Source organism: Kitasatospora sp. NPDC024654 (assembly GCF_055559155.1).
Genome location: NZ_JBVHLF010000019.1, coordinates 51,393 through 100,295 on the forward strand (window position 1 = coordinate 51,393; position 48,903 = coordinate 100,295).

The window sequence follows — 48,903 nt, forward strand, 5'->3', positions numbered from 1 at the left end:
CACCCCCCCCCCCCCCCCCCCCCCCCACCCCCCCCCCCACCCCCCCCTCCCCCCCCCCCCCCCCCCCCCCCCCCCCCCCCCCCCCCCCCCCCCCCGCGCTCCGCGCGACCGCGGGCGGGCCGGCGGACACGCGAAACGGCAGTGCCACGGGCGGGGAGTCCCGTGGCACTGCCGTGATCGGTGCCCGCCGAAGCGGGTCGGCCGGGCTCAGCCCAGGTCGTCGCGCGAGATCAGCCGGTGCCGCACCAGCCAGCCGGCCTCACCGAGGACCAGCTCGTCCTCGCACAGAGTGCTCGCCTTGATGACGGCCTGGCCACCCCGCGGGGTCTCGATGACCAGCGCGTAGCAGCGGGCGTGGACGGTGTCCGCGGAGTGCCGGTCCACCGCAACCATGCCCATCCAGTGCCGGCGCTGGATGCCGCGGGCGTCGTAGTCGCGCACCACCTGGCCCGCCACCGCGGCGATGTCGTCGCGGCCCGTGGTGGGCTCGGGCTTGGCGTTCGCGGCGAAGACGCCGTCCACGGTGAAGGTCTCGGCCCACTCCGCCACCCGGCCGGAGTCGAGCAGCTGCATCTGCTGCGCGTAGAACTGCTGCACCTGGAAGTAGAGCTCGGCGGAGCCGGTGGCCGACGCCTGCTCCGTCACCGTCGCGGTCATGGTGGTTCCTTCTGTCTGCGGGTCTGCGGTCGTCCTCGAGCCTGCGTGCCGGGCCTCGCGCGCGGCTGGACGCCGGACGGAGCCGGTGCTGTCCAGTGCTGCTCGATCCCGTCGCGAGGACGCCCAGGCAGGTTGGCCCGGCAACGACAGTCGAGAAGGAGTGCACAAGATGGCTCACGAGCAGCAGCGGGTCGCCCTGATCACCGGTGCCACCAGCGGAATCGGCCTGGAGGCGGCGCGGGCGCTGGCCGAGGCCGGGCTGGCGGTGTTCATCTGCGCGCGAGGCGCCGAGTCCGTCGAGGCGACGGTCGAGGAGCTGCGCGCGGAGGGCCACCGGGCGGCCGGCACCCCGGCCGACGTCCGCGACCCCGAGTCGGTCAAGGCCCTGGTGGCGGCCGCCGTCGAGACCTACGGCCGGATCGACGTGCTGGTCAACAACGCGGGCCGCAGCGGCGGCGGGGTGACCGCCGAGATCACCGACGAGCTCTGGTACGACGTGATCAACACCAACCTCAACAGCGTCTTCCTGGTGACTCGCGAGTTCCTCACCCAGGGCGGCGCGCGGGAGCGCGGCTGGGGCCGGGTCGTCAACGTGGCCTCCACGGCCGGCAAGCAGGGCGTGGTCCTCGGCGCCCCGTACTCGGCCTCCAAGCACGGCGTGGTCGGCTTCACCAAGGCGCTCGGCAACGAGCTGGCCCCGACCGGCATCACCGTCAACGCGGTCTGCCCCGGCTACGTCGAGACGCCGATGGCGCAGCGCGTCCGGCAGGGCTACGCGGCGGCGTACCAGGCCACCGAGGCGGAGATCCTGGCGAAGTTCCAGTCCAAGATCCCGCTCGGCCGCTATTCCACCCCCCAGGAGGTGGCCGGCCTGATCGGCTACCTGGCCTCCGACACCGCGGCCTCCATCACCTCGCAGGCGCTCAACGTCTGCGGTGGCCTCGGCAACTTCTGATCCCGCCCACTCAACTACTCATCCGATCAAGGAAGGTGGAGTCACCGACCATGGCTGTACCGGTTCAGCAGCTGACCAAGCACGAGACCACCCACTCGGTCGAGGTGGCGGCGGACGCGGCGAGGGTGTACGGCATCATCGCGGACGCCCGGACCTGGCCGTTGCGCTTCAAGCCGAACGTCCACGTCGAGCACCTGGAGGAGGACGCGGACCTGGAACGGATCAGGATCTGGGCCACCGCCAACGGCGAGGTCAAGTCCTGGACCTCGGTGCGCACCCTGGACCCGCAGGCGCTGCGCGTCACCTTCCGCCAGGACGTGTCGACGCACCCGGTCGCCGCGATGGGCGGCACGTGGACCGTCATCCCGATCGCCGCCGACCGCAGCCGGCTCGTCCTCACCCACGACTTCGCCGCCGTGGACGACGACCCGGCCCACCTGGCGTGGATCCAGCAGGCCCTGGACCGCAACAGCGCCCAGGAGCTGGACGGCATCCGGCAGATCGCCGAGCTGGGCGACCGGATCTCCGAGTTGGAGTTCTCCTTCACGGACACCGTGCACGTCGAGGGGGACGGCGCCGACGTCTTCGACTTCCTCAACCGGGCCGACCTGTGGCCGGAGCGGCTGCCGCACGTCGCCGCCCTCGACCTCGTCGAGGAGGCGCCGGGCGTGCAGGTGATGCGGATGGACACCAGCACCAAGGACGGCTCCGTGCACACCACCGAGTCGATCCGGGTCTGCTTCGCGCCCGACCGGATCGTCTACAAGCAGACCACCGTCCCCGCGCTGATGACCGCCCACACCGGCGCCTGGACCATCGTGCCGTCGGGCACCGGGGTCGACGTCAGCTCGCGGCACGACGTCACCCTGCGCACCGACACCATCGAGGGTGTGCTCGGGGCGGGCAACACGGTCGCGGACGCCCGTGCCTACGTGCACCGCGCGCTGAGCACCAACAGCACCGCCACCATGAACCTCGCCCGGCAGTACGCGGAGGCACGCCGTGGCTGAGAACGCCCCGGCCGCCCCGCTCGCTCCCCCGCCGGTGGCCGCCCCCACCGTCGAGGGGCTGCTCGGCGCGGCGGCCCGGCGCGCCGGCGAGCGGACGGCCGTCGTCGCGGAGGGCCGCACGGTGAGCTTCGCGGCGCTGGATCGCCAGGTCTCCGCGGTGGCGGCGGCGTTGCGCGAGCTGCTCCCCGAGCCGGGCGGCACGGTCGCCGTGGGCTCGGTGCTACACCCGGACTTCGCCGTCGCCTACTACGCGGCGATGCGCGCCGGGCAGGTCGCGGCGGTGGTCAACCCGCTGCTGCGCGAGGAGGGCCTGCTGCACGTGCTCTCGGTCAGCAAGGCCCGTGTGGCGTTCGTCGACGCCGCGCTGCACGGCCGGCTCGCCCCTCTGCTCGACCGGCTCCCCGAGCTGCGCCACGTCGTCCTGATCGGCGACGCGGTGGCACCCGGCGCGCCGGCTCCGACCATCGAGGCGCTGGCCGCGCCCCGCCCCGGCGGTCCGGCGCCGCGGCCCTCCGACGCCGACCCGGAGGACGTGGCCTGCCTACAGTTCACCAGTGGCACCACCGGCCTGCCCAAGGCGGTCCGGCTCACCCACCGCAACCTGACGGTGAACGCCGCCCAGATCGCCGAGGCCCACCGGCTGGACGGCGACTCCGTCACCCTCAACCACCTGCCGACCTACCACCCGATGCACCTGAACTCGGCGGTCCACGCCGCCGCCACCCAGGTGCTCCTCCCCGGCCCCGACCCGGCCGAGGCGCTGGCGGCCGCCAACCGCTACGGCGCCACGCACTACTACAGCCTCCCGGTCCGGCTCGCCCGGCTCGCCGTGGACCCCGCCCTGGAGAGCTTCACGCTCCGCACCGTCACCCGGATCGCCTCCGGCGGCTCGGCACTGCCGGTGCCCGCGGCGGCCCGGCTCACCGAACGGTTCGGTGTCCCGGTCTTCCAGGGGTACGGGCTGGCCGAGACCTCGCCGCTGACCCACAGCGACGACCCCGACCAGCCGGTGCACGGCTCGGTGGGCCGCCCGGTGGCGGGCACCGAGTGCCGGGTCGTGGACATCGAGCGACGCACCCCGCTCGTCGCGGGCGAGACCGGCGAGGTCCAGGTGCGCGGCCCGCAGGTGATGGCGGGTTACCTGGACGGCACCGGGCTGGACGCCGACGGCTGGTTCTCCACCGGGGACGCCGGCCGGATCGACGCCGAGGGGCGGCTGTTCCTGGTGGACCGCCTCAAGGACGTCTTCAAGTGCGACAACTTCCTGGTCGCCCCCTCCGAGGTGGAGCGGGCCCTGCTGGCGCACCCCGCGGTCCGCGAGGCGGTCGTGGTCGACCTGCCGGACCCGTTCAGTTCCTCGGTGGCCGGCGCGCTGCTGGTGCTCCGGGGCGACCTGCGCCCCGAGGACGTGCTGGCCGAGGTCAACCCCACGCTCCCCTACTACCAGCGGGTGCGGCACGCCGTCGCGGTGGAGTCCGTGCCGCGCAACGGCAACGGCAAGATCCAGCGCCGGGTGCTGCGCGACGAACTGGCCGAGCGGGTCGGCCTCGTTCCGGCCTGATCCCGCGTCAGCACCTCCGGGCCCGCCGGTCCCCGGCGCCCCGCAGCAGTCATCCGGCTTCACATCCCAGTCATCATGAAGAGGCGGTAACCATGCCCGAGTTCACCGTGGTGAACACCTTCACCCTGAAGAACCCCGCGCAGGCGGAGCAGTTCGAGCAGCACTTCCTCGGCCACGTCGCGTGGATGCGCTCCCGCGACGGCTTCCGCGCCCACCAGGCGGTGCGCCGGCACGAGAACAGCGACGGCTACGTCAACCTCGGTTGGTGGGCCACGCCCGAGGACTTCCAGCAGGTGCTGGCCAGCGAGACCTTCCAGGCGCATGCCGAGGAGTTCCACCAGATCGTGGACGTCGAGGCCGACCCGTCGCTCGCCGTGCTGCGCGTCGACGGCCACGCCGAAGCGCCGCTGCTGACCGTCTCCTTCATCGACGCGATCGGCGAGGCGGACGGGTTCGAGGCCGCCTACCGCGCGTTCGCCGAGGCCGCCGCGGAGCTCGACGGGTTCGGCTGGCTGGACCTGGCCCGCTCGCTGGTCCGCCCCGGCCACTACACGGCCGCCGCCGCCTGGGCCGACGCGACGGCGCTCGACGCGGCCCAGGCGCTCCCCCAGTACGCGGCGCTCTCCGCGCTCGCCGACGTCCGCACGGTCACCGGCTCGGCGGTCGCCGGGACCCGTGCTCCCGAGGCGGCCCGGGTCTGAGCCGCGCGAACCGAAGGAGGACGCGCCGATGCGTACGCTGACCGACGTCGCCCAGGACACCGCGGCGACCGCAGCACAGGAAGTGCACACAGACATCTGCGTCGTCGGGGGCGGCCCCGCCGGCCTGGTGCTGGCGCTGCTGCTGCTCAAGTCCGGGGCCCGGGTGGCGGTGGTGGAGCGGTCCCGGGCGCACCGGCGCGAGTTCCGCGGGGAGATCCTGCAGCCGGGCGCGATGCGGCTGCTGGACGAGCTGGGCGTGCTGGCCGGGGCGCGGGCCCGTGGCTGCCACGAACACTCCCGGTTCCGCCTGGTCGAGCAGGACAGAGTGCTGCTCGACATCGACTACCGCGCGCTGCCCGCCCCCTACGACCATCTGCTGAGCATCCCGCAGGCCCATGTGCTGGACGAACTCCTGTCGCGCTGCGAGGAGTTCGATGGCTTCCAGTATCTGGACGGGCGGCGGGCGAGCACGCTGCTCAGCTCTCCCGACGGCCGGATCACCGGCGTCACCGCCGACGGCCCTTCGGGCGGCTGCCAGGTGCGGGCGCACTGCGTGGTGGCCGCCGACGGGCGGTTCTCCAAGCTGCGGCGGTTGGCCGGTATCGAGGCGGGGCGCGACGACGTCTTCGACCTCGACGTGCTGTGGTTCAAGCTGTCGGTGCCCGAGCCCCGGCCGGACGGGCCCGCCCCGGCGCGGGACGTCCGGGTGTTCCGGTCCGGCGGCAGCCCGGTCCTGGTGTACGAGTCCTGGCCGGACAAGGTGCAGATCGGCTGGACGCTGCCGCACAAGGGCTACCAGGCGGTCGCCGAGCGGGGACTGGACCACGTCAGGGAGGAACTGGCCCGCGCGGTGCCGCCGTACGCGGACCTGATCCGGCAGCAGATCACCTCGTTCAAGGACCTCAGCCTGCTCGACGTGTTCTCCGGCCGGGCCGAGCGCTGGGCCGTGGACGGTCTGGTGTGCATCGGTGACGCGGCCCACACCCACAGCCCGATCGGCGCGCAGGGCATCAACCTGGCGATCCAGGACGCCGTGCTGCTGCACCCGTTGCTGGTCGACTCGCTCAACAAGGGGGACGCCAGCGCCGGGTTCCTGTCGGCGTTCGAGCGGGACCGGGCCGCGGACATCGCCGGGGTGGCCCGGATGCAACTGCTCCAGAGCAGGGCGATGTTGGGCCGCGGTGTGGTCGCGACCCGGGTGCGCCCCCTGCTCGCCGCGCTGCTCAGGCACACTCCGGCGTACGGCAGGATCCTGCGCCGGATCGCCTACGGCAATCCGGCGATCCGGATCGCCGCCGAGCTGTTCACCGGCTGAGCGAACTCCCCCACGGCCGAGGGCCGGGCCTCCCGATGACGGGAAGCCCGGTCCTCGGCCGTCGTGCCGTGAAGGGCGGTCAGACCAGCGCCGCCAGGTCCTCGGCGACCCGGGCCGGGGAGGGCATCCGCTCAAGGGAGCGGGCCAGGACGCGGGCCCGCCGCCGGTAGGCCGGGTCGTCCAGCAGCTCCGTCAGGGCCGCGGCCAGCCGCCCGGGGTTGTCCTGTCCGGCCAGGTCGGCGATGGTGAGACCGGCGCCGGCGGCGGCCAGCTGGTCGCCGTGCGGGAACTGGTCCATGATCTGCGGCAGGACCAGCTGCGGCAGCCCGGCGGCGACCGCCGTCATCATGGTCCCGGCCCCGCCGTGGTGGATCACCGCGTCGCAGCCGCCCAGCAGCGGGTGGAGCGGCACCGGGTCGATCAGCCGGACGTTGTCGGGGAGTCGGCCCAGCTCGGCACGGAACCGCCGCGGCACCGTCGCCAGTGCCTCGACGTCCCGCAGCCCGGCGAAGGCGAGCAGGATGGTGCGCAGCAGCGGCACCCCGCCCAGATCGAGCGTGCTGGTTCCCAGCGACACCACCACCCGGCGGCCGGCCGGCTTCTCCCGGTGCAGCCAACCGGGCAACTCCCCGGGGCCGTTGTAGGGGACGAACCGGATCGGCCGGCCGGGTTCGTTGCCGGGCAGCCGCAGTTCCTCGGGGGTGGCGTCCAACAGCAGCGTCGGGTCGGGCAGGCCGGGCAGACCGAGCCGTTCGCAGGTGGACCGCAGGGTGGTCCGGGCCGCGCCACGGGCGCCCGTCGAGATCGGGTCCACGCCCCAGCGGTGGTGCACCACGGGCACGCCGAGCACACCGCCGACCACCAGCGAGCTGTACTCCAACATGTCGGCCAGGATCAGGTCGGGCCGGTAGTACCGGGCGAAGTCCAGGTGCTCCGGCAGCAGGTACTTGGCGTGCATCATCCAGACCCGGGCGCCACCGGCGAGGCCCTCGGGCCCCGGCCGGTCGCGTACCTCCCGAAGCCGCTTGCCCTCCGGCAGGCCGCCCCGCAGCAGGTCGTCCACGTGGTACGGGTCGCCGATGCCGACCGTGTGCAGGCCGGCCGAGAGCGCGGCGCCGACCACGTCGGGCTGGACGGCGGCCACCACGTCGTGACCGGCCGCGCGCAACGCCCAGGCCAGCGGGACCAGCGGCGCGAAATGGGTGGGCACCGGGGTGTTGAGCATGAGGACGCGCATGGTTCTCCCCTTGCGTGAGGACGCCCCGCCCCCAGCGGGGACGGGGCGTCGAGGTGACTGACTGTTGACTGGCGACGATGGAGCGTCAGACCGCTGACAGGGCCTCGGCCGGAGCGCTCCGCTCGTCCTGGGCCGACTCCTCGCGGACCGGCTCCGCAGAGGAAGGCTCCGCAGAGGAAGGCTCCTCCACCAGTGGCTCGGACTCCGCGGTCGGCTGCGGCTCGGCGGCCACCTCCGCCTCCGGCTCCAACCGCACGTCCGGCAGCGCGAGAGCGAGCAGCAGCCCGACGAGCATGATCCCGGCCGCCACCAGGAACGTGGTCGCGGTGGCCGAGGCATAGGCCCGGGCGCCCGTGGCGTGGTCGGCGGCGGCCAGCCCACCGGGCAGCAGCGCGTGCAACCGGTCGGCCAGCACCTCGCCCAGCACGGCGGCGCCGAACCCACTGCCGAGCATCATGAAGAAGCGGGCCCCCGAGGTGACCACGCCGAGCCGCTCCGGCTCGGCCGCGGCCTGCACGGTCTGCAGCGTGACCTGGACCACTCCCCCGAGCCCGAAGCCCAGCGGCACCAGCAGCAGGCTCACCTGCCACCAGGTGGTGTGCGGGTTGATCAGGCCCAGCAGCGCCAGCGCCAGCGCCGCGACCGCGGTGTTGAGGACCAGCACCGGCCTGAACCGCTCGAACCGGCCGATGAGCCTGCCGGAGGCGAACATCACCATCACCACGCCGAGCGCCATCGGCAACAGCCGCACGCTGGCGCCCAGAACGCTGACCCCCCGGGCGATCTGCAGATAGGTGACCACGTACACCGGCGCCGCCAACACCGTGAAGCCACCGATGAACTGCAGCGGCGCGGCGATCCGGAACACCGGGTCGCGGAAGAGCGACATCGGCAGCAGCGGTTCGGCGACCCGCGACTCCCACCAGCCGAAGAGCGCGAGCACCAGCACCGCACCGCCCGCCAGGGAGAGGATCACCGGCGAGCCCCAGGCGTAGCTGGTGCCGGCCCAGCGGGCGATCAGCAGCAGCGCCGACGCACCGACGGTGACCAGCACCGCGCCGAACACGTCGACCCGGTGGTCGCTGCGGCGCGCGGGCAGGCGCAGGCCGAACACGGTGCCCGCGATGGCCAGCAGGCCCAGCGGCAGGTTGATGTAGAAGATCCAGCGCCAGGACAGGTGCTCGCACAGGAAGCCGCCGACCAGCGGGCCGACAACGATCCCCAGCGCGACCAGGCCGCCGCCGAGCCCCGCGCCACCGGTCCGCTGCCGGGCCGGGATCAGGGTGGCGATGATGATCAGGGTGATACTCATGATGCCGCCACCGCCCAGACCCTGGAGCGCGCGGAAGGCGATCAGCTGGCTCATGGACTGCGCCAGCCCGCACAGCACGCTGCCCGCCAGGAAGACGGCCAGCGCACCCAGGTAGACCCGCTTGGGGCCGAACACGTCGCAGAGCCGGCCGTACAGCGGCTGGCAGGCCGTGGCGCCCAGCACGTACGCGGTGATCAGCCAGGGCAGCCGGCTCAGCCCGTGCGCCGGGTCGAGGGTCCTGGTGATCTGCCAGGCGGCACTGCTGACGATGTTCTCGTCCAGGAAGGAGAGCAGCATGGCAGCGAGCGCGCCCATCACGAAGAGGCGCACCTGCCTGCCGTTCATCCCCGCGTCCGGTGGGGCCGCGGCGGGCGCCGCGGCTTGCGTACTGCCTTGGGTCATGCTGGTTCCTCCGTTGGGTTGCGATGCGTCATGCGGTGCGTCAAGAGGGGGTGCCGGGGGTCAGCGCGCGTGGTCCACCAACCGCTCCAGCTGGCCGACGACGTCGGCCGGCGCCGGCATCGCGGCCATGACGTCCGCGAGTCCGGCGGCGTTGGCGCGCAGCTCGGGCTCCGCCAGCAGTCGCTCGAGGGCGGATCGCAGCCGGGCCGGGTCGTCCTGTGCGGCGGCGGAGTCGAGGGTGATCCCGGCGCCCGCGGTGGCCAGCGCGTCACCGGTCGCGAACTGCTCCTGGAGCTGGGGAAGCACCAGCTGCGGCAGGCCGAGGCCGGTCGCCGCCAGAGTGGCGCCGTTGCCGCCGCAGTGGACCACGGCGGCGCAGGCCGCCAGCAGCTCCGGCGGCGGCGCCGGGTCGACGAACCGGACACCGGCCGGGGGCTCGCCGAGCTCGGCCCGGTACCCGGCGGGCACCGCGACCACCGCGCGGGCCGCGGGCAGCTGGCCGAGGGCGGACAGCAGCAGCCGCAGCAGCGGGAGCGCTCGCAGGGCCAGCGCCCGGGCGCCGAACACCACCGCCACCGGCCGGTCGGCGTCGCCGGCCGGCCGGGTTGGGCCGGTACCGGGGGGAAGGTGGCGAATCGGCCGGCCCGGCGCGGCGCTGCTGTGCTGCAGCTGGGTCGGGCAGGGGTCGAGCACCAGGTCCGGCGTGGGCAGCCGCTCCAGATCCAGTCGGCGGGCGAGGCCGTTCAGGAAGAACGCGGCCGGTCCGCGCAGTCCGGCCGACAACGGGTCGACCCCCGCGCGGTGATGGACCACGGGGACGCCCAGCGCGCCGGCCACCAACAGTGAGGCGTACTCCAACTGGTCCGCCACCACCAGGTCGGGCCGCCACTCGCGGGCCAGCTCCAGGTAGCGGGGCGTCAGATAGCGGGCATGGCCGGCCAGACCCTTGACCCCGGCCGCCAGTCCCGCCGCGGAGGGGCGCCCGTGCACCTGGATCGGCCGCCACCCCGGCGGCAGGTCGGCCAGCACGACGTCCTCGGCGTGGTACCAGCCGCCGACGCTGACGGCTTCGAGCCCCGCGGCGTGGGCGACGTGCTGGACGTCGGGCTGCCCCGCCACCAGGACCTCATGGCCGGCGTCCCGCAGTGCCGAGGCCAGTGGCACCATCGGGGCCAGCTGCCCGGGCAGCGGGCTGGTCGTCATCAGTACGCGCATCCGCGCTCCTCACGGCTCGTCCTCGGTCACTCGGTCCGTCTCACCACCGAGCGTGGCGGTCCGCCATGGGGCGGGCCTCGCGAACGACTTGAGCCGGCGGCCCCGCGGCGGCGACGCGGGGCGGACGGAGCGGTTCGGCCGGAACGACGGAGGCGGGCCCACCCACCGGGGGACCCGCCTCTCCGTCCGCCGGGCCACCGGGAGGGCGGCCGGGCGGGTCACTTCTTCTTCTTGCCGATGGTCTTGCTGTACACGGTGGCGATCACCCAGATGGCGGCGACGGCGATGATGATGTGGACGACGGGGTTGTTCATCGGTTCTCTCCTGACCGCGGCACTCTCGTGCCGCCGCTGGTGTTCAGACGGCCGGTCGGCCGGCCGTGGCTGGGGTGGTGTGCTGTCCGAGGACCCGCCACAGCGCGGCGGGGGTGGCGAAGGTCTCGCCGTTGAGGGCTGATTCCGGCAGCTCGACCCCGTACTCCGCCTCGAGCGACACCAGCAGCTCGATGGTGGCGAGGGAGTCGAGGCCCGCCTTCTTCAGGTCGAGGTCGGGGGTGAGCGGGGTGGTGCGGGCGGCCTTCGGCAGCACTGCGGTGAGCAGGTTCGCGAAACGATCATCCCACTGGTCCGCCATGAGGGGAGCCTCCTTCGTCAGTTCGGCCGGCGGTCGGTCCGACTCGTCCGGTTTCCATCGGTCTGGCTGTCCGTCAGTCCGGCTGGCCGGCCGCGCGGCGGCGCAGCAGCTGTCGGTCGGTCTTGCCGTTCGGGGTGAGCGGAAGCGCGGTCAGCACCTGGCAGTCGGCTGGGACCTTCGCCTCCTCCAGCCGGTCGGCGAGCTGCCCGATCACCTCGTCCGGGGCCAGCTCGGTGACCGCGAAGACGGTCAGGTCCACACCGTCGCCCGGCGGGATCACGGCGGCCGCGTACACCCCGGGGACGTCCAGGGCGGCCTGCTCGATCTCCAGGACGCTCATCCGGGTACCGCGGCGCTTGAAGAGGTCGTCACGCCGGCCCTGGAAGTAGAGGTGCCCGTCGGCGTCCAGCTGGCCGTAGTCGCCGGTGTGCAGGGTGACCCGTCCGGTCACCGGGTCCGTCCGGAACCGCTGGGCGGTGATCTCCGGGGCCCGCCAGTACCCGGCCATCACGTGCGGGCCGCGCACCGCGATCTCGCCGATCTCACCGGCGGGCAGCGGCCTGCCGTCCTCGTCCAGGATCAGCACCTCGGTGCCGGCCAGCGCGGGCCCCACCGAACCGGGCTTGGCGAGGTCACCGTCCGGTTCCAGCACGGTGATCCGCTTGCACTCGGTGGTGCCGAACATCGGGGCGACCTGGGCCTGCGGGAAGGTGCGGCGCAGCGCGGTGATGACGGGCGCGGTCAGCGCGGCGCCGGTGTTGGTGAACAGGCGCACCGGCGGGGGCGTGCGCTTGTCCCGGCCGGCCAGGCGCAGCAGCATCTCGGCGAGCGAGGGCACCACCGGCACCACGGTCACCCGCTGCTCGTGCAGGGTGCCGAGCAGTCGCAGATGGTGGTCGGGCTCGGTCAGCACCACCTGGGCGCCGGCCAGGACCGACAGGAAGACCTGGTAGAGCCCGTAGTCGAAGGAGAGCGGGATGGCCACCAGCACCACGTCCTCGGGACGGTAGCGCAGCACGGCGGCGATGGCGCGGGTGGCGAAGAGGACCGGGGCGTGCGGGCTGACCACGGCCTTGGGGGCCGAAGTGCTGCCCGAGGTGTAGATCAGCAGTCCGAGGTCGTCGGGCGAGAGCTCGGCGTCCGGTGCGCTCTCGGGTGCCGCGGCCAGCAGTTCCACCTGCCGCCAGGCGTCGGCCAGTTCCCACACCGGACGGTCCGTGAGCTCGGCCAGCAGGCCGGCGTCCTCGCCCTGGGCGATCACCAGCGCCGGGTCGCTGTCGGCGGTCACCGAGGAGAGGTGGAAGCGCTTCATCGCCGGATTGACGGGCACGCAGACCGCGCCGTGGCGCAGCGTGCCGAAGAGGATCGCGACGAACTCGCGGGTGTTGCCGAGCCGGACCAGCACCCGGTCGCCGCGAGCCACCCCCTGGGCCGCCAGCCAGCTGGCGAACGCCCGTGCCCGGCTGTCGAGTTCGGCGTAGCTCCAGACGCCCGACCGGTCCCGGACCGCAGGCGCGTCGGGGCGGGCGGCGACCGCTGCCGCCAGCAGGCCGGGGACGGTGTCCGCGGCGGTCGGCGGCTGCGCGGGGGTGCGGGTCTCGACCGCGGTCACCATTGCGGAACCTCCTCGATCTCCAGGACGGCGACGGTGCAGGTGTAGCCCGCTCCGCCGCCGAAGAGCATGACCTTGTCGCCGGGCGTGACGGCCCGGTTCTCCACCAGGTGGGCCAGGCCCGCGGCCCAGTCCCCGCCGCCGACGTGGCCGGTGGTGCGGCCGTAGTCCCAGGTGGTCTGCTCCTCGGTGACGCCGAGCAGATGGTGCACCTGGTGCTCGCCCTTGCGGCGGCCGGTCGCCGGGGTGACGACCTTGGCCAGGTCCTCGGTGGCCAGCCCCGCGTCCGCGAGGGCCTCCTTCTTGGCCCGCATCATGGTGCGGGCGATCCGCATGGTGATCTCGTCCTCGTCGCCGGCGCTGAGGTACTCGTGCGAGCGTCGCGTCAGGTCGATCGGCTCGATCGCGGCGGGCGAGGCCGCCAGCAGCGGCTGGTCGCCGCGGGCCAGGCCCTCCAGGGAGTTGTCGGCGGCGGTCGCGGTGGACAGCAGCCGGGCGAAGCCGCCCTGCCGGGAGACCACCACGGCGGTTCCGCCGTCCCCGTAGGCGCTCATGTCGTGCAGGTTCCAGCGGTTGACGGCGGGTTCGCTCCACCGGTCGCCGGTGGTCAGCATCACCGCGCTGCCGCCGCGCAGCCCGGACGCCAGGTGCGCGGCGGCCAGTTCGATGCCGCTGACGCCGATGTTGCAGCGCTGCTGCACGTCGAGGGCGGGTACGTGGCGGCCGACGGTGCGCTGCGCGACGTAGGACGCGGTGGGCCAGATGTCCAGGCCCTGGAACCACAGGCTGCCGTGGATCAGCAGGCTGAACTCCGCGGGTGCCACACCTGAGCGCTTGAGCGCGCTCTCCGCGGCGAACACGGCCATGTCGGGCGGGGCGACGCCGTCCGCCCGCAGCACCGACTCGTAGCCGAAGGTCTCGTACCGCTCTCTGGTGTACCGTCCGTCCCGCACCGCCTGCGCCGCGGAGACCGGCTCCGGCAGCCAGGTGCCCACCGCGGCGACATGGATGTCGTCCCAGCGCATGACTCTCCTCCCGTAGGACCGGCACCGATCGTCGCCAGCCGCGGTGGAGCAGAACTGGAGCGCCGCTACACCGGGGCCGGCCGGGATCCGCGCCCCGCACGACCCTCGTTCCAGCGGCTGTCGAGGCCGCCGGGCCACGGTGGGCGCACCACTGACGACGCGACCCCGCCGAGACGCTGCTCCGACGGGCTCAGGAGGCGGCCAATGCATGCGACCCACCGGCAGGACGGCGGAACCGGGCTCGAGTTCGGGGTGTTCTTCTTCGCCGCGCTCGGCGACCGGGTGCGCGAGACCTACGGGCTGATGCTGGACTGCGCGCGGCGTGCCGACGCGCTCGGCCTCGGCTTCGTCTCCACCCCCGAGCGGCACTTCCACCGCTTCGGCGGCGCCTTCCCCAACCCCGCGGTCTCCTCCGCGGCGATCGCCGCGGTCACCGAGCGGATCCAGATACGGGCCGGCAGCGTGGTCACCCCGCTGCACCCGACCGCCCGCGTGGTCGAGGACTTCGCGATGGTCGACGGGCTGTCCGGTGGCCGGACCGCGATCTCGGTCGGCTCCGGCTGGAACGTCAACGACTTCGTGCTCGCCCCCGGCCAGTACGAGGGACGGCGCGAGCGGATGACCGCCGACGTGACGGCGATCCGCGAGGCCTGGCGCACCGGCACCTGGACCGGGCCCGACCCGCTGGGCAAGGAGGTGACCCTGGAGGTCTTCCCGCGGCCGGTGCAGCGGGAGCTGGAGATCTGGGTGACCGCCTCGCGCAGTGCGGAGACCTTCCGCGAAGCCGGCCGGCTGGGCTGCAACGTCCTCACCCACCTGGAGAACCAGGATCCCGAGTCGCTGGCCGACAAGGTCGCGCTCTACCGCGAGGCGCGGGCCGAGCACGGCTGGCAGGGCCCGGGCAAGGTCACGGTGATGATGCACACCTACCTCGCCGAGGACGCCGCGGCGGCCCGCGAGACCGGCGGTGCCTGGCTGCGCGAGTACCTGCTGACCGCCATCGACCTGGAGTCGCGCGCGGTCACCGCCGGCGGCCGGATGAGCGGCGGCAAGCAGGGCCGGTCGGTGCTCACGGCCGAGTCCGCTCAGCGCAAGCTCGCCGAGCTGGGCGTCAACCGCTACCTGGCCGGCAACTCGCTGATCGGCTCCGTGGAGGAGGCTGCCGAGGTCGCCGAGCGGGTCCGCGCGGCCGGCGCCGACGAGATCGCGTGCCTGGTGGACTTCGTCGGCGACCCCGGCCAGGTGCTGGCCTCCCTGGAACACGTCGGCGCCCTGCGGCAGCGGTTCGCGGCCGGCCCGACGGACCTGCCGCCGACCGGCGTGCCCCAGCCCGGCGCGGCCTGAGCGCGGCCCCGGACCGACCCCGACCGAAGGGCGGAAGCCATGCCCGTGATCCTGGCTGTCTCCGGCAGCCCCTCCCCCGCCTCGCTGACCCACGAGGTGCTCACCCTCGCCTGCCGGCGGCTCGCCGCGGCCGGCCACCGGGTGGACACCCTGGTGCTGCGCGACCTCCCGGCGCACGCGCTGCTGGGCGCCGACACCGGCGATCCGGCACTGCGCGACGCCCTGGCCCGGGTGGCCGACGCCGACGCCGTCGTGCTGGCCACCCCCGTCTACAAGGCCGCCTACTCCGGTCTGCTCAAGGCCTTCCTCGACGTTCTGCCGCAGTACGCGCTGGCGGGCAAGACCGTGCTGCCACTGGCCAGTGGCGGCTCGATGGCGCACGCGCTGGCCCTGGACTACGGGCTGCGCCCGGTGCTGGCCTCGATGCGCCCGGCCGCGATCACCGACGCGGTCTTCGTGCCCGGCGACTCGGTGCTGCGCGGCCCCGACGGGCGACGCGCGCCGGACCCCGTGACGCGGGCCAGGCTGGAGGAGGTGCTCGACCGCTTCGAGGACCTCCTGGCCGTACTGGCACGCCGACCGGCCGGCGCCGGCCTCGGGGCCGTGGCCTGAGCCGCCCACCACCGACCTACCGCACATCCCGTACGTCTACCGTGAGAAAGGGAGCTCCGATGAAGGCTCTGGTGCTGTCCGGCGGGACCGGAACCCGCCTGAGGCCGTTCAGTTACTCCATGCCCAAGCAGCTCATCCCGATCGCCAACAAACCGGTGCTCGAGCATGTGCTGCAGAACATCCGGGACATCGGCGTCACCGACGTCGGCATCATCGTCGGCGAGCGCGGGGCGGAGATCGCCGGCGTCCTCGGCGACGGCTCCGAACTCGGCCTGCGGATCAGCTACCTGCGCCAGGACGCGCCCCGCGGGCTGGGCCACACCGTGCAGGTCGCCCGCGACTTCCTGGGCGACGAGGACTTCGTGATGTACCTCGGCGACAACATGCTCCCCGACGGCGTCACCGAGGCCGCCGAGCGGTTCCGCCGGACGCGTCCGGCCGCCCAGGTCGTCGTCCAGCAGGTCGCCGACCCGCGGGCCTTCGGCGTGGTCGAGCTGGCCGCCGACGGACGGGTGGAGCGGCTGGTGGAGAAGCCCCAGCAACCGCGCAGCGACCTGGCGATGATCGGCGTCTACTTCTTCACCCCGGCGATCCACCTGGCCGTCGACTCCATCGAGCCCAGTGCGCGCGGCGAGCTGGAGATCACCGACGCGGTGCAGTGGCTGGTCGCCTCCGGCGCGGAGGTGCGCGCCGAGACGTACACCGGCTACTGGAAGGACACCGGCCGGGTCGAGGACGTGCTGGACTGCAACCGCGAGCTGCTCGACCAGCTGGTGCGCTCGATCGAGGGCCAGGTGGACGACGACAGCGTGCTGATCGGCCCGGTCGTCGTGGCGCCCGGGGCCCGGGTGGTGCGCTCGCACATCGAGGGCCCGGCGATCGTCGGTCCGGACAGCCTGGTCGAGGACAGCCGGATCGGCCCGCACACCTCGATCGGCCAGGACGTGGTGCTGCGCGACACCCACATCGGCTACTCGATCGCGCTTGACGGCGCCTCGGTGTCCGGAGTGCACGCCGTGCAGGGGTCCGTCATCGGCCGTTCCGCCGCCGTCAGCAGCGGCGACTCACACACCCGTACCCACCGTCTGGTCGTCGGCGACCACACCCGAATCGAGGTCGCGGCATGAGGATCCTGGTCACCGGCGGCGCCGGCTTCATCGGCTCGCACTACGTCCGCACCCTGCTGGCCGGCGGCTACGCCGGCTACGAGGACGCCCGCGTCACCGTGCTGGACAAGCTGACCTACGCGGGCAACCGCGACAACCTGCCCTCCGCCGACCCGCGGCTGGAGTTCGTCCAGGGCGACATCTGCGACGCCGCGCTGCTGGCCGAGCTGCTGCCGGGACACGACGCCGTGGTGCACTTCGCCGCCGAGTCGCACGTCGACCGGTCCGTGGAGTCCGGCGCGGAGTTCGTCCGCACCAACGTCGGGGGCACCCAGACCCTGCTGGAGGCCTGCCTGCGCGGCGGGGTCGAGCGGGTCGTGCACGTCTCCACCGACGAGGTGTACGGCTCGATCGAGCAGGGCTCCTGGACCGAGGAGTGGCCGCTGCTGCCCAACTCCCCCTACGCCGCCTCCAAGGCCGGCTCCGACCTGGTCGCCCGCGCCTACTGGCGCACCCACGGCCTGAACCTGTCGATCACCCGCTGCTCCAACAACTACGGCCCGTACCAGCACCCGGAGAAGCTGATCCCGCTCTTCGTCACCAACCTGTTGGAGGGCCTGCCGGTCCCGCTGTACGGCGAGGGGAACAACGTCCGCGAGTGGCTGCACGTGGACGACCATTGCCGGGCCATCCAGCTGGTGCTCACCGGCGGCCGGGCCGGCGAGATCTACAACGTGGGCGGCGGCAACGAGCAGACGAACCGCCAGATCACCGAGAAGGTGCTGGAGTTGTGCGGCGCCGACTGGAGCAGCGTGCGCCGGGTCGCCGACCGCAAGGGCCACGACCTGCGCTACTCGCTGGACGAGTCCAAGATCGGCACCGAGCTGGGCTACGCACCGCGGATCCCCTTCGAGCAGGGCCTGGCCGACACCGTCGCCTGGTACCGGGACAACCCGGGCTGGTGGAAGCCCCTGAAGAACCGGAAGGAGCAGGCGTGACCACGCAGCGACCCGGCGCCGGGCCCGAGGTACTGGTGGTCGGCGCCGGCCCGGTCGGTCTCACCGCCGCACACGAACTGGCCCGTCACGGCGTGCGGGTACGGCTGGTCGACGCCGCGGCCGGACCCGCCGTCACCAGCCGGGCCCTGGCCACCCACGCCCGCACCCTGGAGACCTACGACCAGATGGGCGTGCTGACCGAGCTGCTGCCCCGCGGCCGGCGCGTCGAGCACTTCACCCTGCACCAGAACGGCCGCCGCCTGGTCCGCTTCGACACCGACTACAGCCGGCTGCCCACCCGCTTCCCGTTCACCCTGATGGTCGACCAGGCCATCACCGAGGAGGTGCTGCGCGGGGCGGCGGCCCGGCAGGGCGTCGAGGTCGAGTGGGGGGTACGGCTGACCGACTTCGCGGACACCGGCAGCGGCGTGCGCGCCGAGCTCAGCCACCCCGACGGCAGCACCGAGACCGTGCACTGCGCCTGGCTGGTCGGCACCGACGGCGGGCACAGCACGGTGCGCAAGCGGCTCGGGCTGCCGCTGCTCGGCGACAGCAGCGAGACCTGGCTGATCGCGGACGCGGTGGTCGACGTCGACCTGCCCACCGACAGCATCCACTGGATGCGCACCAGGGAGGGCACCGTGATGCTGGTGCCCTTCCCCGAGACCGGCAAGTGGCGGCTGCTGGACACCCGTGACGCCAGCTACGACGGCGACGACGAGGCCGTCGCCCGGCGCTTCGCCCGCAAGATCACGGCGGGCACCGGGCGACCGGCCCGGGTCGAGCCGCCGACCTGGGTGTCGGTCTTCACCATCCAGCAGCGCATGATCCCCTCGATGCGCGAGGGCCGCTGCTTCGTGGCCGGCGACGCGGCGCACGTGCACAGCCCGGCCTCCGGGCAGGGCATGAACACCGGGGTCCAGGACGCCTACAACCTGGCCTGGAAGCTCGCCGCCGTCCTCCAGGGCCGCGCCGAGGAGGAGCTGCTGGGCTCCTACAGCACCGAGCGGGTGCCGGTCGGCGCCGGGCTGCTCGCCTCCACCAGGTTCGCCACCGTCCTGGTGCAGCTGCGCAACCGCTACGCGGCCGCCGCGCTGCGCGCGCTCTTCACCGTCGTGCGCAACGTCCGACCTCTGAAGTCGAAGATCGAGCGGAAGATCATGGGCGGGATGTCCGCGCTGGACCTGAGCTACGCGGACGGCCCGGTCACCCTGGCCGCCGCGCACCGGGACGGCGTGGTGCCGCCCGGCTCGCGTCTCTCCCGGGTGACCGCCCGGGCGGCCGAGGAGTCCCCGGGATGGCGCGCGCTGCTCGCCGAACTCCGCGAGCCCGCCTGGACCCTGCTCTCCTTCGCCGGGCCGCGTGACCATGCCGCGCTGGAGGTGCTGGACGAGCTGGCCGAGGAGTACCGGGGCACGGTCCGGGTGCGCACGGTGGTGCCGGGCGCGGGCGGCGACCCGCGGGTCCCCGGCGCACTGGCCGACCCGCAGGACCGGCTGGCCACCGACCTGGCCGCCGCGCCGGGGAGTTGGCTGCTGATCCGCCCGGACGGCTATCTGGCCGCCGGTGGCGCGAGCCTCGACACGGACTCCCCGTGGGAGGCGCTCGACCGGCTGCACGTGCGGGCCGGCGAGGACCGGGCGGCGGCCGAGGAGGTCCTCGAGGCCGTCGCGGCCCGCTGAGGCCCCGGCCCGTCTGTCCACCGCCCCCCTTGAGATCAGGACTGAGTCATGCACATCGTGGGAAACGGGTTTCTCGCCCGGAACCTCGCGCCGCTGGGCGACCGGCACCCGGACACCGTCGTCCTGGCCGCCGGAGTGTCCTGGGCCAGCGGCACCTCGGCCGCCGACTTCCAGCGCGAGTCGGACCTGCTGCGTGAGGTGTCCGCGCGCTGCGCGGCGACCGGCCGGCGCCTGCTGTTGTTCTCCACCGCCTCCTCGGGGATGTACGGACGGGTGGTGGGGCCCGCGGCAGAGGACCTGCCGGTGCGGCCCCTCACCCCGTACGGCACGCACAAGTTGGCGATGGAACGGCAGCTCGCCGCCTCGGGCGCGGACCACCTGGTGCTCCGGCTCGGTCACCTGGTCGGCCCCGGGCAGCCGGCGCACCAGCTGCTGCCGGTGCTGGCCCGCCAGGTCCGCGAGGGCCGGGTGCGGATCCACCGGGGCGCCGCCCGCGACCTGATCGCGGTCGAGGACGCGGTGGCCGTCATCGACCGACTGCTGACCCTCGGGCTGAGCGGCGAGACGGTCAACGTGGCCTCCGGCGGCTCGGTGCCGGTCGAGTCCATCGTGGACTGGCTGGAGGACGCCATGGGGGTGCGGGCCCACCGCGAGTACCAAGAGGCGGGGGACGGACACACCATCTCGATCGAGAAGCTGCTGCGGCTGGCACCCGAGGTGGCGGCCCGGGGCTTCGGCACCGATCACTACTACCGCAGGGCCCTGGCGGCCTTCCCGCTGGGTGACCCGGTGGGGGAAGATCGACTGGCTCCCGCCCCCGCTCGAGTGGCGCTCAAGTCCGGACTGGGAACCTGACCGTGCAATACCAGGCGACGTGAGACTAGGAGAACTCGACCATGAGGAAAGCCGCGACGGCCGGCACCCCCGCGCACCAGGCGCAGGAGCCGGCAGAGCAGCCCGGCTCCCCCCTCCGACCGCTGATCATCGATGTCGCCGCTCCACTGGTGCTCTACTACGTCCTGTCCTCCGGTGCGCATCTGAGCTCGGTGAACTCGCTGATCATCAGCGGTGTGGTGCCCGCGGTCCGGACCGTGTTCGCGCTGGTGCGGGAGCGCCGGGTGAACGGTCTGGCGCTGCTGATGCTGGTGGTCACCGCGGTCAGCGCGGGGATCAGCCTGATGACCGGCGACGCCAGGCTGATGCTGGCCAAGGAGTCGCTGGGCACCGGCATCGTCGGGCTCTCCCTCCTGGTGTCCGCGTTCACCTCCCAGCCGCTCATGGCGAGCGCGATGCGCCCGTTCATGACCAAGGGCGCCCCCGACAAGGAGGCCGCCTGGGAGCATCTGCGGGAAACCTCGCCGGAGTTCCGCCGCGGCATCACCAACGCGACCCTGCTGTGGGGGGCCGGACTGCTGGTTGACTCGCTGCTGCGGGTGGTCGGCGCCTACACCCTGCCGGTGAGCACGATGGTCTGGCTCTCCACCGTGATCCTGGTCGTGGCCATCGGTGTGCTGGCGATCGGCAGCGGCAAGGTCGCGGACGGGGCGGAGAAGCTGCTGGAGGCGGATGCCGCCGCCCGCCGGAACGGTGCGGCCGCCTGACGGACGGCGCGACCGGCTGACGAGCCATCGGACCAGGTGTGCGGAGAGCGCCGACGGTTCCCGCTGCGACGGCGGTGAACCGCTCGGCGCTCTTCGCGCTGCCCCATCACGGAAGGGAAACACCCACATGGCCACTGGCCGGCCGGAAGCCGAAGCGGCGGTGGTGCTCGGCAGCACCGGGTTCGCCGGGCGACACGTCTGCGCGGCCTTCGCGACGGCGGGCTTCCCGGTGGTCCGCGTCGCCCGGAGCGAACAGGGGCCGGGAGCAAGGGCGCTGGACCTCGCCGAGGCCTCCGCCGAGACCCTCGCCGGGCTGCTGAGCGACTCCGGGGCCAGCGTCGTCGCCAACGCCGCGGGCGCGGTGTGGAACGCCACCGGAGCGCGGATGGCGAGCCTCAACGCCGAGCTGCCGGCCAGACTCGCTGACGCCGTCGCGGCGTTGCCGCCCGACCGCCGCCCCCGGGTGGTCCAGCTCGGTTCGGTGTACGAGTACGGGTCGGTGCCCGACGGCACGACCGTCACCGAGGATCTGCCGACCGCCCCCACCGGCGACTACGGGCGCACCAAACTGCTCGGCACCCGGGCGCTGCTGGACGCGGCCGACCGCGGCGTGCTCACGACCGTCGTGCTCCGGGTCTCCAACATGGTCGGTCCCGGTGCACCGCCGGCCAGCCTGCCCGGCCTGGTGGTGCGACATCTCGCCGCTGCGCGAAGGGATCTGACGGTGCATCATTCCACGCCACCGCTGCGACTGACCCCACTGCTCGCCCACCGCGACTTCGTCGACGTGCGGGACGTCGCCGCGGCCGCCGTGGCCGCCGCCGTCGGCCCGCAGGTGGTGAGGCGGCGACCGGGCCGACTGTTCAACATCGGGCGGGGCGAGACGATCCCGGTGCGCCACCTGGTGCACCGCCTGGTCGAGCTCTCCGGGCTGCCGGTCGAGGTGGTCGAGGAGGGCCTGGGCGAGGCGCCGCGCGGGGACATCGGCCGGCAGCGTATCGACGTCCGGGCCGCCGCCCGCGACCTGGGCTGGCTTCCCCGCCGCCCGCTGGACGACAGCCTGCGGGATCTGCTGCGGTCGCCGGCGGCAGCCTGAACCCCCCTCTCCCCCATCGTGGTTCGAGGAGCGTTCGAGCCGGCCCGAGCAGGATCCGACGTGACGGGCGCGGGCACCGTGCCGAACCGACCACGGAGGTTAACGGAGATGAGCGATCACCGGGCGCTTGTGCTCGACCAGGTGCGCAAGTACCACCAGGAGCAGCAGGACGGCCGGCCGTTCGTGCCCGGCGTCACCGAGATCTGGCCCTCCGGCGCCGTGTTGGACGAGGAGGACCGGGTCGCGCTGGTGGAGGCCGCCCTCGATCTGCGCATCGCGGCGGGCCACAGCTCGCGCAAGTTCGAGTCGAAGTTCGCGCGGCGCCTCAAGCGACGCAAGGCGCACCTGACCAACTCGGGCTCCTCGGCCAACCTGCTCGCCCTGACCGCCCTGACCTCGCCGCACCTGGAGGAGCGCCGACTGCGCCCCGGCGACGAGGTCATCACGGTGGCCGCCGGCTTCCCCACCACCGTCAACCCGATCCTGCAGAACGGCCTGATCCCGGTCTTCGTCGACGTCGAGCTGGGCACCTACAACACCACCGCCGAGCGGGTCGCGGCGGCCATCGGCCCCAAGACCAGGGCGATCATGATCGCCCACGCGCTGGGCAACCCCTTCCCGGTCGGCGAGATCGCCCAACTCGCCGTCGAGCACGACCTGTTCCTGATCGAGGACAACTGCGACGCGGTGGGCGCGCTCTACGACGGCCAGCTCACCGGCACGTTCGGAGACCTGACCACGGTCAGCTTCTACCCGGCGCACCACCTGACGATGGGCGAGGGCGGCTGCGTGCTGACCTCCAACCTGGCGCTGGCCCGGATCGTGGAGTCGCTGCGCGACTGGGGCCGGGACTGCTGGTGCGAGCCGGGTGAGAGCAACAAGTGCCTCAAGCGCTTCTCGTACCAGATGGGCACCCTGCCGGCCGGTTACGACCACAAGTACATCTTCTCGCACGTGGGTTACAACCTGAAGGCGACCGACCTGCAGGCCGCCCTGGGGCTGACCCAGCTCGCCAAGCTCGACGAGTTCATCAGCCTGCGCAACAGCAACTGGCGACGGCTGCGCGAGGGCCTGGAGGGTGTGCCGCACCTGCTGCTGCCGGAGGCGACACCCCGCAGCGAGCCGAGCTGGTTCGGCTTCGTCATCACGGTAGATCCCCAGGCACCCTTCAGGCGCGCCGAGTTGGTGGATTTCCTGGAAGGGCGCAAGATCGGTACCCGGCGTCTGTTCGCAGGCAATCTCACCCGCCAGCCGGCCTACGTCGACCAGCCGCACCGGATCGTCGGCAGCTTGGAGAACAGCGACATCATCACGGAGCAGACCTTCTGGGTGGGGATCTACCCCGGCCTGACCGAGGAGATGATCGACTACATCGCCTCCTCCATCCGTGAGTTCGTCGCCGCCCACCGCTGACCCGCCCTCCGGGCACCCGTCAGGGCCCACATCAGAAAGGACATCCATGGATCTCGGACTGAGCGGTCGCTCCGTCCTGGTCACCGGAGCGACCGGAGGCATCGGGCAGGAGATCGCCCGCGCCTTCTCCGGCGAGGGTGCCCGGGTCGCCGCCGCCTACCACAGCGACCGGGCCGGCGCCGAGCGGCTCGCCGACGAACTGGGCGCGCGCGACGACCGCGCGTTCGCCCTGCGCTACGCCCTGGACGAGCCGGAGTCGGCGCACCAGGCGGTGGCAGCCGTCGAGGAGCGCTGGGGCGCGCTGGACGTGCTGGTGGTCAACGCGGTCCGCCGCGGCACCCGCCGCGCCCCGGGTACCCGCTTCGAGGAGGTCCCCGAGGAGGAGTGGCATCCGGTCCTGGACGGCAACCTGGCTCCCGCGGTACGCACCGTGCAGCGCGCGGTGGCCGGGATGCGGGAGCGCGGCTGGGGCCGAATCGTGCTGATCTCCTCGCACAACGCGCTCGGCGGCAACCGGGGCCAGGAGTTCTACGGGGCCGCCAAGGCCGGCCTGCACGGCCTGGCCCGCAGTCTGATGTGGGACCTGGCCGACAGCGGCGTCCTGGTCAACGTGGTGTGCCCGGGCCTGACCGCGACCGGGCAGGTGCTGTCGGCCCTGCCCGGGCCGGTGCGCGAGCGGGAGGCCACCAGCACGCCGACCGCCCGGCTGAGCAGCCCGCAGGAGGTCGCCCGCGCCGTCCTCTTCCTGGGCTCGGCGGCCAACGGAAACATCACCGGAGAGGCACTGACCGTGGCGGGTGGCCGATGAACAGCTCGATACTGAACCCCTGCACCGACACCGAACTGCCGGCCCGGTTCGCCCGCTCGGCCGCGACCACCGAGGGCGCGCTGCTCTCGCTCGCGGACTTCCCCGGCTGGCTCGCCGAGCGCGGCCGGGCCTGTGACTTCCGCGTGGAGCGGATCCCGTTCGACGAGCTGGAGGGCTGGTCCTTCGCGCCGGGCAACGGGAACCTGGTGCACCGCAGCGGGCGGTTCTTCTCCGTCGAGGGCATGCACGCCAGCTGCGACGACGGCCCGTACCGCGAGTGGTACCAGCCGATCATCAAGCAGCCCGAGGTGGGCATCCTGGGCATCCTGGTCAAGGAGTTCGACGGGGTGCTGCACTTCCTGATGCAGGCCAAGATGGAGCCCGGCAACCGCGACCTGCTCCAGCTCTCGCCGACCGTGCAGGCCACCCGCAGCAACTACAGCAAGGTCCACCAGGGAGCCGACGTCAACTACGTCGAGTACTTCCTCGAACCCGGGCGGGGCCGGGTTCTGACGGATGTGCTGCAGTCCGAGCACGGCTCCTGGTTCTTCCACAAGAGCAACCGGAACATGATCGTGGAGGCACTCGGCGAGGTCCCGCTGGCGGACGACTTCTGCTGGCTGACGCTCGGCCAGCTCGGCGCGCTGCTGCACCAGGACAACATCGTGAACATGGACTCGCGCACGGTACTGGCCACCGTGCCCACGGTCGCCGACGACGAGCGCGCCCTGCACTCCGACACCGAGCTGCTCTCCTGGTTCACCGAGCGCCGCTCCCGCCGCGACGTGCGAGCCGAGCTCGTCCCGCTCGCCGGGCTGCCCGGCTGGACCCGCACCGACACCCGCCTGACCCGCGAGGACGGCAGGTTCTTCGACGTGGTGGCGGTGAAGGTGCAGGCGGGCAGCCGGGAGGTGGCCCACTGGACCCAGCCACTGGTGGAACCGGCCGGCCACGGTGTGTGCGCGTTCCTCACCCGCGACATCGACGGCGTGCGGCACGTCCTGGTGAACGCCCGCGGCGAGGGCGGCCTGCTGGACACCGTGGAGCTCAGCCCCACCGTCCAGTGCGTCCCCGGCAACCACGAGGGACTGGCGGCCGAGGACCGGCCGCCCTTCCTCGACCAGGTGCTGCACGCCGACCCCAGCCGCGTCCGGTACCGGGCGGTCCACTCCGAGGAGGGCGGCCGCTTCCTCAACGCGGAGGCCGACTACCTGATCGTCGAGGTCACCGAGGGCGAGCCCGGCTTCGACCTGACTCCCCCGGACGGGTTCCGCTGGGCCACCCCCGGCCAGCTCACCTCGCTGGTGCGGCACGGCCACTACCTCAACGTCCAGGCCCGCACCCTGCTCGCCTGTCTCAACGCGATGGAGGGCACCCACCATGAGCACTGAATCCCCCCGTCCGGTCCGGATCGGGGTGCTCGGCTGCGCGGACATCGCCCGGCGCCGGATGCTGCCCGCCTTCGCGGCGGCCGACGGCGTCGAACTGGCCGCGATCGCCAGCCGCGACGGTGCCAGGGCGAAGGAGCTGGCGGACCGCTACGGCTGCGCGGCGGTGACCGGCTACGCCGCACTGCTGGACCGTGCCGACCTGGACGCGGTCTACGTCCCGCTGCCGATCACCCTGCACGCCGAGTGGGTCGAGGCGGCGCTGCGCGCGGGCAAGCACGTGCTGGCCGAGAAGCCGCTCACCACCGACCCGGCCACGACTCGACGGCTGCTCGAACTGGCCGCGGATCAGGGGCTGGTGCTGATGGAGAACGTGATGTTCGTCCACCACCCCCAGCACGCCGCCGTGCGCCAGTTGTTGGCCGACGGCGAGATAGGCACCCCGCGGGTGCTCAGTGCCGCCTTCGCCATCCCCGAACTGCCGCCCGGTGACATCCGGTACCGCCCGGAGCTGGGCGGCGGCGCGCTGCTGGACGTCGGCCTGTACCCGGTACGGGCGGCGCTGCACCTGCTCGGCGGCGGGCTACGGGTGGTCGGCGCCACGCTGCAGCGCGACCCGGGGCAGCAGGTGGAGACCTCCGGCGCCGCGCTGCTCCGGTCTCCCGAGGGCGTGATCGTCCACCTCACCTTCGGCATCGGGCACGCCTACCGCTCGGCATACGAGCTGTGGGGCAGCACCGGCCGCATCCGGGTGGAGCAGACCTTCACCCCGGCCGCCGACCACCACCCGGTGCTGCTGGTGGAGCACGCCGGCGCCACCGCTCCCGTGGTGCTCGAACCGCATGACCAGGTGCTCGCGACCGTGGAGGCCTTCGTCGCCGCGATCCACTCCGGCGGCACGGGCCAGGGCGGTCCCGTGGACGCCGCGGTCTGCCTGGAGCAGGCCCAACTCCTGGCCACCATCCGTGACATCGCCGTATCGTCGGATCCGGGGCAGCCCGTGACCCGGCCGGCGGCCCGGCCCTGAGAGGGGAAAGTCCTTGAGCATCGTCGACGACCGCGTGCGCGCGGCCATCGCACCTCTGCCGCCGTCGCCTCCCGCCGTGCCGCAGCGCCCCCAGCGGCCCACCGTCCCGGTCCCGCCGACCCGACCGACCCCGCCCCCGCCGCCCGACGCCCGACGGCTGGCCCGCGAACTCGCCGAACTGCGCGAGCGGGTGCGCGCGGGCGTGGACGAACGGGCCACCTCGGCCCAGCACGCCAAGGGCAAGCTCACCGCCCGGGAGCGGCTGGAGCTGCTCTTCGACCCGGGAACGTTCACCGAGTTGGAGGCACTGCGCCGGCACCGGGCGACCGGCTTCGGCCTGGAGGCGAAGAAGCCGCACACCGACGGTGTGGTGATCGGCTGGGGTGAGGTCGACGGCCGTCCCGTCTTCGCGTACGCCCATGACTTCCGGATCTTCGGCGGTGCGCTCGGCGAGGCGCACGCCCAGAAGATCCACAAGATCATGGACCTGGCGGAGTCGGCGGGAGCGCCGATCGTCGGGCTGTGCGACGGCGCCGGCGCCCGCATCCAGGAGGGCGTCACCGCGCTCGCCGGCTACGGCGGGATCTTCCAGCGCAACGTCCGCAACTCCGGGGTGATCCCGCAGATCTCGGTGATGCTCGGCCCGTGCGCGGGTGGCGCGGCCTACTCGCCGGCGCTCACCGACTTCGTCTTCATGGTGCGCGGCACCTCACAGATGTTCATCACCGGGCCCGACGTGGTGCAGGCGGTCACCGGCGAGCAGATCAGCCAGGAGGGCCTGGGCGGCGCGGACGTCCACGCCGGGACCACCGGGGTGGCCGCCTTCGCCTACGACGACGAGGAGAGCTGCCTGGCCGACGTGCGGTTCCTGCTCTCGATGCTGCCCTCCAACAACCGCGACCTACCACCCGTCATCGCCACCGACGACCCGGCCGACCGGCGCTCCGAGGCACTGCTCGACCTGGTCCCGGCCGACGGCAACCGCTCGTACGACATGCGCAAGGTGATCGAGGAGATCGTCGACCACGGCGACTTCTTCGAGGTGCACGAGCGCTGGGCGCCCAACCTGGTCTGCGCGCTGGCCCGGCTGGACGGCCAGGTGGTCGGCATCGTCGCCAACCAGCCCGCCTCGCTCGCGGGGGTGCTCGACATCCACTCGTCGGAGAAGGGCGCTCGCTTCGTTCAGATGTGCGACTCCTTCAACATCCCGCTGGTGACGCTGGTCGACGTCCCCGGCTTCCTGCCCGGCGTCGCGCAGGAGCACGGCGGGGTCATCCGGCACGGCGCCAAACTGCTGTACGCCTACTGCAACGCCACGGTCCCGCGCGTTCAGGTGATCCTGCGCAAGGCCTACGGCGGCGCGTACATCGTGATGGACTCGCGCTCGATCGGCTGCGACGTCTCGCTGGCCTGGCCGACCAACGAGATCGCCGTGATGGGCGCGGAGGGCGCCGCGAACGTGGTCTTCCGCCGGGAGATCGCCGCGTCCGACGAGCCGGAACGCACCCGAGCGGAGCGGATCGCCGAGTACCGACGGGAGTTGATGCACCCGTACTACGCGGCGGAGCGCGGCCTGGTGGACGACGTGATCGACCCCGCCGAGACCCGCGCGCGGCTGATCGGCGCGCTGGCCGTGCTGCGCGCCAAGCACGCGCCGCTGCCGAGCCGCAAGCACGGCAACCAGCCCACCTGAGCCGGACGGTACGGCCGACCACGGCCGAGAGGGAGGAAACAGCAGTGATTTCGGACATGTCCGCGGCCGGCGACGCGACGCCGGCGATCGAGATCGTCCGGGGGCGGCCGGACGAGATGGAACTGGCCGTGTTGACCGCCCTGTTGGTCGCCCAAGCCCGCGCCGGATCCGCCGCGCCCGAGCCGGCCGGCGAGGCCGTGGTACTGCGCTGGCCGGGAGCCGGGAGGGCCTACCGCCCGGCCGGCTCCTGGACCACCGCGCCGTCGCGGGACTGGCACCGGGCCGCCTGACCCCCGCACCAGCCCCGCCGACCGGTCCCGCCCCGGCCCCCTGGTCGAAACTGGCCAGGTGTCATCACATCATCCGTAGAGTCGGTGCCATGGACACCGAGGTGATCGTTGCCGGGGGCGGACCCGTCGGACTGATGCTGGCCTGCGAGCTGCGGCTGGCGGGCGTGACCGTGACCGTGCTGGAGCGGCTGCACGAACCGGATCTGACCATCAAGGCGGGCGCGATCAACGGCCCCACCATCGAGGCCTTCTACCGACGCGGCATGCTGCCCGCGCTCCGTGCCGCGCAGGAACGCACCCTGCGGCGGTTCCAGGAGTTCCAGCGGCAGTTGCCGGCCGAGCGGGCCGGCGACCTGCCGCCCAGGCCGCTCGGCCACTTCGCCGGCTTGATGCTCAGCGGGGACCTGCTGGACACCTCCGACCCGGACTTCGGCGGCCACGGGCCTATCGAGGGCATCGGCATGATCCCGCAGCAGGACATCGAGCGGATCCTCGCCGAGCGGGCCGCCAAGCTGGGAGTGGAGCTGCGCCGCGGCGTCGAGGTGACCGGCCTGGACCCCGACCCGGAGGGGGTGACGGTCCGCACCGCGGACGGCGGCTCGCTGCGGGCCTCCTGGCTGGTCGGCTGCGACGGCGGGCGCAGCACGGTCCGCAAGCAGGCCGGTTTCCCCTTCCCGGGCACCGACGCGCAGATCACCGGGCACCAGGCGCGGGTGGAGATGACCGGCGCCGAGGGGCTGCGCACCGGTTGGAACCGGACCGCCACCGGTGTCTACGCCAACGGTCCGATGCCGGGTCGCATCCTCACGGTGGAGTACGACGGCCCGCCCGCCGACCGGGACGCCCCGATCACCGCCGAGGATCTGCAGGCGAGCCTGCGCCGGGTCTCCGGGGAGCCGGTGGAGATCACCGAGGTGCACAGTGCCACCCGGTTCACCGACCACGCCCGTCAGGCGTCCACCTACCGGCTGGGCCGGGTCCTGCTGGCGGGCGACGCGGCGCACGTCCACTCGCCGTTCGGCGCGCAGGGCCTGAACCTGGGCCTCGGTGACGCGGTGAACCTGGGCTGGAAGCTCGCCGCCGTCGTGCGGGGGCGCCGCCCCGAGGAGCTGCTGGACAGCTACACCGCCGAGCGTCACCCCATCGGCGCCTGGGTCCTGGACTGGACCCGCGCCCAGATCCTGCTGATGCGCCCGGATCCGCACGCGCGGGCGCTGAGCGGCGTGATCGGCGAGCTGATGTCCAGCGTCTTCGGCACGACGTACTTCATCAAGAAGATCTCCGGGGTCTGGCAGCGCTACGACCTCCCCGGCGACCACCCGCTGATCGGTCGTAGCGCCCCCGATCTCGCCCTGGACGACGGCACCCGGCTCGCCGACCACTGCCACGACGGGCGCGCCCTGCTGCTCGACCTGCACGACGACCCGGCCCTGCGCGAGCGCGCCGCCGGCTACCGGGGCAGCCTGCGGACGCTCACCACCAGCTGCGCCGAACGGCCCGACCTGGCAGCGCTGCTGGTCCGGCCCGACGGCTGCGTCGCCTGGGCCGCGGACGCCGGCAGGAGCGAGGGGCCGGCCCGGGATGCCTTGGACGCCCTGGACACGGCCCTGTCCCAGTGGCTCGGGACACCGGAACCGAGCTAGGGCCGGTGGCCGTGACCGGCTTCGCCTGTCCCGGTACTCCGTCCCCCTCGGTGGACTCCGGCGTTCCTGAGCTCGATTCTCCTCAGGCGCCGGATCCTCCCGGTTCCCCCGACAACCTCCGGACAGTCGCGCGAGCGCGATCGACAGCCGCGCGTCAGTACCCGCCGTCCACCGGCAACTGCCATCCGCAGGCGGCCAGTTCGCGGCTCAGGGCCAGCTCCGTCGGGGTCAACGGCAGGTCGGGCCGGAGCATCTCGGGATGGCCCGGCGGCAGCCCGTCCGCCCGGGTGGGCCACGTCGGCGCGAGGCCCTCGACCGCACCCGCGCTCCCCCACGCGGACACGACCCCGAGCACCACGAACCCCTGCCACACGGGCTGCAGCGCCCGCGTGACGATAGCCAGCCATCCTCGCGCCGGACCGCCCACTCTCCCGACTCCCCGTTCTCCCGATCCACAGCCGGCCACCAGCATCGGGCCACTCGCTCGAATCCCCATGGAGCCGTACCGGCCGCACCACCGGGCCCGGCGGTGCCGGCGAAAGGGGCCTTCGACACGGGTGCACCGCACGCCGGGCAGGCGGCGACGGCGCCGAAGCCGGTCGTGCCCGGATCAGCCCACCCGAGATGGCGACGCCTGGAACACCCCGGGAGAGGACGCGCCTCCCGCGACGATCACGGTGCCATCGCCCGCGGAGCGCGAAGAGCGGGCGCCTGGTCGAGTACCGCGCCGAAGCCGTTGACCAGCGCGTTGACGGCGAAGTCGAACCGCTCGGCGTCGTCCACCCCCGCGCCGCTGCGGGCGGCCTCGGTGAGCAGTGGATAGCGGGCCGCGTCCAGCTCGGTCAGCCAGGCCGGGGAGCCGGCGGCGTCGCTCCGGGCGACCTGGGCGGATTCGGCGGCAGCGTGGCTGACGACGAAGAGCGAGAGCGTGTTGAGGGCGTGCACCGCTGCCCCCAGCGGAAACCCGGAGGACGTCAGGGCCGTCAGACCGCGTTCCACCGCGTCCAGCGTCGCCGGGGTCACCGCCGGGCGGCTCGCCGCGAAGGGGAGCACCCCCGGGTGACGCAGCAGCGCCTGGCGCAGCGAGACGGCGTACGTCCGCAGCAGTGTCCCCCAGTCGGCGCTCCCCGCAGCCGCATTCGCGTCCGCGCCCTCGCCGGGGAACGGCAGCGCCTGGGCGAAGAGCCGCTCCACCAGTCCGTCCAGCAGGGCGTCCTTGCTGGGCACGTAGTGGTAGAGCGTCATCGCCTCCACGTCCAGTTCGGCGCCCAGGCGACGCATCGTCAACGCGCCGAGCCCCTCCCGGTCCACCAGGGCCAGCGCGGCGTCCAGTACCCGCACCCGGGACAGGCCCGCCCGCTCGCCGCGCGTCCGCTTCCCCATGGTGGCTCCTCCGGCTGCTCTTGCCATTTTTACGCCGTAAGTCTAGCTTGGTGTGCGGAAGTTTTCTTACAACGTAAGTTTTGGGGGATCCGATGCTGGCACCGACAGCGAACAAGCAGGTCGTCGAGGGCTTCTTCCGGGCGATCAACGAGCGGCGACTCGGCGATCTGTCGCAGTACACGGCGCTCGACGTGATCGACCACAACAAGATCATTTTCGGCGAGGCGGACACACCCGGCGCGGCCTTCGACGGCTTCCGCCAGCAGCTCGACGCCTTCGGTGAGGGCGTGATGCGCCCCGACGCCCTGGCCGCCGAGGGCGACACCGTCGTCGCCCGACTGACCGTCACCGGCACCCACACCGGCTACCACCCCCGGATGCCCGAGCCCACCAACCGCTCCTGCGAGGTCGAGCAGATCTGGTGGTTCACCGTCATCGAGGGCAAGATCTCGGAGATCCGCGCCGTCAGCGACCGCCTCGGCATGTTCCTCCAGCTCGGCTGGCCCTGGCCGACCGCCGACTGAGCGGCCGTGGAATCCGACGCGCTGAGGCAGGGCCGCCGCGCGGACTCAGCCGGCGATCAGCCCGCGCACCGCCTCGCTCACCTCGGGCAGGTCACCAGGCAGAGCCCACTGGTGGGCGTCGTGCTCGGTGAGGACGACCGGTTCGGTCTTCTCGACCGCGACCGCGAAGGTGAACTGCCTGGTGGTGCCACCGCGACTGTTGGGATAGTCGAAGTGGCCGAGGTATCCGTTCACCGTTTCGATGGTCAGACCGGTCTCCTCGGCGGTCTCGCCGTGGAGGGCCTCCAGGATGGCCTCGCCCTCCTCGACTTTTCCCGACGGAATCTCCCACATCCCGCCCATGAAGTCGTCGGGCCTGCGCCGCACCAGGAGGACCCGGTCGGCCTCGGTGACGACGACGGCGGCCACGAAGCCAGTGACGCCGTCCCGCTGGGCGTCACTGACGAGGCCGGCCAGGAAGTCAGCGGAGGTAACAGCCACAGCAACTCCTCGTGGTGGTGACTCACTTTGACGGCCGCGCGGACGTACTGCTCGGCCAGCGCGAGATCCTGCTATGCCAGAGGGGGAGCGTCATCGTGTGCCGGTAGGCGCTCGCGGTCATCGGCGAGTCGCTGGACCTGGCCACCCGCATCGGCGGCAGTGTCAAGCACGAAGAGTGAGCAAGCAGCTATGGAAACCCGGGACACAGAAGGCCCCGCCTGCGGATTCGCAGATCAGTGGCCTTCCTTGACCAGGGGGCGGACGAGTCGACCTGTACGCCGGGAACAGTCTCTTCAGGGGCAGTGACCTGTGAGAACACCGTCCGGGTGGGCCCGATCGCCACCGTATCGCCACACCCCGGACGGCAGCTTCGTTCTCAGCTGTCGCGACGCGCGATCAGCCCGCGCACTGCGTCGCTCACCTCGGGCAGATCACTGGGCACGGCCCACTGGTGGGCGTCGTGCTCGGTGAGGGCGACCGGCTCGCTCTTCTCGACCGTGACAGCGAAGTTGAACTGCCTGGTCGTGCCGCCGCGACTGCTCGGGTAGTCGAAATGCCCGACGTAGCTGTGTACGCCGTCGATAATCAGGCCGGTCTCCTCGGCGGTCTCACGGTGGAGCGCCTCCAGGAGACTCTCGCCCTCCTCGACCTTGCCCGAGGGGATCTCCCACATCCCGCCCATGAAGTCGTCAGGCCTGCGCCGCACCAGGAGGACCCGGTCGCCATCGGTCACAATGGCAGCGGCTACGAGGCGGGTGACGCCGTCCCGCCGGGCGTCGCTGACGAGGCCGGCCAGGAACTCGGCGGAGGGGATGGTCACAGCAACTCCTCGTGGTGGTCGCTCACCTTGACGGCCGCGCGGACGTACTGCTCGGCCAGCGCGAGATCCTGCTCACGATGCCAGACCGGGAGCTTGATCGTGTGCCGGTAGGCGTGCTCGGCGACCGGGAACGCGCCTGGCGAGTACTGCCGGTGGTGGTGCGGGTGGCCTGGGAACAGCAGGTCGGGGTTCTGGTAGAGCGGCAGTTCGTGGAGGGGACGGGTGGATCCCGGCCGGTCGAACTCCACCGCACCTTCGGCGAGCAGGGCCTGCTGGAACCGCTCAATGGGCAGACCGCCCAGCTCGTCGGGCCGATAGGTGAGCGTCAATCCGTACCAGGAGGGGACCACCCCATCGTTCACCGGCACGACTTCCAACCCCGGTACCCGGCTGAACCGCTCGGTGAGGCGCCGGGCGATCTCCGCCCGGCCGGCCAGGTAGCCGTCGAGCCGACCGAGTTGGTCGACGGCGAGCGCGGCGGCCAGCGGGTGGATACGGAGCTTGAGACCGGACCCGGTGACCGCGTACCGCGCGAGTGGATGGCCTTGCGGGATCTCCGACCTGCACCGCTTGTTGTAGTGGGCGAACGTCAGCACCCGGTAGTAGGTGTCATCGTCGTCCGTGAGGACGAACCCGCCCTCACCCCCGCTCAGCGGCTTGGGACCGTTCAGGGAGAATGCCGAGGCGATGCCGAAGGTGCCGACCTTCTGCCCCTGGACGCTGGCGCCATGCGCGTGCGAGCCGTCCTCCAACAGCTCCAGACCGTGAACTTGGGCGATCTCGGCGAGAGCGGCCACGTCGGCCGGGCGACCCCAGAGGTGCGTGACCATCAGCGCCCGGGTGCGCGGCGTGATCAGCTCCTCGACCCGGTTCGGGTCGATGTTGCCGTCCGGACCGGTCTCGCACAACACCGGCACCGCGCGGAAGTGGAACAGCGGAGAGGCGGTGGCGTGGAAGGTCCAGGCCGGAACGATCACCTCGTCTCCGGGCTTGATCCGAACGGCCGAGTAGAGCGCGTGCAGAGCTGCCGTGCCGGAGCTCGTGGTGACCGCGTGCCGCACGCCGAAGTACGTTTGCAGGCCGTCCTCCAGCTCGGCGACGATGCCGGCCCGGCCGGGAATGGACACGGCCGCATCCAGCTGGGCGGCGACCTTGGAACGGGTGGTGCCGTCGATCGGCGGCCACTCGAAGTGAGGACCGCTGGCGGTCACGGCGGGTACTCCGCCGAGCAGAGCGAGGGTGGAGGTCACAGCATCTCCTTCGGGTTGATGTAGCACCCGGCTGCCTTGGACTCGTAGCAGGCGGCGATGAAGGCGGCGTGGGCCAAGTGCTGTTCAGGGCCGGAGGTGTTCGGGCGCTCACCGTCCAGGACCCGGCAGAAGTAGTCGATCTGGGCGCTGGCCACGCTCGCGGGGGCTTGCGGGCGGGTCAGTTCCTCCACGACCCTGCCGTTGAGGTCGAGTCGCTGGACCTGGTCTCTCGTCAGCAACACAGCGCCCCGCGTGCCGACGACGTGCAGCTTCTCGGTCTTCGGGGCCGCCCAGCGCGACAGCAGGACCGATCCGTACAGATCGGCGTCGTAACCGAGTTGGATGACGGCGGTGTCCTCGGCGTCGTAGCCGACGTCGGGCAGGGCGGAGGCGGAGAAATCGGCTATCACCCGGCTGGGCATGCCGAAGTACCAGAGGAGCAGGTCGATGAGGTGGTAGCCCATGTCGATGATGCAGCCGCCACCGGCCTGCTCCACGTTCCCGCGCCAGCCTGCTCCGGGGTCGTCGGCGTGGAACGTGTATTGGCCGTCGATGAGGAACGGGGTGCCGATCTGGTCCAGCAGACTCGGCATGCTGGTGTGGATCGGGTTGAACCTGCGTTGGAGCGTGACCATCAACTCCACTCGCCCGGCACCGCAGATGGCGGTGAGTTCGCGGGCCTCGCTGAGCGAGATGGCGAACGGCTTCTCCTTGAGGACGTGGACGCCTCGGGCGGCGCACTCCTCGATCACGGTCCGGCCCGCGTGATGCGGGACCGCGACGATCACGAAGTCCGGCTCCACCGCCTCCAACAGGTCGGCCACCTTGGTGAAAGCCGGTACCTGGAACGATCTCCGACGATGGCGCAGAACGTCAGGGTCGCTGTCGCAGACCCCGACCAGTCCGGCTCTGCCGGAACCGAGCAAGCCGGGCAGGTGGTCTTCGAGAGCCTGGCGGCCGAGACCGATGACCGCAGCGCGTCGCTTCATGGGCAGACTCCTTCCGCTTCGCAAGGGAACTTGTCGATGCGTGTCGAGTACAGCCCAACGGACAGCCACCGAACAGGCATTGTCCGTAGTCCTGGGGTTGTCCCGCCCTCGCCGGCAGTAGGCTCACCGTCACTGTCGATGATGGGATTGGCCCGTGAACGACCCGATCCGGCACCCCCTCGCTTATGCACGCGAACAGCGCGGCTGGTCGCAGGGCGACCTCGTCGCCCGGCTCGCCATGGCCGCCCGCAGCCATGGACTCCGCTCCGGTGCCGACAAGACGGCCATCAGCAGGTGGGAGCACTGGCGCAAGACACCGGACCTCAACTCCCAGCTCCTGATCGCCGAAGCCTTCGGCGTCCCGGTCTCTGACACGGAGGCGTACGGCTGGCCCCACTGGCTTCCCGGGCGAGACGAACCATTGCCGCTGGGGTCCGGCTGCACCGCTCAAGCACTCCGAGACGCACAGAGAGCCGCCATGGACCGCCGCAGCTTCATGACCTACAGCGCCGTCTCACTGGCCGGCCTCGCCGCCCAGTGGGCCACCCTGGAACCGGACCGTCTCACCTCGGCCCTCAGCGGCAAACGGGTGGACTCGGAACTCGTGGACTGGCTGGAGGACACCAGCGCGAAACTGACGGCTCTGCCCACCGAACAGCGCCAACACACGATCCGCCTGATGGACGCCCACCTCGCCACGGTGACCGACCTGATCGAGGACGGTCGCTACAGCGAAACGACCGGTCAGCGGCTCCACCTGCTCGCCGCCTCCCTCGCCACCACCTGCGGCTGGCACCGATTCGACCTCGGACAGCACTGGGTGGCCGGAAAGTTCTGGGGGGCTGCCCTGCACTCCGCGCACGCCGCCGGCGACCGCGACTTCGGCGCCGGAGTACTGTCCGACTTCGCCTACCAGTCGAACTGGCTCGGCCAGCCACAGGTCTCGGTGGACCAACTCGGATACGCGCTGTCCGGCACCGAGCACCCCACCGCCCGGTCGCTGCTGTTCCTCCGCCGAGCCAGGGCCCACGCCGCCCTCGGTGATCGCTCTGCCTGCTATCGCGACCTGTCCGAGGCCGAAACCGCGCTGGCCATCGAGGCCGCCGACCCCGCACCTGGCTGGTGCGCGTGGATGAGCCCGGCCGACCTGGCCGTCGACTCGGGCCAATGCCTTCTGGACCTCGGCCGAACCGGCGAGGCACACGCGCGCATGGCTGAGGGCATGGCGCTATTGCCCCGCGCCAGGGACAAGACGCGCGGGATCTTCCTGACCTACCAGGCCAAGGGCTACCTCCAGGCCAACGACGTCGAACAGGCGCTCGTGGTCACTGGCGAGTCGCTGGACCTGGCCACCCGCATCGGCGCGCCACGGTGCGTCGCCCTCGTCCGCGAGCTCGCACCGGCCTTCAGGCTCTACCGACAGGTGGACGGCGTCCCGGAGTTCCTCGAACGCCTCAAGGCCAGCTGACACAGCGGCGGCAGCCCGCTGGCCAGAAGATCGAGTCCCACTTCCACATGATTTCCACTCACCACCCGGAAACAGGCAGCAAAAGACACGAAGAGTCAGCGAGCGACTACAAGATCCGAAGCGCAGAAAAGGCCTCCTGGCCTGCTCACTCGCAGATCAGTAGGCCTCTCCTCAGATGAGGGACGGACGAGTCGGCCTGTACGCCGGGTTCTGTCTCCCGGGGGCCTTGCGGCCGCCGGGGAGGCGGTCATCCATCTAGGGCTGCCGTTGCCGACAGCCTCGTGCGGTCTACCCGCGGACTCGGGCGAGCAGCCCTCGAACATCCGCGCACGGTGCCCGAGGGCACCGATCTTGACCTTGCTCCGGGTGGGGTTTACCGAGCCGGCCGAGTCACCTCGGTCGCTGGTGGTCTCTTACACCACCGTTTCACCCTTACCTGCAAGCAGCAGGCGGTCTGTTTTCTGTGGCACTGTCCCGCGGGTCACCCCGGGTGGGCGTTACCCACCACCCTGCTCTGTGGAGCCCGGACGTTCCTCGGCGGGCCCCTGCTGGGACCCGACGCGACCGCCCGGCCGGCTCGTCCGCCGTGTGGTCATCCTAGCCGGTCGGAGGGGGCGGGCCGGACCGGGGCGGCCGAGGCCTGCTCGGGGTCCAGGCGGGCGGCGACGGCGGCCGCGGTGCCACGGGCCCAGCGGGTGGTGGTCAGCAGGCCGATCAACAGGACGGCCACACCGAGGCCGGCGATGATCCACCAGCCGGCGTGGCTGGCCGGGGCGAAGCCGGTGACCAGCGGGCCGGCCACGGCGGCGGTGACCACCGTGCCGAGCACCGCGACGCCGAGCGACTGGCCGACCTGGCGACTGGTGGAGGCCACCGCGGCCGCCACCCCGGCCTGGGCGCGCGGCATGCCGGAGACCGCCGCGTTCGTGATCGGGGCGTTGACCAGGCCGAAGCCGAGGCCGAACAGCGCGTAGGTGGCGAGCAGCAGGCCGGCCGAGGAGTGCGCGGTCAGCCGGGTCAGCAGCAGGCCGCTGGCGGCGAGGGCGGCACCGGCGACCAGCAGCGGGATCCTCGGACCGCGGGCGCCCACGATCCGTCCGGAGATCGGCGCGCAGACCAGCGTGAAGCCGGCGATCGGCAGGGTCCACAGGCCCGCCTCGACCGGGCTGTAGTGCCGGACCTCCTGGAGGTAGAGGGTGTTGAGGAAGAGGAAGCCGCCGAGCGCGGCGAACGCGCAGACCGCCGTGACGGTCGCGCCGGTGAACGGTGCGCTGCGGAAGAACCGCAGGTCGAGCAGTGGCTCCGGGCAGCGCCGCTCCCAGAGCGGGAAGGCCACCAGGGCGGCCAGCGCGATCACGGAGAGGCCGAGGATGCTCGGCGAGGTCCAGCCGCGACCGGGGCCCTCGATGATCACGGCGGTGCCCGCGCCGAGCACCAGCACGGCCAGCAACTGGCCGACCGGGTCGAGCCGACGCGGCCGGGCAGCCCGCGACTCGGGTACGAAGCGGGCCGCCAGCAGGCAGCCGACCAGCCCGATCGGGACGTTGATCAGGAAGATCCACGGCCAGCCGGCGTGGTCCACCAGCACCCCGCCGAGCAGCGGCCCGAGCGCCATGCTGAGGCCGACCACGCCGCCCCAGACGCCGATCGCCTGGGCGCGCTCGCGCGGGTCGGTGAAGACGTTGGTGATGATCGACATGGCCACCGGGTTGAGCATCGAGCCACCGACCGCCTGCAGCGCGCGGAAGGCGACCAGCCAACCGAGGCTGGGCGCGAAGCTGCAGAGCAGCGAGCCGACCACGAAGAGCAGCAGTCCGGTCTGGAAGACCCGGCGCCGGCCGATCCGGTCGGCCACCGAACCGGAGAGCATCAGCAGCGCGGCCAGCACCAGGGTGTAGGCGTCGATGATCCACTGCAGCCCGGAGGTGGGCGCGTGCAGGTCCCGCTGGATGGACGGCAGGGCCACGTTCACGATGGTGTTGTCGAGGCCGACGATGAGCAGGCTGAGACAGCAGATGCCGAGGATGAGCAGCCTTCGCTGCCGGCTGAGCTGAGGAGTCGGTTCGATCACCCGTCCATTGTCGCATTGGTGGGATGAATTGTGACCGGCGGGGCGGGACGGCCGTCCGTGCGGCTCGCGAGCGCGGTCCCGCGGCGGGTGGCCGAATGCTCTACGCTCCGGACCGGGAGAACCGATGTCTCGCATGTCCCGACCCGCATGTCCCGAAGGGAAACCGATGCCGTTCCTGGTCCTGTTGCCGCCGTCGGAGGGCAAGGCCGCCGCCGGCGAGGGCGCGCCGCTGGAGCTCGACGCGCTCTCGCTGCCCGGGCTGACCGCCGCCCGGGCCAGGGTGCTGGACGCACTGGTGGAGCTCTGCCGCGGGGACGAGGACACCGCCGCCGAGGTACTCGGGCTGAGCCCGGGCCTACGCGGCGAGATCGCCCGCAACGCCGGCCTGCGCACCGCCGCCGCGCTGCCGGCCGGCGAGCTCTACACCGGTGTGCTCTTCGACGCGCTCGGGCTGGCCGAGCTGGACGAGGCGGCGTACGCGCGGGCCGAGCGGTCGCTGCTGGTCTTCTCCGGGCTGTGGGGCGCGGTGCGGATCGGCGACCGGATTCCGCCATACCGCTGCTCGGGCGGCGTGAAGCTGCCGCCGCTGGGCGCGCTGGGCGGCTACTGGCGGCGGGAGACGGCCGAGGTGCTGCCGGCCGAGGCGGACGGGCTGGTGCTGGACCTGCGCAGCGCGGCCTACGCGGCCTCCTGGAAGCCGGCCGACGAGCTGGTGGCCCGGACCGCGACCGTGCGGGTGCTCCAGGAGCGCGAGGTGGCGGGGGTGCGGAAGCGCTCCGTGGTCAGCCACTTCAACAAGGCGACCAAGGGCCGGCTGGTGCGCGACCTGCTGAACTCCGGCGCCGAGCCGGACTCCCCCGGTGAGCTGGTGGACCTGCTGCGCGGGCTCGGGCACACCGTCGAGGTCGCGGCCCAGGGCACCGCGCGCAAGCCGTGGCAGCTCGACGTCGTGGTGACCGAGCTGCACTGACGTACCGGGCCGCGCTGAAGTACCGGGCTGGGCCGGGTGCCGGGCCGCCGGCGCGGGCGGGTGTCGGCGCGGGCGGCCGTCAGCGCAGGTGGGCGGTGTCGTTGAAGAGCCGCAGCGAGGTGTTGCCGTCGGAGTAGTACTGCACCGCGCTGAACGAGGCGGCGGACAGCTCCATCCGGTACACGGCATCCGGCGGGGCGCCCAGTGCCACCCGGACCAGCGCCTTGATCGGGCTGACGTGGGTGACCACCAGCACGGTCCGGCCGGGGTAGCGGGCCAGGATCTTGTCCCGGGCCACCCCGGACCGCTGGGTGAGCGAGGCCAGGCTCTCGTTGCTGCCGGTCGGCTTGGCCTTGCTGGAGGCCAGCCAGGCGTTCAGGTCCTCCGGGTACCGCTGCTGCACCTCGGCGAAGGTCAGCCCCTCCCAGGCGCCGAAGTCCAGCTCGCGCAGGCCCTCCTCGACCCGCACCTCCAACCCGAGCCGAACCGCGACCAGCTCGGCGGTCTGCCGGGTGCGCAGCATCGGCGAGCTGACCACGGCCTGCACGGTGCCACGGGCGGCCAGCGCGTCGGCGGCCCGTTCGGCCTGCCAACGGCCCCGCGCGGAGAGGTCCGGGTCGCTGCCGCCGCTGCCGGAGAACCGCTTCTGCGGGGTGAGCGGGGTCTCGCCGTGCCGGAGCAGCACGAGGGTGGTGGCCAGCGCCACGTCGCCGGCCATCGACCAGCCGGCCACCGGCGGCGCGGCGGGTTCGGCGGCGGTCTCGACGACGGGCGCCGGGACGGGCACGGACACGGCCGGCGGCACCGGCTCGCTGCCGGGCTCGGTCGGCGCCGGCAGCGGAGCCGCCGGCCGCGCCTTCGGCTCCCACTGCCGCCCGACCCTGCCCGCGTCCATCGCCTCGTTGGCCAGCCGGTCGGCGTCCTTGTTCCGTTCCCGCGGGATCCAGGAGAAGCCGACCCGCTCCGAGGGGAAGACGGTCCGGGCCTCGGCGGCCAGCGGCCGCATGTCCGGGTGCTTGATCTTCCAGCGTCCGGACATCTGCTCGACCACCAGCTTGGAGTCCATCCGGACGTCCACGGTGGCCGACGGGTCGATCTCGTACGCGGCGCGCAGGCCGGCGATCAGGCCTCGGTACTCGGCGACGTTGTTGGTCGCGCGGCCGATGTACTCGGCCGCCTCCGCGATGATCTGACCGGTGTCACCGTCCCGGACCACCGCGCCGTAGCCGGCCGGCCCCGGGTTGCCCCGGGAGCCGCCGTCCGCCTCGACGATCAGCCTGCGCGCCGCCATCGGCTCAGATGCCCGAGTCGGCGGTGCGGACCAGGATCCGCCCGCAGTTCTCGCAGCGCACCACGGCGTCCTTGGGCTCGGCCTTGATGGCGTTCAGGTCGGTGATCGCGAACTCCACTCGGCAGCCCTCGCAGCGGCGCTGGTAGAGCCGGGCCGCGCCGACGCCGCCCTGCTGCTCGCGCAGTCGGGTGTAGAGCTTGAGCAGGTCGGCCGGGATCACCACGGCGACGGCCTCGCGGTCGCGGGCGACCTTGGCGGCCTCGGCGTCGATCTCGGCGAAGGCGGCGTCGCGGCGGCCGACCGCCTCCTTCAGCACCACGTCGGAGTGCTCCAGCCGGGCGGTCAGCTCGGTGACCCGGGTCTGCGCGCTCTCCAGCCGCTCCATCACCTCCAGCACCACGTCCTCCAGCGCGGACTGGCGCTTGGCCAGCGACTCGTTCTCGTGCTGGAGGTTCTCCAGGTCCTTGGCGGAGCCGACCGCGCCGGACTCCATCCGCTGCTGGTTGCGGGCGAACCGGGTGCGGACCTGGTCGACGTCCTGCTCGGCCTTGGTCAGCTCGCGGGCGGTGTCGCCCTGCTGGGCCTGGGCGGCGACCACCAGGTCGCGCAGCGCGGTGTGGTCGGCGGTGGCCTTCTCGATCTCCGCGTGCTCGGGCAGGGTGCGGCGCCGGTGGGCCAGCTGGTCGAGCTTGGAGTCGATGGCCTGCAGGTCGAGAAGGCGGATCTGGTCGGCGGGCGCGGCGTTCAAGCGGGGGGCTCCTGTGGATGACGGGGTCGAGCAGAGACGAATCAGTGCGTGGCGGGGTACGGCATCGGCGCGTGGGCCGTCCACGGGTCGGTGACCCGGGTGGACACCCGGGTCTCCAGCGGCCAGTCGTGCTTGGCGGCCAGCGCGCCCAGGTCGCGGGCGGCGAGGTTCAGCCAGGGCCACTCGGTGGCCCAGTGTGCGGCGTCCAGCAGGGCCACCGGGGCGGCCTCGGCGGCCTCCGAGGCGGGGTGGTGGCGCAGGTCGGCGGTGAGGTAGGCGTCCACGCCCGCCTCCCGGACGGCGGCGAAGAAGCTGTCACCGGAGCCGCCGGCCACCGCGACCCGGCGGGTCGGCCGGTCCGGGTCGCCGGCCACCCGGACGCCGGCGGCGGTGGCGGGCAGTCCGGCGGCCACCTGGGCGGCGAACGCGGCCAGCGGCAGCGGCTCGGGCAGTTCGCCGATCCGGCCCGCACCGCGGCGGCCCTCGGGGTCGGTCGGGTCGGGCACCAGCGGGCCGGTGATCCGCAGGCCGACCGCCTCGGCCAGCGCATCGGAGACGCCCGGCGCGGCGTGGTCGGCGTTGGTGTGCGCGACGTGCAGTGCGATCCCGGCCCGGATCAGCTCGTGCACCACGCGGCCCTTGAAGCTGGTCGCGGCGACGCTGGTGGTGCCGCGCAGATAGAGGGGGTGGTGGGTGACGACCAGGTCGGCGCCCCACGCCACGGCCTCCTCGACCACGGTCCGCACGGGGTCGACGGCGAACAGCACCCGGCGCACCTCGGCGTCCGGGTCGCCGCAGACCAGGCCGACGGCGTCCCAGGACTCCGCCCAGCTCGGTGGGTAGAGCTCTTCCAGCTGGCTGATGACGTCGGACAGTTTCGGCACCCGTTGAGACTACCGCGCGCGGGGGCCCGGCCGGGGCCGCGGGCGGCCACCGCGACCGTGCGACCGACCGCACGGCTGCCCGTCAACCGGGGCGCGAGGACGACCGGCCACCCGGGACGGCCGGAACAGCCGATCGGAACCGCGGCTCGGCACGGCCGGCCCGGGCGGTGCGCGGTCCTGGCGATCGCGGAAGCACGGGCGAAAACGCGCCTCGATCACCCTTACGGGTGAAGTGACCCGGTTGGCATTGAGCCGTTCCAAAGACGATCAGTAACTTCATTGTTGCGAAAGAGAGTTGCCCAGAGTCGCCGGTGGTCAGGGCCGCGGACCGAAGCGGACGGGACCGGCGCTCTCGCCACGTTCGGAAACCGACCACGTTCGGAAACTGACCCCGTTCGGGAACTGACCCCGCCCGGGAATCGATCCGGAGCAGCCGGCCGCCTCGGCACCGCGGGCGCGGGCCTGCTCCCGTGCGGAAGGGTGTGAAGCGGATGGGGGTGGGCACGCCGCCGCGGGCGACCGGAGAACCGGGCCCGTCTGCGGGCGAGACGGAGAGCACACCGGCCGACGACACGCTGCCGGAGGTCGCCCGGAGCGCCCTGACCGGCGGCGCCGGCTGGGGCACCGAGCGCGGCTGGCGGCTCGCCTTCGACGGCTTCTGGTGCACGGTCCGCCCTCCCGGCTCCCCCGCCGGACCGCCCGCGCCGGGCCGTCCGCTGCACGTCGGCGCGGCCGGCGCGGTAGCCGCCGAGGTACTCGCCGAGGTCGCCGGGGTGCTCGCCGAGGACCCCTGCCCGTTCCGCTTCGCCGCCGACCGGGAGCGCCTTCGGCAGCTCAACTCCGGTGCTGGCGAGGACGGTTCGGACGGCTTCATCACCGTGCACCCGCTCGACGAGGCCCAGGCCCGCCGACTGGCCGGCGAGCTGCACCGGGCCACCGAGGGCCTGCCGGGCCCGACCCGACCGCCCACCGGCCGGCCGTACGCGCCGGGCAGCCGGGTCCATCTCGGGTACGCCGTGCCCCGGGCCGAGCCGGGCACCGGTGGCGAGCGAACCGCGAACGGCCGGGTGCGGGCGCGGCCGGCCGGCCCCGTCGAGGGGAGTGGGTCGGCCGGCCCGCTGCCGGTCGCCGACCGCTACGTGCTCACCACGGCCGTCCGGCGCGGCGGTCGGGGCGACCTCTTCCTCGGCCGGGACCTGCGGACCGGCGCGGAAGTGCTGATCAGACAGGCCCGGGCGGGCGCCCCGGACGGGCTCGACGCACGCACCGCGCTGCGCCACGAGGCTCGCCTGCTGGCCGAGTTGGCGGCGCACGGGCTCACCCCGCGGCCACTGGCGCTGATCGAGCGGGCGGACTCGCTGCTGCTGGTGCGGGAGCGCGTCCCCGGCCGGCCGCTGGCCAGTTGGGTCAGCGCCCGACTGGCCGGGGACGGCGCGTCGGGCGTGCCGTGGGAGGCGGCCGGGCCGATGGCGCTGGCACTGGTCGACCTGGTCGAACGGGTGCACGCGGCCGGGCTGGTGCTGCGCGACCTCGCACCGGCCAACGTGCTGGTCCGGCCGGACGGTTCGCTGCGCCTGCTGGACCTCGAACTCGCCTGCGTGCCGGGCACGGTGGCCGGTCCGGCGGGCACCCCGGGCTATCGCGCGCCGGAGCGCTCAACCGGCCCGGTGACCGTGAACGGTGTGGTCCCGTACGGGGGTTGTCCGGCCGAGCCGACAGCGGACCTGTACGCACTGGGCGGTCTGCTCTTCCTGCTCGCCACCGGCCACGACCCGGTGCTGCCCGCGGAGCGGCCGCCGCTGCGCCCCGAGGCCGAGCGGTTGGCGCGCTGGCTCGACCTGGCGGCCCGAGAGGGTCGGACCGCGCGCCGGCTCGCGCGCGCCGTGCTCGCCCTGCGCGCCGAGCGGCCGGAGCGGCGCTGGACGCCGGCCCGGGTGCGGGCCGAGCTGGCGCGGGCCGCCGCGACCAGCGACCCGTCGCCCAGGGCCGTCGCGCTTCCCGGGCGCGGGCCGGGGGTCGCCGGCCCGTCGCCCGAGCGGGTGCTGCACGAGAGCCTGCGCCACCTCGCCGAGACCGCCACCCCGCAGCGCCCCGACCGGCTCTGGCCCGAGCCGTCGGGCGGTCACCGCACCGACCCGACCGCTGGCCGGTACGAGGCGGCCGGGGCACTGGCCGTGCTGGCCCGCGCCGCCGTCGCCCCCGGCCTGCCGCCCGAGCTGCGCGCGGCGGTCGGCCGGACCGCCCGGACCGCCGCCGGCTGGCTCGAACGGCGGTGCGCCACCGAGCCGTTGCTGCTGCCCGGCCGACACTTCGGCCGCTCCGGCCCGCTCTGGGCGCTGCTGGACGTCGCCGACGCGCTGACCGACCGCGAGCTCACCGCCCGGACCCGCCGGCTCGCCACCCGGCTGCCGCCGGCCCGGCCGCGACCCGGCTCCCAGCCCACCGAACCCTGGCGTTGCGCGGCGGGCACCGGCTTCCTGCGGTTGCGGCTGGGCGAGCCGGTCGTGACCACGGGGTCCGGCGACTTCCGGCTCGGCCCCGACACGGCCGGGCGCGGCGCGCTCCTGCTGGCCGCCCACCGGGCCACCGGCGACCCCGCGCCGCTGGCCGCCGCCGCGGAGGCGGGCCGGAGCCTGGCGACCGGCTGGGCGGCGGCCGGCCCGGAGGCCTGGTGGTCGCCGGGTGCCGGGGAGCCGGACGAGAGGCGGCTCGCGCACTGGTGCGCCGGACCGGCCGGGGTGGGCGGGTTCCTGGTCCGGCTCTGGCGCGCCACCGGCGACCCGGCCGTCCGCGCGGTCGCGCTCTCGGTCGGCCAGGCCGTCCTGGACGGGCTCGACGAACCGGATCCGCCCGGCCCGTACCCCGGTAGCACCCTCTGCCACGGCCCGGCCGGCAACGGCGAGTACCTGCTCGACCTGGCCGAGGCCACCGGCGAGCAGCGCTTCAAGGCCGGCGCCGAGCGGCTGGGCCGGCTGCTCGCCTCGCGCGCGACCTCGCACGAAGACGGGCTGCCACTACCCCCGGGAGAGCCCGGCGGTGGGGCCGACACGCTGGGCTTCCTGCTCCGGCTCTGCCACGGCGGCCCCCGGCTCTGGCTCGACCTCCCGTCCACCCCCACTCCTGGAGGAGCTCCCGGCACCCCCGGAAGAGCCCCCGGCGGAACCCCCGGAGCCGCCGCGTGACCGTCCTGCGCACCGCGGCCCCCGTCCTGCGCCGCCTGAGCTTCACCTTCTCCCCGGACGGCTCGCACGCCGCCTGCCTGGCGGCCGGCTCCGACGGCGGCTGGCACCCGGAGAGCTGGCGGCTGGACGGTCCCGGACCCGCTCACCCGACCGCCCTGCCACTGCCCGGCGACCGCACCGAGAGCCTGTACGCCCGGCCGCACTCGCTGCCCGACGGCCGGGTGCTGCTCTGCCGCTCCGCCGGCGAGCGGCACGAGCTGCTGCTGCGCGGCCCGCACCCGGCCGCCGCCGAGCCGGATCCGGTCACCCTGCGCTCCCCCGCCCTGTACCTGCTGCCACTGCCCTCGCTGGCGGCCGGCCCGGGCCCGGTGGCGGTGGCGGTGGCGCTGGGCGTAGACACCCGCCCGGTGACCACGCTCTGGCTGGTGCCGGGCGACGGCAGCGCTCCGGAGGCGGTCGCCGAGTTCCCCGGCGCCCTCGGCGGCGGGGTCTGGCTGGACGGCGGCGGCCGGCTGCTGGCGCTCGACCGGGTCCGTGCCGGGGTGCTCAAGAGCGTCGTGCTCGACCTCCAACTCCTCACCTTGACACCGTTGTTGGAGATCACCGCGGACAGCAACGACCGGCTGGTGCTGGTCGACCCGGCGACCGGGCTTCTACTGCTGCGCAGCGACGCCCCGGGCACCGACCGACTCGGCTGGGGCGTGCTGGGCAGCGCCGAGCCGGTGCGGTTCCCGGAGTGCCTGGACGTCCCCGGCCTGCTGCTGCGGCCGGTGGCGCTCGACCCGGCAGCCCGGACCGCCGCCGGCAGCCGGGTGGCGATCCAGCTCGACCACGGCGCGACCTCCGCCCTCGCGCTCTGGCGGCCCGACGGCGGCCGGCTGGAGCCGCTGCCGGTGCCGCCCGGGCGGCTCGGCGGGGTCGGCCACTGGTCGGCGGCCGGCCTGCGGATGCCGTACTCGGCGCCGGACCGCCCGGCCGGGGTGGTCACCCTGGAGGTGGACGTGCTGCTCGGGGCGGCGGGCCAGCCGCCGGTCGGCGCGCCGCTGCCGCTACGGCTCGCCCCGCTCGGCGGCCCCCGGCTGCCGACCGGACTGCCGCGCGGCGAGCCCTGGCCGCCCGCGCCGGGCCGGGGCTGGCGGCTGGACGGCAGCCCGGCGCGCCCCGACGGCGGCCGCTGGCACCCGGCGCAGACCCTGGAGCTGGCCGGACCGGCCGGGCCGATCGAGGCCGTGGTGTACGGCGGCGAGGCCTGGCTGAGCAGCGAGCACCTGGTGATCGCGCTGCACGGCGGCCCGGCCGACGCCTGGCGACTGGAGTTCGACCCCGCACTGCAGCGGATGGCGGACGCCGGGCTGGCCGTGCTCGCACCCAACCAGCGCGGCAGCACCGGCTACGGACCGGCCCACGCGGCGGCGATCCACGGCGCCTGGGGCGGCCCGGACCTGGCCGACCTGCTCGCCCTGCTGGCGGGGCTGGCCGGGCAGCGGTCGGCGCTGGGGCTGGAGCCGCCCGCGCTCTTCGGGATCAGCTACGGCGCGTTCCTGGCGCTGCTGACGGCCGCCCACGCGCCCGCCGGGCGGGTCTCGCGCTGCGCGGCGGTGGCCCCCTTCCTCTCCGGGGCCCGGCTGCTGGCCGACGGCACGCCGGCGGTGCGGACGCTGACCGGCCGGCTGGGCGGCGCCACACCGGTGGACGACGAGCTCGGGCCGCGCGACGTGCTGCGACTGGCGCACCTGCTCCGCGCGCCGCTGCTGTTGCTGCACGGCGACCGGGACGAGGTGGTCCCGGTCGGCCAATCCCGCTTGCTGCGCCAGGAGTTGCTCCGGATCGGGAGGGTCGAGGGGGCCGACTTCCGGTACGTCGAGGCGGCCGGCGCCGGGCACGACCTGCTGGCCGAGGAGGGCGCGGTGGTGCTGCACGAGCTGCTCGCCGGCTTCCTGCGGACCGGCCGGGCGGATGGGTAGCCGTCACCACCACCCGGGCACGTGAGGTGCGCCCGCGACGGTCACGCGCGCCGCCGCGCGCCCGGGCCCGCCGCTACCGCCCCTTAGGCCGGCCGTAAGGATCTCGATAGGCTTTCGTCCGACCCGGCCGTTAGGGTGACGGACGGACGGGGCGTGCTCCGCCCGGCGTGTCGCGGTCCCGTGGCCTGCCGGGCCGGTCGGCACACCCCACGGCCGACCTCCGCGGTCGGCGGTGCCGCGCGGCACCACACCCAGCACCCGCACGGAGAAGAAGACGAGAAGATGTCCGAAACCCTCACCGACACCACCGAGCACGGCGCCGACGAGGCCACCTCCGAGGACACCGCGCACGGCCGCCACCGGGGCCTGACCGCCAACGACGACACTCCCGAGGGCAACGCCCACGGCCGTCACCGGGCCAACGCCTCCTGAGTCGCCGATTCCGCCGGGGGGGGGGGGGGGGGGGGGGGGGGGGGGGGGGGGGGGGGGGGGGGGGGGGGGGGGGGGGGGGGGGGGGGGGGCGGGGGGGGGGGAGGGGGGCGG

Annotated in this window: 43 protein-coding genes and 1 other RNA gene; 26 read left to right on the forward strand and 18 right to left on the reverse strand. The window is 73.4% G+C overall.

Features of this window, described 5'->3' with window-relative positions:
• Window positions 1–207: 207 nt before the first annotated feature.
• A complete protein-coding gene (locus ACZ38L_RS14355) occupies window positions 208–657 on the reverse strand; it encodes a nuclear transport factor 2 family protein (RefSeq protein WP_465692648.1) in 450 nt (149 codons plus the stop codon).
• Between the two features lie 169 nt (window positions 658–826).
• Between ACZ38L_RS14355 and fabG the strand changes: the two genes are divergently transcribed.
• From fabG to ACZ38L_RS14380, 5 genes are all read left to right on the forward strand, one after another.
• The gene (gene fabG, locus ACZ38L_RS14360; protein ID WP_465692650.1) at window positions 827–1,612 is read left to right on the forward strand and encodes a 3-oxoacyl-ACP reductase FabG; all 786 of its coding nucleotides are present in this window, start codon (window positions 827–829) and stop codon (window positions 1,610–1,612) included.
• Window positions 1,613–1,662: 50 nt separating this feature from the next.
• Window positions 1,663–2,622: an aromatase/cyclase gene (locus ACZ38L_RS14365; RefSeq protein ID WP_465692652.1), complete on the forward strand. Its 960-nt coding sequence runs from the start codon at window positions 1,663–1,665 to the stop codon at window positions 2,620–2,622.
• Window positions 2,615–4,183, forward strand: a complete 1,569-nt coding sequence (locus tag ACZ38L_RS14370; RefSeq protein ID WP_465692654.1) for a class I adenylate-forming enzyme family protein — start codon at window positions 2,615–2,617, stop codon at window positions 4,181–4,183. Before ACZ38L_RS14365 ends, ACZ38L_RS14370 begins: the two co-directional genes overlap by 8 nt.
• 92 nt (window positions 4,184–4,275) lie before the next feature.
• A complete protein-coding gene (locus ACZ38L_RS14375; RefSeq protein WP_465692656.1) occupies window positions 4,276–4,884 on the forward strand; it encodes an antibiotic biosynthesis monooxygenase family protein in 609 nt (202 codons plus the stop codon).
• Window positions 4,885–4,912: 28 nt separating this feature from the next.
• On the forward strand, window positions 4,913–6,199 hold the full coding sequence (locus ACZ38L_RS14380) for an FAD-dependent monooxygenase (RefSeq protein ID WP_465692658.1): 1,287 nt from the start codon (window positions 4,913–4,915) through the stop codon (window positions 6,197–6,199).
• 79 nt (window positions 6,200–6,278) lie between these two features.
• Here the strand turns inward: ACZ38L_RS14380 and ACZ38L_RS14385 are convergent, their stop codons facing one another.
• The 6 genes from ACZ38L_RS14385 to ACZ38L_RS14410 all read right to left on the reverse strand — a co-directional run bounded on the left by ACZ38L_RS14385 (window position 6,279) and on the right by ACZ38L_RS14410 (window position 13,635).
• Window positions 6,279–7,436 carry a nucleotide disphospho-sugar-binding domain-containing protein gene (locus ACZ38L_RS14385; RefSeq protein WP_465692660.1) on the reverse strand — a complete coding sequence of 386 codons (1,158 nt, stop codon included), beginning with the start codon at window positions 7,434–7,436 and terminating at the stop codon, window positions 6,279–6,281.
• A gap of 85 nt (window positions 7,437–7,521) precedes the next feature.
• Window positions 7,522–9,150, reverse strand: coding sequence for an MFS transporter (locus ACZ38L_RS14390; RefSeq protein ID WP_465692662.1), 1,629 nt, complete (start codon window positions 9,148–9,150; stop codon window positions 7,522–7,524).
• Window positions 9,151–9,210: 60 nt separating this feature from the next.
• A complete protein-coding gene (locus ACZ38L_RS14395) occupies window positions 9,211–10,365 on the reverse strand; it encodes a nucleotide disphospho-sugar-binding domain-containing protein (RefSeq protein WP_465692664.1) in 1,155 nt (384 codons plus the stop codon).
• A gap of 357 nt (window positions 10,366–10,722) precedes the next feature.
• On the reverse strand, window positions 10,723–10,998 hold the full coding sequence (locus tag ACZ38L_RS14400; RefSeq protein WP_465692666.1) for a phosphopantetheine-binding protein: 276 nt from the start codon (window positions 10,996–10,998) through the stop codon (window positions 10,723–10,725).
• A 73-nt stretch (window positions 10,999–11,071) separates the two neighbouring features.
• Complete coding sequence (locus tag ACZ38L_RS14405) at window positions 11,072–12,613, reverse strand: class I adenylate-forming enzyme family protein (RefSeq protein ID WP_465692668.1); 1,542 nt, start codon at window positions 12,611–12,613, stop codon at window positions 11,072–11,074.
• Complete coding sequence (locus ACZ38L_RS14410; RefSeq protein WP_465692670.1) at window positions 12,607–13,635, reverse strand: ketoacyl-ACP synthase III family protein; 1,029 nt, start codon at window positions 13,633–13,635, stop codon at window positions 12,607–12,609. Before ACZ38L_RS14410 ends, ACZ38L_RS14405 begins: the two co-directional genes overlap by 7 nt.
• A 204-nt stretch (window positions 13,636–13,839) precedes the next feature.
• On the opposite strand from ACZ38L_RS14410, the gene ACZ38L_RS14415 reads away from it, so the two are divergent.
• The 15 genes from ACZ38L_RS14415 (at window position 13,840) to ACZ38L_RS14485 (ending at window position 30,336) form a co-directional block, all read left to right on the forward strand.
• Window positions 13,840–14,979, forward strand: coding sequence for a MupA/Atu3671 family FMN-dependent luciferase-like monooxygenase (locus ACZ38L_RS14415; RefSeq protein WP_465692672.1), 1,140 nt, complete (start codon window positions 13,840–13,842; stop codon window positions 14,977–14,979).
• Between the two features lie 39 nt (window positions 14,980–15,018).
• On the forward strand, window positions 15,019–15,591 hold the full coding sequence (gene ssuE / locus ACZ38L_RS14420; protein WP_465692674.1) for an NADPH-dependent FMN reductase: 573 nt from the start codon (window positions 15,019–15,021) through the stop codon (window positions 15,589–15,591).
• Between the two features lie 59 nt (window positions 15,592–15,650).
• Window positions 15,651–16,718 carry a glucose-1-phosphate thymidylyltransferase gene (locus ACZ38L_RS14425; protein ID WP_465692676.1) on the forward strand — a complete coding sequence of 356 codons (1,068 nt, stop codon included), beginning with the start codon at window positions 15,651–15,653 and terminating at the stop codon, window positions 16,716–16,718.
• Entirely contained in the window at window positions 16,715–17,695 is a 981-nt protein-coding gene (gene rfbB / locus ACZ38L_RS14430) for a dTDP-glucose 4,6-dehydratase (protein ID WP_465692678.1), read from the forward strand. The genes ACZ38L_RS14425 and rfbB overlap by 4 nt, the downstream gene beginning before the upstream one ends.
• A complete protein-coding gene (locus ACZ38L_RS14435; RefSeq protein WP_465692680.1) occupies window positions 17,692–19,377 on the forward strand; it encodes an FAD-dependent oxidoreductase in 1,686 nt (561 codons plus the stop codon). The genes rfbB and ACZ38L_RS14435 overlap by 4 nt, the downstream gene beginning before the upstream one ends.
• Window positions 19,378–19,425: 48 nt before the next feature.
• A complete protein-coding gene (locus tag ACZ38L_RS14440) occupies window positions 19,426–20,232 on the forward strand; it encodes an NAD-dependent epimerase/dehydratase family protein (protein WP_465692682.1) in 807 nt (268 codons plus the stop codon).
• A gap of 41 nt (window positions 20,233–20,273) precedes the next feature.
• Complete coding sequence (locus ACZ38L_RS14445) at window positions 20,274–20,978, forward strand: VC0807 family protein (RefSeq protein WP_465692684.1); 705 nt, start codon at window positions 20,274–20,276, stop codon at window positions 20,976–20,978.
• 127 nt (window positions 20,979–21,105) lie between these two features.
• The gene (locus tag ACZ38L_RS14450) at window positions 21,106–22,074 is read left to right on the forward strand and encodes an NAD-dependent epimerase/dehydratase family protein (protein ID WP_465692686.1); all 969 of its coding nucleotides are present in this window, start codon (window positions 21,106–21,108) and stop codon (window positions 22,072–22,074) included.
• A gap of 108 nt (window positions 22,075–22,182) precedes the next feature.
• The gene (gene rfbH / locus ACZ38L_RS14455) at window positions 22,183–23,487 is read left to right on the forward strand and encodes a lipopolysaccharide biosynthesis protein RfbH (RefSeq protein ID WP_465692688.1); all 1,305 of its coding nucleotides are present in this window, start codon (window positions 22,183–22,185) and stop codon (window positions 23,485–23,487) included.
• A gap of 46 nt (window positions 23,488–23,533) precedes the next feature.
• Entirely contained in the window at window positions 23,534–24,295 is a 762-nt protein-coding gene (locus ACZ38L_RS14460) for an SDR family NAD(P)-dependent oxidoreductase (RefSeq protein ID WP_465692690.1), read from the forward strand.
• The gene (locus ACZ38L_RS14465; RefSeq protein WP_465692692.1) at window positions 24,292–25,686 is read left to right on the forward strand and encodes an NDP-hexose 2,3-dehydratase family protein; all 1,395 of its coding nucleotides are present in this window, start codon (window positions 24,292–24,294) and stop codon (window positions 25,684–25,686) included. The genes ACZ38L_RS14460 and ACZ38L_RS14465 overlap by 4 nt, the downstream gene beginning before the upstream one ends.
• Window positions 25,676–26,710, forward strand: coding sequence for a Gfo/Idh/MocA family protein (locus ACZ38L_RS14470; RefSeq protein WP_465692694.1), 1,035 nt, complete (start codon window positions 25,676–25,678; stop codon window positions 26,708–26,710). The genes ACZ38L_RS14465 and ACZ38L_RS14470 overlap by 11 nt, the downstream gene beginning before the upstream one ends.
• Before the next feature lie 157 nt (window positions 26,711–26,867).
• Window positions 26,868–28,403 (forward strand): acyl-CoA carboxylase subunit beta, encoded by a 1,536-nt coding sequence (locus ACZ38L_RS14475; RefSeq protein ID WP_465692777.1) that lies wholly within the window; start codon window positions 26,868–26,870, stop codon window positions 28,401–28,403.
• A 44-nt stretch (window positions 28,404–28,447) separates the two neighbouring features.
• Window positions 28,448–28,693 carry an acyl-CoA carboxylase subunit epsilon gene (locus tag ACZ38L_RS14480; protein ID WP_465692696.1) on the forward strand — a complete coding sequence of 82 codons (246 nt, stop codon included), beginning with the start codon at window positions 28,448–28,450 and terminating at the stop codon, window positions 28,691–28,693.
• An 89-nt stretch (window positions 28,694–28,782) separates the two neighbouring features.
• Complete coding sequence (locus ACZ38L_RS14485) at window positions 28,783–30,336, forward strand: FAD-dependent oxidoreductase (protein WP_465692698.1); 1,554 nt, start codon at window positions 28,783–28,785, stop codon at window positions 30,334–30,336.
• A gap of 154 nt (window positions 30,337–30,490) precedes the next feature.
• On the opposite strand, the gene ACZ38L_RS14490 is transcribed toward ACZ38L_RS14485, so the two are convergent.
• On the reverse strand, window positions 30,491–30,832 hold the full coding sequence (locus tag ACZ38L_RS14490; RefSeq protein WP_465692700.1) for a DUF6059 family protein: 342 nt from the start codon (window positions 30,830–30,832) through the stop codon (window positions 30,491–30,493).
• 176 nt (window positions 30,833–31,008) lie between these two features.
• Window positions 31,009–31,719, reverse strand: a complete 711-nt coding sequence (locus ACZ38L_RS14495) for a TetR/AcrR family transcriptional regulator C-terminal domain-containing protein (RefSeq protein ID WP_465692702.1) — start codon at window positions 31,717–31,719, stop codon at window positions 31,009–31,011.
• 92 nt (window positions 31,720–31,811) lie between these two features.
• Here ACZ38L_RS14495 and ACZ38L_RS14500 point away from each other — a divergent pair, with 92 nt between their 5' ends.
• Window positions 31,812–32,243, forward strand: coding sequence for an ester cyclase (locus ACZ38L_RS14500; RefSeq protein WP_465692704.1), 432 nt, complete (start codon window positions 31,812–31,814; stop codon window positions 32,241–32,243).
• Window positions 32,244–32,288: 45 nt separating this feature from the next.
• Here the strand turns inward: ACZ38L_RS14500 and ACZ38L_RS14505 are convergent, their stop codons facing one another.
• The 4 genes from ACZ38L_RS14505 to ACZ38L_RS14520 form a co-directional block, all read right to left on the reverse strand.
• Complete coding sequence (locus tag ACZ38L_RS14505; RefSeq protein WP_465692706.1) at window positions 32,289–32,723, reverse strand: NUDIX hydrolase; 435 nt, start codon at window positions 32,721–32,723, stop codon at window positions 32,289–32,291.
• Window positions 32,724–33,099: 376 nt separating this feature from the next.
• Window positions 33,100–33,543: an NUDIX domain-containing protein gene (locus tag ACZ38L_RS14510; RefSeq protein WP_083975742.1), complete on the reverse strand. Its 444-nt coding sequence runs from the start codon at window positions 33,541–33,543 to the stop codon at window positions 33,100–33,102.
• Complete coding sequence (locus ACZ38L_RS14515; protein ID WP_465692708.1) at window positions 33,540–34,793, reverse strand: DegT/DnrJ/EryC1/StrS family aminotransferase; 1,254 nt, start codon at window positions 34,791–34,793, stop codon at window positions 33,540–33,542. Before ACZ38L_RS14515 ends, ACZ38L_RS14510 begins: the two co-directional genes overlap by 4 nt.
• Window positions 34,790–35,782 (reverse strand): Gfo/Idh/MocA family protein, encoded by a 993-nt coding sequence (locus tag ACZ38L_RS14520; protein WP_465692710.1) that lies wholly within the window; start codon window positions 35,780–35,782, stop codon window positions 34,790–34,792. Before ACZ38L_RS14520 ends, ACZ38L_RS14515 begins: the two co-directional genes overlap by 4 nt.
• A 154-nt stretch (window positions 35,783–35,936) precedes the next feature.
• Here ACZ38L_RS14520 and ACZ38L_RS14525 point away from each other — a divergent pair, with 154 nt between their 5' ends.
• Complete coding sequence (locus tag ACZ38L_RS14525; protein WP_465692713.1) at window positions 35,937–37,250, forward strand: helix-turn-helix transcriptional regulator; 1,314 nt, start codon at window positions 35,937–35,939, stop codon at window positions 37,248–37,250.
• Window positions 37,251–37,433: 183 nt separating this feature from the next.
• On the opposite strand, the gene rnpB is transcribed toward ACZ38L_RS14525, so the two are convergent.
• An RNA gene (gene rnpB, locus ACZ38L_RS14530) (RNase P RNA component class A) lies at window positions 37,434–37,830 on the reverse strand.
• 12 nt (window positions 37,831–37,842) lie between these two features.
• Window positions 37,843–39,318, reverse strand: a complete 1,476-nt coding sequence (locus tag ACZ38L_RS14535) for a DHA2 family efflux MFS transporter permease subunit (protein WP_465692779.1) — start codon at window positions 39,316–39,318, stop codon at window positions 37,843–37,845.
• Window positions 39,319–39,487: 169 nt separating this feature from the next.
• Here ACZ38L_RS14535 and yaaA point away from each other — a divergent pair, with 169 nt between their 5' ends.
• A complete protein-coding gene (yaaA, locus tag ACZ38L_RS14540) occupies window positions 39,488–40,291 on the forward strand; it encodes a peroxide stress protein YaaA (RefSeq protein ID WP_465692715.1) in 804 nt (267 codons plus the stop codon).
• 79 nt (window positions 40,292–40,370) lie between these two features.
• Here yaaA and ACZ38L_RS14545 read toward each other — a convergent pair whose 3' ends face one another.
• The 3 genes from ACZ38L_RS14545 to ACZ38L_RS14555 are packed head-to-tail and all read right to left on the reverse strand — an operon-like array spanning window position 40,371 to window position 43,214.
• Window positions 40,371–41,582, reverse strand: a complete 1,212-nt coding sequence (locus ACZ38L_RS14545; protein WP_465692717.1) for a bifunctional RNase H/acid phosphatase — start codon at window positions 41,580–41,582, stop codon at window positions 40,371–40,373.
• A gap of 4 nt (window positions 41,583–41,586) precedes the next feature.
• Window positions 41,587–42,330, reverse strand: a complete 744-nt coding sequence (locus tag ACZ38L_RS14550; protein WP_465692719.1) for a zinc ribbon domain-containing protein — start codon at window positions 42,328–42,330, stop codon at window positions 41,587–41,589.
• Between the two features lie 41 nt (window positions 42,331–42,371).
• Window positions 42,372–43,214 carry a Nif3-like dinuclear metal center hexameric protein gene (locus ACZ38L_RS14555; protein ID WP_465692722.1) on the reverse strand — a complete coding sequence of 281 codons (843 nt, stop codon included), beginning with the start codon at window positions 43,212–43,214 and terminating at the stop codon, window positions 42,372–42,374.
• Window positions 43,215–43,705: 491 nt separating this feature from the next.
• Here ACZ38L_RS14555 and ACZ38L_RS14560 point away from each other — a divergent pair, with 491 nt between their 5' ends.
• From ACZ38L_RS14560 to ACZ38L_RS14570, 3 genes are all read left to right on the forward strand, one after another.
• Window positions 43,706–46,396, forward strand: coding sequence for a class III lanthionine synthetase LanKC N-terminal domain-containing protein (locus tag ACZ38L_RS14560; RefSeq protein WP_465692724.1), 2,691 nt, complete (start codon window positions 43,706–43,708; stop codon window positions 46,394–46,396).
• Window positions 46,393–48,360 (forward strand): alpha/beta hydrolase family protein, encoded by a 1,968-nt coding sequence (locus tag ACZ38L_RS14565; RefSeq protein WP_465692726.1) that lies wholly within the window; start codon window positions 46,393–46,395, stop codon window positions 48,358–48,360. Before ACZ38L_RS14560 ends, ACZ38L_RS14565 begins: the two co-directional genes overlap by 4 nt.
• A gap of 282 nt (window positions 48,361–48,642) precedes the next feature.
• The gene (locus ACZ38L_RS14570; protein ID WP_465692728.1) at window positions 48,643–48,792 is read left to right on the forward strand and encodes a hypothetical protein; all 150 of its coding nucleotides are present in this window, start codon (window positions 48,643–48,645) and stop codon (window positions 48,790–48,792) included.
• The last annotated feature ends 111 nt before the right edge of the window (window positions 48,793–48,903 follow it).

Coding starts and splice junctions, on each gene's coding strand:
- ACZ38L_RS14355 (WP_465692648.1), bottom strand. CDS start 657: ATGACCGCGACGGTGACGGAGCAGGCGTCGGCCACCGGCTCCGCCGAG.
- fabG (WP_465692650.1), top strand. CDS start 827: ATGGCTCACGAGCAGCAGCGGGTCGCCCTGATCACCGGTGCCACCAGC.
- ACZ38L_RS14365 (WP_465692652.1), top strand. CDS start 1,663: ATGGCTGTACCGGTTCAGCAGCTGACCAAGCACGAGACCACCCACTCG.
- ACZ38L_RS14375 (WP_465692656.1), top strand. CDS start 4,276: ATGCCCGAGTTCACCGTGGTGAACACCTTCACCCTGAAGAACCCCGCG.
- ACZ38L_RS14380 (WP_465692658.1), top strand. CDS start 4,913: ATGCGTACGCTGACCGACGTCGCCCAGGACACCGCGGCGACCGCAGCA.
- ACZ38L_RS14385 (WP_465692660.1), bottom strand. CDS start 7,436: ATGCGCGTCCTCATGCTCAACACCCCGGTGCCCACCCATTTCGCGCCG.
- ACZ38L_RS14390 (WP_465692662.1), bottom strand. CDS start 9,150: ATGACCCAAGGCAGTACGCAAGCCGCGGCGCCCGCCGCGGCCCCACCG.
- ACZ38L_RS14395 (WP_465692664.1), bottom strand. CDS start 10,365: ATGCGCGTACTGATGACGACCAGCCCGCTGCCCGGGCAGCTGGCCCCG.
- ACZ38L_RS14400 (WP_465692666.1), bottom strand. CDS start 10,998: ATGGCGGACCAGTGGGATGATCGTTTCGCGAACCTGCTCACCGCAGTG.
- ACZ38L_RS14405 (WP_465692668.1), bottom strand. CDS start 12,613: ATGGTGACCGCGGTCGAGACCCGCACCCCCGCGCAGCCGCCGACCGCC.
- ACZ38L_RS14410 (WP_465692670.1), bottom strand. CDS start 13,635: ATGCGCTGGGACGACATCCATGTCGCCGCGGTGGGCACCTGGCTGCCG.
- ACZ38L_RS14415 (WP_465692672.1), top strand. CDS start 13,840: ATGCATGCGACCCACCGGCAGGACGGCGGAACCGGGCTCGAGTTCGGG.
- ssuE (WP_465692674.1), top strand. CDS start 15,019: ATGCCCGTGATCCTGGCTGTCTCCGGCAGCCCCTCCCCCGCCTCGCTG.
- ACZ38L_RS14425 (WP_465692676.1), top strand. CDS start 15,651: ATGAAGGCTCTGGTGCTGTCCGGCGGGACCGGAACCCGCCTGAGGCCG.
- rfbB (WP_465692678.1), top strand. CDS start 16,715: ATGAGGATCCTGGTCACCGGCGGCGCCGGCTTCATCGGCTCGCACTAC.
- ACZ38L_RS14440 (WP_465692682.1), top strand. CDS start 19,426: ATGCACATCGTGGGAAACGGGTTTCTCGCCCGGAACCTCGCGCCGCTG.
- ACZ38L_RS14445 (WP_465692684.1), top strand. CDS start 20,274: ATGAGGAAAGCCGCGACGGCCGGCACCCCCGCGCACCAGGCGCAGGAG.
- ACZ38L_RS14450 (WP_465692686.1), top strand. CDS start 21,106: ATGGCCACTGGCCGGCCGGAAGCCGAAGCGGCGGTGGTGCTCGGCAGC.
- rfbH (WP_465692688.1), top strand. CDS start 22,183: ATGAGCGATCACCGGGCGCTTGTGCTCGACCAGGTGCGCAAGTACCAC.
- ACZ38L_RS14460 (WP_465692690.1), top strand. CDS start 23,534: ATGGATCTCGGACTGAGCGGTCGCTCCGTCCTGGTCACCGGAGCGACC.
- ACZ38L_RS14465 (WP_465692692.1), top strand. CDS start 24,292: ATGAACAGCTCGATACTGAACCCCTGCACCGACACCGAACTGCCGGCC.
- ACZ38L_RS14470 (WP_465692694.1), top strand. CDS start 25,676: ATGAGCACTGAATCCCCCCGTCCGGTCCGGATCGGGGTGCTCGGCTGC.
- ACZ38L_RS14485 (WP_465692698.1), top strand. CDS start 28,783: ATGGACACCGAGGTGATCGTTGCCGGGGGCGGACCCGTCGGACTGATG.
- ACZ38L_RS14490 (WP_465692700.1), bottom strand. CDS start 30,832: ATGGGGATTCGAGCGAGTGGCCCGATGCTGGTGGCCGGCTGTGGATCG.
- ACZ38L_RS14495 (WP_465692702.1), bottom strand. CDS start 31,719: ATGGGGAAGCGGACGCGCGGCGAGCGGGCGGGCCTGTCCCGGGTGCGG.
- ACZ38L_RS14500 (WP_465692704.1), top strand. CDS start 31,812: ATGCTGGCACCGACAGCGAACAAGCAGGTCGTCGAGGGCTTCTTCCGG.
- ACZ38L_RS14520 (WP_465692710.1), bottom strand. CDS start 35,782: ATGAAGCGACGCGCTGCGGTCATCGGTCTCGGCCGCCAGGCTCTCGAA.
- yaaA (WP_465692715.1), top strand. CDS start 39,488: ATGCCGTTCCTGGTCCTGTTGCCGCCGTCGGAGGGCAAGGCCGCCGCC.
- ACZ38L_RS14545 (WP_465692717.1), bottom strand. CDS start 41,582: ATGGCGGCGCGCAGGCTGATCGTCGAGGCGGACGGCGGCTCCCGGGGC.
- ACZ38L_RS14560 (WP_465692724.1), top strand. CDS start 43,706: ATGGGGGTGGGCACGCCGCCGCGGGCGACCGGAGAACCGGGCCCGTCT.
- ACZ38L_RS14570 (WP_465692728.1), top strand. CDS start 48,643: ATGTCCGAAACCCTCACCGACACCACCGAGCACGGCGCCGACGAGGCC.